Genomic DNA, 57,671 nt, shown 5'->3' on the forward strand with positions numbered 1-57,671 from the left:
AGCTGTAATAACCAGCTCCAGCCGTAAATACGTTCGAAGCCTTTATTTTCCTTGTTCTTAAACAGTTCCTGTTCCTGCCGGATATTGGCAGCTGTCAGGTTCTGTGACAGTTTGGTCAGGATCTCTTTTTCTTTGGCCATACCAGGGAATGACTTGAGCAGGCGCACCAGCATCCAGTGACCGTGGACGCTGCTATGCCAGTCATAACAGCCATAAAATGCCGGATGATAGTTCTTTGGATTGATCACCAGGGAACTGTCGGAAAATACGACACCGGTCTTATAAGGAAACTCCTGCTGCATACAGCGGAGTGGTAATTCGGCCAGATGCGCAGCGCCCTGGGCGGTGAGGTCCAGTAAGCCGTTGCTTTTGCGCGTATAATATGCCTGTTGTGCAAATGATGCTGGCATGAGAAAGCCGGTTATAAGAGAAAGGAGAATGAGTTTTTTCTTCACTGTTTAGCGATTGAATAACAATTTTACGTAGAAGGATGGTTTAGCCAGTTTTTTACGCAGGTCTACTTCATAGAACATGCAGGACAGCAGTTCCTGTAATTGTTTATTACGGCTGCTGATCTTCATCAGGGTATTGAACAGCCATGGATATTTTACCAGTTTCTGGAGACGATGGCTCAGTTTCAGTTCCGGTCCGAGTATACGGTAGATTTCCGCGTCATATTTTGCCAGCTGTGCAGCAGAAGTATTATTTGCCTTCAGGGCTTCTGCGGCCTGTAAAGCAGCAATTCTGCCTGAGTATAGTCCGTTGCCGATACCTTCTCCCGTAAAAGGATCGATCAGGTAAGCAGCATCGCCAACCAGCATATAACGTTCGCCGGAAATGACACGTTGTTTACTACCCAGCGGCAGACCGTAACCTTCAATACCGCTGACCAGTTCCGCATCTTTGAAACGCTCTTTGAACACAGGGTCGTTTGCCACAATATCGAGCATAGACTTTTTCAGGTTCATCTTCTTTTTACGCACCGCTTCACTGAGTACGCCTACTCCTACGTTTGCTTCGCCATTAGGTAGCGGGAAGATCCAGAAATAGCCCGGTAACAGGTCCTTCAGGAAATGTAGTTCGATGAAATTGTCAGGGTTATTACCACTGACATTTTTATAGTAAGCGCGGATACCTGCCACATAGTGTTCAGGTTCCATTGTAATATTTGCGACTTCTTTTGTGAAGGAAGAATGCGCACCGTTGGCGATGATCAGCAGGTCTGCCTTTACTTTAAAATCATTGCTGCCGGTTACATAATAACCGTCTTCTTTCAGCTCATATTTATCAACAGTTACTCCTTCGAGTAGGGTGATTTCAGACCGGCGTTTGACCTCATCTACGAGGAAGTTGTCAAAGTCCATACGCTTGCACACATAACCTATCGGCGTCTCTTTGTGTTGCTGGTTGCCGCTGTTGTAATCCGGACGATAACCTACGTCCAGGCTATGTCTTCCGGGGGAGACAAAGGTCACGCCCCAGCTGTTCACTTTGAAGTTGGCTTCCCTGAGCCGTGTTGCAATAGCAGGATCTATTTTATTCAATGCCGTGATCACCTTCCCACTGAGACCGTCTCCACATACCTTATCGCGGGGGAACACAGCTTTGTCCACCAGGACACAGTGAATACCGAGTTGTGCCAGTTGAAGTGCGGCTGCTGTTCCCGCAGGACCTGCGCCTACAATACATACTTTAGTTTCCAACATCCTGTACATTTAAACTGTTAAGATAAAGAAAAGAGGAATATCTTCGCGCCTTAAAATCAACTGACCATGTTCGGAGACTTATTTGGAAAACTGCAGGAAGCGCAGTCTAAAATGAAAGAAAGTAAAGAGCGCCTCTCTCATATCACTGTGGATGGAGAAGCTGGTGACGGCGCTGTGAAGGTAGTTGTAACCGGTAATCGTGAGGTAAAAAGTATTGATGTGGCAGAGCATCTGCTGGAAAAAGATAATAAAGAAGAACTGGAAGATCTGCTGATCACTGCATTGAACCGCGCGCTGAAAAACGCAGAGAATGCATGGGAGTCAGAGATGAAAGGGGTTGCCGGCGGTATGCTGGGTCCTCTGGGTGGCTTATTCTAAGCCGGACCGCTGTGCGCTTTCAGGTCGACAGACCTATATTGCGATAACTGTACGCCAATCTAGCTCAGCTGGCAGAGCAACAGTTTCGTAAATTGTAGGTCGTGGGTTCGAATCCCATGGTTGGCTCTGTAGTAATGAAATTGAACCACCGGTAACACAACCGGTGGTTTTTTGCGTTTGGGCCGGATATATTAAGACTAGTTGTTATCTTTATAATATAAAGTATATTCCTATGCGATATGTTTTGCTGCTGGCTGCGGGCATCTCTCTTTTCGCCTGCACCTCCCCAACAAATAAGACAAAGACAAACACGGAGGAACAACCCGGAAAATCTGCTGATCTCAGCGAGGCACAGATCTTTGAAAAAGACATTGTTTTAAAGGCTGCACAAAATAGCAAAGGCAAGAACAAAGTCTCCGATAAATACTTCCTGGATGGGGTAGATATGTACCGGAACAAAAAAGATCCTGCAAAAGCAATCGAATTATTTAAACAGGCCATCTTCGAACAACCACAGGCAAGAGCCTATTTTGAATTAGGGAACGCCCTGGCTGACCAGGAAAATCTTCCGGATGCGGCAAGCGCTTATCAGCTTGCGGAAGCACTGGACTATAAACCGACCTCCAAAGTGCTGTATAACCTGGCTTGTGTTTATTCCAGAGCAAAAGACCGTAAGTCTGCTGAATATTACCTGGTATCTGCCATTGAATTTGGCTACAGCAACGTCAAGAATATCTTTGCTGATAAGGACCTGGAATATCTCCGCAGTACCGATGACTTTAATATGACTGTAACCACTGCCATCAGCGGGGCCACAGATCCTTCAAAGCTGCAATGGACCCTTTTCTGGCATGAGTTCAAACAGGTATCTTATCCACTGGTGCTCGACGAGCGTTATGGTGATAAGCTTGGTGAAGATTACATCTCTTATGAATATGAGCGTTTCGTTGCTGAAATGAGGGATAATGAGAAGTTCTCCCGCGAGGTAGGTTTTGAATTCTATCATGTTGGTCTGGCAAAAAACAGCGATAGTATCAAGACATTGATCTATGCCGTACGTAATGTGATCATGGGTGGTACGCCTCCGCCGGAATACTATATCGTTAGCTATGACGGACATGGAAAACTGATTGATAAGCTGCTGATCGGCGGACATAAAAAACTGTCAGAACCATTCCGCGTAGCGAAAATCACAGAGAACGGCAATATTGAAGTAGGACTGTTTTCACAGGTATATAAGAAGAATCCGGAAGAAGAAGGATATGAGGATAATGAGCTGGTGGAAAGTAAATTCCTCAATAAAGAATTCTATGCTATCTCAGGAGATGGTCACTTTGTTAAGAAGGACGCATTGCTGGGAATGCGGTTTTAAGATAACCCAGTCCCCGGCGGATGATCGCTTCTGCAACCAGCAGATTGAGTATCCAGCTTGACCAGGAGATGAGGATGTATGCCTGAACAGGGTGAATAGGCAGGTTGAAATAACCGATGAGGAAAGCATAAAAACGGAGTGAAACAGCGGAGAGCGTAAGCGCATAACTGCGGATCATCATATCGGTATGCCGTTTCCAGTTACGTTGCAGCGCATAACGCCAGCCAAGAAAAGTAAAGAGCAGCCATAGGGAAGCCAGTATGACAAAGCTGATCCTTGCCGGCAGACCGCCATTCGCATAAAATCCCATAATCAGTCCGGAAGGACCACTAAAGGCGAGTATAACTAATGCATATAATTTCCCGGACATGCGATGCAGTCCGGGAATTTTTTTTAGTATATAAATGCTGAATTGAAGGAGTCCTGTAAGCAGTACAATTACACTCGTAAAAACATGTACATAGAAACTGATACGCCAGTGCCGGATATGATACACCAGTTGTTTGGTGATCAGAAAATCTATATACCGGTCAAATGACGCGTAGGGCAGGCTTAATAGCAGCATCAGCCAGCAGGTGTAAAGGATCACAGTTGCGAACAGATAAAAGAGAATACGTCTGCTTACCGGCATCGAATCAATAGCTACTGTACATGACAAAGTTATCTCCCCTGATCTCTGCCATATCGCCTTCTCCGATGGTGGTATCGCCATCTGCTACAAACGCGGTAGAGCGGTTAGGATAGTTACTGGTAGCGGCCCAGTTCACAAACAACTGAAATTGTCCTCTTTTTTCCCAGGTCCCTTTCACGGTAATCATTTGTCCCGAGAAGGTAGAATCAGTGATCTTATCGTAGTAGTTCAGCTCACAGTTACCATCATTACGAAATTCAATATCACAATGATTGCCTGAATAAAAGCCGGGAATGTTATTAAAGTCTTTTGACAGTTTTTCAAGTACAAAAGTCTTAGTTGTCAGGCTTTTGGTATTGGTTGGCTTCCATGAACCGGAGGCTGTTGCCAGGGAGGTATCCATTTTCATTGTAAACACGCCATCAAATTCATGATCGCCAGGTTCTGACAGGGTAATTGCATAGGTGCTACCGTTGTCAGTAATAGTACCACTCAGGTTTCTTCTGAGTCCTTTATGCGTATTGTAACCAGCTATTTTGAATCCGCTGCAATAGTTGATGGTGATGTAAATAGGGCTGCCGCCAAAGTCGCCTTTATAGGTTCCCATAATGCGTGCCTCCATAGGCGTTTTTAATTCTACAACCGGAACATCTCCGGCTACTGCTGCGCTATCTGTAGAAGTGGTATCTGTAGCCGTGGGGTGGGAGCCGCATGCGCTAAGTAAGCATGCGCTAAGGAATGCTGTAATAACGTATTTCACAGGGTGTTTTTTTGTAAAGTAAGTAATAAAAGCAGACTTTATGCTGCTCCATCCTGAAGAAATTGTTCCAGGCGTTCACGCGTAATCACCTGGTTGCCCCAGTAGAAGGTATCTTTCAGGTGTATGTTGGATAAAGAAGCATTGGATTGCTGACTCAGCCATTGTACGAATGCTGACTGAGTGTCAAAGGATTGCCGCGAGAGATGCATGCCGCCGTCCCATAGTTCTCCATAATGGTACTGTCCCTCACGGTATTCGAGTCCCATACCGCAATAATCCCGGTGGGTATAACCGATACTGCCATGCCGGAGTGCGGTTGCTACTTTTTCGGCAAGCGGCTTTCCTATGGGTTGTGTATCCGCTGCCAGATGCTGCTTCAGTTCTTCTTTACGTTGCTGTATCTCTTTCTCTGCTTCTCGGGCGGCCGCCTGCTTTTGTTGCTCATGCTGTGCTCTGGACAGGTGTGTATAAAGGAAGCTTTCCCTGGTCAGGTCGATATCTACCTGCAGGATAGCTGTCTGGGGGCCACAGATCTCCAGATAATCCCGGATAGCTTTCTGTAACGGATAATCGAAATCCCATATCAGCATGGACTTATTATCGCGGGTTCGTATACAGCTAAGGGAGAGGAGAAGGGTCGAGGTGAATTCTGCCTTGAGCCGGCCTTTCGTACAGCCGGTTCTTTCCAGTTTCTCCTGTAAGTGGGCATTCAGGGCGGCTGTAACCTGTTCAGGACTTTTCATGGCGCCTTCATTCATGACAATTATTTCTGTATAGCAAGATATTCAAAACTCCCGGTTTGTTTTGTATATTTAGCCAAGGAAATCACAACTATTAATCTGCAAACCCGTTATAGTTTAGTTTAGTGTAGCTGCCCTGATCAACTTAAATAATTGAGCTTTAGTCAACACCCAAAATTTCTATAACAACCAAAACTTAAATTCATGAAACGAATGTCCTTCAACATTATCGCTTGCCTTGCGCTGGCATTTGCGGTGCTCACTGTTTCCTGTGGTAAAGACGGGGATACTGGTCCGCAGGGAGAACAAGGTACTCCTGGTCCCGCTGGTCCTGCCGGTCCTGCTGGTCCTCAAGGCCCTGAGGGTTCCGCTAATGTGATCTATTCAGATTGGCTGGACGTTGACTATAAGCCAGATACAATTCATACCTCTGGTGGCGGTATTGATACCGTTGGTTATTTTGCACAGATAGATGTAGCAAAACTAGACCTCGCGATGCTGACTAACGGAGAGATCAAAGTATATCTCAATGGCTTCAGCGCAGCTGATCCGACCGTTATACCACTACCTTATTTCAGCATTTACACTAATCTGAGTATCAATCCGACCTTCTACCTGAATACGATCGAGTTGTACTCCAATGGCGATATCAGTACTGTGCAGGATAATGCAGGTACAAAATACCAGCAATACCGTTATGTGCTGATCCCTGGTGGGGAAGAAGCGCGTAAAGCGAAAATTGACTGGAATAATTATGAAGAGGTGAAGAAATACCTGAACCTGAAAAACTAATTATTGCATTTGCTATAAAAGGAAGCGGCGCCCATCATTGATGGACGCCGCTTCCTTTTATAAAAAGATCAATCTGGTCAGATCTGTGATTAATTTTCTTCTTCCTCTTCGAAATCCTCATCCTCTTCTTCCTGCTCGTCCTCCTCTTCTTTGACGAGGCGGCTACGGCTTGGTTGTACATCACTGTTCAGCGCCTGCCATAACATATCTTTCAGCTCAGAGAGGCCCTGTTGGGTAACAGATGATATGAACACAACCGGTACATCGGCAGGCAATTCTGCGGCGATCGCTTCTTTCAGCTCATCGTCCAGCATATCGCTTTTACTGATGGCCAGCAGGAACTGTTTATCCAGCAGTTCAGGATTGTACTGTTCCAGTTCATTTACCAGGATATCATAATCCTTTCTGTGATCGGCACTATCCGCTGGGATCAGGAAAAGCAGCACGGAGTTCCTTTCGATATGACGAAGGAAACGGTGTCCGAGTCCCTTGCCTTCATGTGCACCCTCGATAATACCCGGCAGATCGGCAATCGCAAAGGAACGGTCATTACGGTAAGGTACCATCCCCAGGTTAGGAGTGAGGGTGGTGAACGCGTAATCTGCAATTTTAGGCCTTGCCGCAGTGATAGTAGAGAGCAGGGTGGACTTACCCGCATTCGGGAAACCTACCAGCCCCACATCTGCCAATATTTTCAGTTCGAGTACTTTCCAGCCTTCAATACTTGGCATACCTGGTTGTGCGTAATCAGGCGCCTGATTGGTCGCTGATCTGAAGAAGTTGTTACCACGACCGCCCTGTCCACCGGAAATCCATACGACTTCCTCTCCATCCTGGAGAATTTCAGCTTCCAGGTCGCCGGTTTCTTCATCAAATGCCTGAGTACCCAGTGGTACTTCAATAATAACATCCTCGCCATTGCGGCCTGTACTGTTATTATCTCTACCATTGCCACCATCTTCCGCCACCACATTTTTGTACCAGCGCAGGTGCAGCAGGGTCCATAACTGGGAGTTCCCTCTCAGAATGATGTGGCCGCCACGGCCGCCGTCTCCGCCATCTGGTCCCGCTTCCGGGTTATATTTGGTACGCATGAAGTGTGCACTACCTGCGCCACCCTTACCGGATTTAGCGAAGATCCTTATGTAATCAACAAAGTTGCCTCTTTCCAAAGTATTCTATTTATGCTTAATGTAACGCGCCCTGAAACAGAACGGCGTTAAATACGAAAACGCAAAGATCGTTAAGTTCAGCCACTTTAACTACGCTTTTGCGTGCTAAAATGCTTACTTACAATCTTTGCGTTTGAAAATATGTGAACCGGGAGATTAAACTTTTTCCTCTACCAGGCTTTCTATTTCTTTGCTCAGGCGGTCAAAGATCTCGTCAACCGAGCCTTCACCCTTGATTTTCTTGAACTTACCATATTTGGCATAGTGATCTGCAACAGGTGCAGTCTTATTATGGTATTCCACGATACGAGCTCTGATCACGTCTTCGTTGGCATCGTCGCTGCGACCGGAGGTGATACCTCTGTTCAACAGACGCGCAATTAATTCATCTTCAGGAACTTCCAGTGCAAGTACATTGGAAATAGCCGTCTTTTTCAGGGACAGCAGTTTATCCAGCGCTTCTGCCTGGGCAGTAGTACGGGGAAATCCGTCGAAAATAAAGCCTCTTGCTTCCGGGTTAGCATCCAGTTTGGAGCTGATCATGCCGATTACAACTTCATCAGGTACCAGTATACCCTGGTCCATCACTTTTTTCGCTTCCAGGCCAAGTGGTGTTTTCGCTTCAATCTCGCTACGCAGCAGATCGCCGGTAGACAGGTGAATAAGCCCGAATTTTGAAATCAGGTTAGCACTCTGAGTGCCCTTACCGCTACCGGGAGGGCCAAATAAAATGATATTGACCATGTTTTAAGAATACTTTAGCAAGACTGCAAATATAGCAAACAATTGAATGTATTGGTAACTAAAATTGCTATTGCTTGAATAATGTGAAATATTTAAGAAATTTCCTAGATATGTTTTAATGATTTGCTGTAAATAATGGATTATTTTTAAGAAGTTCACTGTTGATGCAAAGTGGTCAACGGAAGTGGTTTACAAGCTTTCATGCCATATCACAGGTAACGTAAATATAAACATTTCTACTGCCGGATAATTGCCGTAGATGAAATTATCTAGTAAAAAAATATTACCTGTTCAAACATAAAATGTTCCACTCATAGTGATAGATGTCATGCGCTATGGAGTAATAATTCGTAAGTTTAGTTGATGATGATGAAGCAATTAACGATTTTAGGTCTCTCTTTTTTATGCCTGGGTGGGAGTGTGCTGATGGCCATTCCGGGAAAGGGTCCGGGCCCACGCTTAGTGAAACAAAATGCGCCAAAGGAAGTAAAAGACGACAAGCCTGTCAGCAGAAAGGTAAAAATCAGGCAGGAAGATCCTGCCACCCACTGGGTAGACAGTGTCTTCGAATCCCTGGACGATGACGAACGTATTGCCCAGCTGATTATGATACGGGCGCATTCCAATCTTGGCGCCGATCATATTAAAAAAGTTACAAAAGACATTCAGAACAATAAGGTCGGCGGATTGATCTTTTTCCAGGGTGGTCCCGTACGCCAGGCTAATCTTACCAATTATTACCAGTCTATTTCCAAAACCCCGCTCATGATCGCTATCGATGGCGAATGGGGATTAGGTATGCGACTGGACAGTGTGACTTCCCTGCCACGCAACCTGATGCTGGGTGCGATGCAGGATAGTACCCTGGCCTATGAATATGGTAAGCAGCTGGCCATGCAGTGCCGCCGCCTGGGTATCCACGTGGATTATGCCCCGGATATGGATGTGAATAACAATCCCAATAATCCTGTCATCAATGACCGCTCATTCGGTCAGGACAAGTTCCAGGTAGCCCGTATGGGTGTACAGGTCATCAAAGGGATGCAGGACCAGAACGTAATGGCGGTTGCCAAGCACTTTCCTGGTCATGGCGATACCGATGTAGATTCCCACCTGGATATGCCGGTGATCCGTAAATCAAGGGCGCAGCTCGACTCGCTCGAACTGTATCCCTTCCGTAAGGCGATCGAAGCCGGCGTACAGAGCATCATGATGGCGCATCTGTATATCCCGGCACTTGACAGCACGCCCAATACACCGACCTCCATTTCCCATAAAGCCATTACTGACTACCTGAAAGGGGAGCTGGGCTATAAAGGCATCGTCATCACAGATGCGCTTGAAATGAAAGGGATCGCGAAATTTTATACCGGTGGCGAAGAAGCTGCCCGTTCACTGCTGGCTGGTAATGACATGATGATGCTGCCCTCTACTGCGTCTGGCAGTGTGGATGCTATCAAACGTGCCATCAGAAGAGGGGACATCACCTGGGATGAAGTAAATGCCAGGGTGAAAAAAGTCCTGCTGGCCAAATATAAACTCGGTCTGAATAAGCCACAGGTGATCGATGTCAGTAACCTGACTGCCGATCTGAATGCGGGTACCGATTCGCTGACCAAACGTATTGCAGAACAGGCGATCACACTCGTGAAAAATGATAACAACCTCCTTCCGTTTAACCAGCATACGCCGGGTAAACTGGCCGTAATTGCGGTGGGCGCCGATGTTAATAACGCATTCCTGCAAACCGTAAAAACCCTGCGACCTGATGTTAATTCCTTCATCTTCACCGCCCGTCAGGCGGAAACACAGGTACCACAGGTGGTAGAGCGTCTTAAAAAAGACTATCAGGCAGTGATCATCAGTTTACACAACTATGGTCGCCGGCCGGCAAATAATTTCGCTATCAGTTCAGCAGAACGTTTACTGATCCAGCAGTTACAGCGGGAAATGCCTTCTGCGACCGTTGTATTTGGTAATCCATATGCGATCCAGTATTTCTGTGATGGTCCGACCATCATTGCTGCATATGAAGACGACGACGCCACACAACGCACCGCGGCATCTATTCTCTTCGGACAGCTGCCGGCAAAAGGTAAACTGCCGGTGACCGTATGCGCCAACTTCCCGTATGGAACGGGTATCATTGCCGCTCCGCCACCTGCGCCGGTTGTGATAGAAAAAGAAGAACTGCAGCGTGTAAAGCCGGAAACGGTAGGTATGAGCAGTCAGACCTTACAGAAAATAGATGTACTCGCCAATGATATGATTGCCAAAGGAGCTGCGCCGGGTTGCCAGATCCTGGCCATGAAAAATGGCAAAGTTGTATACGACAAAACCTTTGGTTTCTTTGATTACAGCAAACGTGAACCGGTTACTTCCAACGCCCTGTATGACCTGGCGTCTGTTACCAAGATCTGTGCGACGACCATTTCAGTGATGCGTCTCTATGATGAAGGGAAACTGAGTCTTGATGCAAAACTGGGAGATTATCTGCCATGGGTAACCGGCACCGACAAAGCAGGACTTCGTATCCGTGATATTCTGTTGCATCAGGCCGGACTGGTATCATTCATTCCTTTCTACAAAGACGTCGTGGATGCGAAAGGATTTGCTGATACGACATTGTTCCACGCGTATGCAGATTCCGTGTATTCCGTGCGTGTAGCAGAGCATCTGTATATGAGATCCGACTATGTGGATTCTATGTATAAGCGCATCCTGACAAGTCCACTGAAACCTCAGCAGGGCTATGTATACAGTGATAACGACTTCATCTTCCTGGGGAAGATCATAGAACAGATTACCGGTAAAAAACTGAACCATTACGTAAGAGAAACTTTTTATGAACCATTAGGACTGACCACAACGGGCTTCCGTCCGAGGGAGCATTTCCAGTTATCACAGCTGGCACCTACCGAAAATGAACCTATCTTCCGTCGTCAGTGGATAAGGGGAGATGTACATGATCCGGGTGCCGCTATGTTTGGCGGTGTAGCAGGACATGCGGGTTTATTCTCCAATGCAGAAGATCTGGGCATCCTGATGCAGATGTTGCTGAATGGAGGTAAATATGGTGGTAAACAATACATTAAGCCAGAAACACTGCAATTATTCACCGCCTATGGCAGTAATATCAGCCGCCGTGGATTAGGTTTTGATAAACCGGAAAAGACAAATGGTAAAAAGGGAGAGGCTTATCCTGCAAAGAGCGCATCTCCGCTTACTTATGGTCATACCGGCTTCACCGGTACCTGTATCTGGGTAGATCCTCAGTCGCAGCTCGTTTTCATTTTCCTGAGCAACAGGGTTTGTCCTGCCGGAGGTGATAATAAAAGGCTTATCACACAGCATGTGCGCGAGAATATTATGGAAGTGCTGTACGAGGCGATGGCAGAGAAGAAATAGGTATAGAGAGAAGACGGGATAAATAGGCAATAGTGCCAGATGAAGTATGCCCTTAGTGGCCATTCATCCGGCACTATTTTTTTATAAAACCAATATCTATTGTACGGATACTGTTCTGCTGATGCTTGTTTCTGTTCTGATGTCTACTGTTTTTTCAGCCAGTTTGTTACGACCTCTTCTGATCTCAAATGTATAAGTGCCGTCCTGCAGTTCCTGCATATTGAACCTGGCGACGTATAACATCGTTATTGGCAGAGACTCCTGGTGCAGGGTGTAATTATTGGCATCCCTGATGCTCAGTGTTACTCTTTCAGTACCCGGATTTTCAACGGTAATTTTGAAAATCAGTTCCTCTGGTTTCACCTGAGCAACTTTGAGTCTGAAGCTTGTTACAGGGGTTGGGGTCTCGTCGTTATTAACAATGCTGATCTTGCTTTCGTTATATGCATAGGCATTTGCCTGGGCTTTCGCAAAAGATAAGTTAATGAGGATAGCGGCTAATATGAACGGTGTACGTTTCATGACAATACTTGTTTGTTATTGTTAGGTGATTTCTCTGTACGTATTAGCTAATACATGGTTCCTTAAATCGCCGCAAAGATCGAACGGTTAAGTTAACGGAAGGTTACGGGTAAGTTAACATAGGATTATGAATCGGGGACCGGATGATGACGAATGTCATTCTAAATTGTCTTTTGATACCTAACTTTGCTGGCGTTTATGGAAAAATCGAGATTACAAAAGCAGCGGCCGGTAGCTATCTGGCTTTATATAGGGGTGGGAATGCTCATTGTACAGGTCTTACTGGGCGGAATTACCCGTCTTACAGGTTCAGGACTGTCTATTACGGAGTGGCAACCGATCCTCGGGGCATTACCCCCGATGAGTGAGGCCGCCTGGCAGGCAGCTTTTGACAAATACAAGGAGATTGCCCAGTTTCAGTATGTGAACAATCACTTCACATTATCCGATTTCAAGTCAATTTATTTCTGGGAATGGTTCCATCGTGACTGGGCCCGCCTGATGGGTGTCGTTTTCATTATTCCGTTTATTTACTTCGTTGCAAAGAAGAAAATAGACCGGTCTATGATTCAACCTATGATCATCCTTTTCATACTGGGAGGATTACAGGGGGGAATTGGCTGGATCATGGTACAGAGTGGCCTTAACCAGGAGGACCTGTATGTAAGCCATATCCGTCTGGCAGTTCACTTCATCTCTGCCCTGGTCCTGCTGTGTTATGTATTTTGGTTTGCATTGAAACTCAGCACCGCCAATCGTCAGTTGCTCGCTGTACCACGGCTGCGCAGGTTCAATCTGCTCTTGCTGGGACTGCTCACCCTGCAGCTGATCTATGGTGCTTTCATGGCCGGTTTGCATGCCGCGCTTAATGCGAATACCTGGCCGGATATCAATGGCATGTGGTGGCCAATGGGTATGTTTACCGGCAATTTCCTGACAGATATTACACATAATCCGATCACTATTCAGTTTATACATCGCGGACTGGCCTATCTGATCACTATTCTTGTGATCGTATGGTGGTGGAAAGCGGCTGAAGCACGTGAAAACAGCCTCCTGCGCAGTGTACGCTTTTTGCCCCTGTTGCTGGTATTCCTACAGGTTGTACTGGGAGTGCTGACCCTGCTGGGCAGTCGCATTAAAATCCCTATTACACAGGCAATACTGCACCAGGGCGTAGGGATGCTGCTGTTACTCTCACTAATATGGACATTGTTTCTCAGCAGGAATAAAGCAGTTAGAGAATAAGGCTAAATCTGGCCAATAACATGTTAAACTTTTTCGTAAGTTTAGTTGTAATAAGCTTATCGGATGAAAGTGAAATCATTGTTGGTCAGGTTTTTTTATTCTTTTCCTATACAACTGTTCTTGCTTCACTTCCGCAAGTATCAGGTGTTGCTGCTGTTCTGGGCTATACTTTTTAGTACGATCAACGGTGAATTTGCCAAAGTTTTTGGTGGTGATGCCTTGTATCTGGCGCCTGAATATCTGGGTAAGGTAAACTTCTACAGTACTTCCATTCTGGGAGTTGCTACCGGCTTGTTTGTCATGAGCTGGAACATCACCACTTTTATCCTGCATACCGGCCGGTTTAAATTTCTTGCCACGACTGCACAGCCCTTTTTCAAATACTGCCTCAATAACTCCATTTTTCCGATCGCATTTCTGCTGAACCTGTTGTTGCGTAGCTGGGAATACCAGCGTTACCAGCAACTGAGTTCGGTGCCCGAAATATTACTGCTGACAGAAGGTTTTATCTGCGGTTATCTGCTGATCATTTTCTTCTGTTTTTTCTACTTCTTTAATGCAGATAAAAACATCGGCCGCCGGCTGGAAAAGAAGTTCGGTAATCCCCGTAACTTTTTACGTTTAGTGTTAAAACCAACCCAGGAAAAGGATGAAAATGCCTTACCTGTACATAACTATTTCAGTTCTTTCTGGCGGATCCGCAGAGCCAGGAATGTAGACCACTACAACAAGCATTACCTGGACAGTATTCTGAAACAACATCACTTCGCAGCGATGATCACTGTCGGATGCGCATTGATCTTTCTGGTGATACTGGCATTTCTGATGGATTATCCCATCTTCAGGATTCCTGCCGGCGCCAGTGTGATGATCTTTTTTGCATTTCTGATCGGTGTTGCAGGTGCTTATGCCTATCTGTTACAAAGCTGGGCTATTCCCATGGTGCTGGTGATGTTGTTTGCGCTGAACTGGATGGTAGAGCATGACCTGCTGGATAATCGTAACAAAGCCTACGGATTGAACTATAAACTCCGTAAACAAAGACCTGAATATAGCGTAACAGCGTTACAGCAGTTCTTCACACAGGAGCGCGCCGACAATGATAAAAAACAGACCCTTCAGATCCTGGAAAAGTGGAAGGAAAAACACAGTGGCCGTAAGCCCAAACTCATTGTTATCAACTTTAGCGGCGGGGGCCTGCGTGCTGCTACGTGGAGTATGAACGTATTGCAAAGACTGGACACCCTGATGAATGGCCAGTTGATGAATAACACCGTATTGATGACGGGTGCATCCGGTGGTATGATGGGCGCTTCCTATTACCGTGCATTATACCTGGAGAAACAGCAGGGTCACCGCATTGATATGCAGGATAGCAGTTATACGGAACGCATTTCCCGTGACCTGCTGAACTGTGTGTTTACGTCTATGGCAGTGAATGATTTTATCACGCCTTTCCGTTCATTTAAAATAGGAGATAAGCGTTATGCAAAGGACAGAGGTTATGCCTTTGAAATGCAGCTGAACAGTAATACCAGTAATTCGCTTGCCGGTACGATACGGGATTATCAGGAACCGGAAAGAAAGGCACAGATACCGATGCTGGTATGGAGTGCGACGATCAATGCAGATGGCCGCCGCCTGATCATTTCGCCGCAGCCGGTAAGTTATCTGTGTGCACCTGAATATGCATCACATGGCAGGAATGTACGTGATATTGACGGGGTTGATTTCACACAGTATTTTGCGGCACAGGATGCACTCGATCTGCGTGTAACCAGTGCGATAAGAATGTGTGCAACTTTCCCTTATGTATTGCCAAACGTGTTTCTGCCCAGTGTGCCGATCGTAGATGTAATGGATGCCGGTATCAGGGATAATTTCGGACAGGAACCTTCTATGCGTTTCCTCTATACTTTCCGGCAATGGATCAATGAGAATACAGACGGCGTTGTATTTATCCAGGTAAGAGATACGCGTAAGAATGATATCAAGTCTATCAAACAGTCGATGAAACTGAATGATATGATGTTTGATCCATTATTCACCATGCAGCAGCACTGGAGTGCCATGCAGGACTTTGTACAGGATAATGAACTGAACTATCTGGAAGGGTATTTCCCGGGGAAATTTCACCGTATTATTTTCCAGTATGTGCCGCAGAAAGAAGATAAGGCAGCGGCGCTGAGCTGGCACCTGACTTCGCGTGAGAAGATAGATATTGCGGGGGCTTTGGATAATCCGACCAATCAGGCCTCATTTGATAGCGTGATGCATATGGTCCGCAAGCCAATGCTCACGGACCATCAACAATAATTTTTATCGCAGGAATTCCAGCAGTGGCTGAATAAACTGCGGGTAAGCTTCTATGTGCGGAAGATGCCCGACGCCTTCAATAGGCGCAAGCTTCGCATTCGGAATACGTTTGCTGATCTCCTGTCCCAATACAGGATAATTTCCCATCGTCTTTTTCACTTCTTCCGATACACCCGCTTTACCCAATGCGGTGCGGTCACGCTGACCGATGATCAGCAGGGTAGGAACTTTGATGTTTTCAAATTCATAGAAAACCGGCTGTGTGAATATCATATCGTAGGTCAGCGCAGCATTCCATGCAACACGTGGATAATCTGCACCGGCAGTCCATCCGGCCTGTAATACCGCCCATTTTTCATAAGCAGGTTTCCATTCTCCGGCGTAGTAGTTATCCAGCTGATATTGTTTGATTTTCTCAAAGTTCTGTTTCAGTTCGCCTTCATACCATTTATCCACCGACTGATAAGGTACTTTCACTTTCCAGTCTTCCAGACCGATCGGATTTTCCAGGATCAGTTTTTCTGCCACATCAGGATACATCAGTGTAAACCTTGTAGCCAGCATACCTCCCATTGAATGTCCGAGTACGGCTGTTTTAGTGACTTTCAGGGTATCCAGCAGTGCTTTTGTATTCTGCGCGAGCAACTGAAAACTGTATTGCAGGTGAGGTGGTTTACTGGATTTACCAAAACCTATCTGATCAGGCATGATCACCCGGTAACCTTTATTGCTGAGATCTGCCGCTGTACTGTCCCAGTAAGCAGCACAGAAGTTCTTTCCATGCAGCAGCATGATCACTTTTCCATTGGGTTTTAAAGGCTGAACGTCCATGTATGCCATACGCAGGTTCTGGCCCTGTATATTCAGGGTAATATAATGAACGGGATATGGATAGGCGTAACCGGCCAGATCGGCGTCATACGGTATAATTGTCTGAGCATTTGTGCGGTTGAGCATGAGAGATAAAGCCATTAAACAGGTAACAAAAATTAATCTTCGTGTCATTATTCACAAATTGATGGGTAAATACGGGTTACTGCGCAAAAGTAGTGCCTGCAAGACCATATAGCTAAGAATTGTGATGTACGGGAAGCCCGGAAGCCATAAATATCAAAAAGTTACATCTGTCGTCCTTTCGTTGTATTTTTGTAGTATAGAGAGGAGAGTGGGCAATGGAAATTTGAGATGTAACAGACTGTTAGTTAGTGTATTATCAACCGGGAGTTTATATTTTTAACGAATTCTTTGGAGAAATGATTACAATTATTTAAAAGCCTATCCCCACTTTTTCCACATTTTGTTATAACTTTGCGCCTTCTTTTGGCCCGACCTATGTCAGGCAGCCAGAACAAATTGAACAAGATTTATGAATATCCGTAACATAGCAATCATTGCGCACGTAGACCACGGTAAAACTACCCTGGTTGATAAAATCCTTCATCACACCAACGTTTTCAGGGCTAACCAGGAAACAGGTGAGTTGATCATGGACAACAACGACCTGGAAAAGGAACGTGGTATCACCATCCTCAGTAAGAACGTTTCTGTTGAGTACAAAGGGGTGAAAATCAACGTAATTGATACTCCGGGCCACGCCGACTTCGGTGGTGAAGTTGAAAGGGTATTGAAAATGGCAGATGGTGTAATCCTCCTGGTGGATGCCTTCGAGGGACCAATGCCTCAGACCCGTTTCGTACTGCAGAAAGCACTGCAGCTGAAACTGAAGCCGATTGTGGTAATTAATAAAGTTGACAAGGCGAACTGCCGTCCTGACGAAGTGCATGACGCAGTATTCGAACTGTTCTTTAACCTGGACGCAACGGAAGAACAGCTGAACTTCCCAACCTATTATGGTTCCGGTAAGAATGGCTGGTTCAACGATTCATTGACGCAGTGTGAAGATATCACTCCATTACTGGATGGTATCCTGGCACACGTTCCGGAACCACAGATCCCGGAAGGTAACCTGCAGCTGCAGATCACTTCCCTGGATTATTCTACCTTCCTCGGCCGTATCGCTGTAGGACGTGTAGCACGTGGTACTATCAAAGAAAACCAGCAGATCTCCCTGGTACAGACCGACGGTTCTATCAAAAAGTCCCGTGTACGTGAACTGTATACCTTCGAGGCACTGGGTAAAAAGAAAGTAACTGAAGTACAACCTGGTGATATCTGTGCGGTAGTAGGTCTGGAAGACTTCAACATCGGTGATACCATCGCTGACTTCGAAGCTCCTGAAGCATTACCGGTTATCAGCGTGGATGAGCCAACCATGAACATGCTGTTCAGTATCAACAACTCTCCGTTCTTTGGTAAAGACGGTAAGTTCGTTACCTCCCGTCACCTGCGTGACCGTCTGGTAAAAGAAACTGAAAAGAACCTGGCGCTCCGCGTAGTTGATACAGACAGTGCGGATAGCTTCCTGGTATATGGTCGTGGTATCCTGCACTTAGGTGTATTGATCGAGACTATGCGTCGTGAAGGATTCGAGTTGACTGTAGGTCAGCCACAGGTAATCCTGAAAACTGTTGACGGTAAGAAATCTGAACCATATGAAACACTGGTAGTAGACGTTCCTCAGGAATTCGCCAGTAAAGTAATTGATCTGGTAACTCGTCGTAAAGGTGAGATGCTGATCATGGAAACAAAAGGTGATATGCAGCACCTGGAATTCGAAATTCCTTCCCGTGGTCTGATCGGTATGCGTACCCAGATGCTGACCAACACAGCTGGTGAAGCTGTAATGGCGCACCGCTTTATGGATTACAAACCATGGAAAGGACCAATCCCTGGTCGTAGCAATGGTGTACTGATCGCTAAAGAAGCTGGTACTACTACAGGTTATTCCCTGGATAAACTGCAGGATAGAGGTTTCTTCTTCGTAGATCCGGGAGAAGAGGTGTACAAAGGCATGATCATCGGTGAAAACAACAAACCTGGTGACCTGGTAGTTAACCCGAACGAGGGTAAAAAACTGACCAACATGCGTGCAAGTGGTAGTGACGCTGCAACCAGCATCGCTCCTAAGACCCTGATGACACTGGAAGAGTGTATGGAGTACATCCAGCACGATGAGTGTATCGAGGTTACGCCTAACCACATCCGTATGCGTAAAACATACCTGGATGAGGAAGACAGAAAGCGTTTCCAGAAAGTAATGAAAGCAGACGGTATCGCGTAAGCCTTATCTGTCTCAAAGATATAAGCCGCTTCGTATTACACGGAGCGGCTTTCTTTTTGCCCCGACTGACTATATTCATTGCGTAGCCGGATTGTATATTTGTATTGCAATGGAGCCGCAAATACCATTATTTAGTGATCCCGCCTGTCAGCATATACCCCTGAAGGACGGAGAACTGGTTTACTGTCCGCAGTTTTTTCCCCTGCCGGAAGCCAATCATTATCTGCATACTTTATTATCCTCCATCGACTGGCAACAGGAAAGCATGGTCATGTATGGTAAACCCGTGTTGTTCCCCCGCCTGATGGCCTGGTATGGAGATGCAGGCAGCAGTTACTCGTTTTCCGGAAAGACCTATCACCCCTCACCATGGACCAATGAACTTTTACAGATAAAAGGAGCGATAGCACCCCTTTCCGGTGTGGATTTTAACAGTGTATTGCTCAACCGCTACCGCAATGCGAAAGATTCTATGGGCTGGCATGCCGATGATGAACCTGAATTAGGTATTAATCCGGTCATTGCCTCCGTGAACCTTGGTGCTACCCGGCGTTTTATGTTGCGTCATGTGAAAGAAGCCGACAAATTTGAACTGGAATTACAGCACGGCTCCCTGCTGATCATGAAAGGAGCATTACAGCATCACTGGCAACATCAGGTACCGAAAACAACCAGAATTTTAGCAGAAAGAATTAATCTTACATTCCGGGTCATTCAGTGAATGTGACCAATCACCTTAAAAGGCATCGTCATGAAAAACCCCATCTTACTCATCGGCAATGATATCAACAACATATCAAAAGGCCAGAGCTGGAAAGACCTGTTGACGGATATTGTCAGCTTTTGTCTGCCGGATGGTTGTGTGCAGCTCGATGAAAGAAAGCCATTTCCATTATTGTATGAGGAAATATTCCTCACCGCTATCCGTCAGCAACATATCCGGGAAGCTGAACTGAAAGCATTTATTGCGGAGAAAACACTCAGAATTGAGCAGAACGAGATCCATGCCGCTATCAGGGCCCTCGCACCTGCGCATATTCTGACCACCAATTATGAGTTTACGCTGGAAGGAGAAATTCCCGATGGCAATAACAGCCTTATTCAGGAAAGAGCCTTCAGCATTTTCAGAAAATATACGGTCGATGGGACCAACTACTGGCATATTCACGGGGATTGCCTGAATCCGCTGAGTATTAACCTGGGTTTTGAACATTATGGTGGACAACTCCAACAGATGCGTAACTATGTTGTGTCCGGTACAACGTATACCAGTCCGCAGGCGCCACGTCAGTCGCTTATACAACGTATCCAGCAACACCTTCCCGTGAAGGACGATTCCTGGCTGGATCTGTTTTTCACCAGGGATATTCACATTTTCGGACTATCCCTCGATTTTGTGGAAACAGACCTCTGGTGGCTGCTGACTTACAGGGCCCGGCAGAAGTTTCAGAAAAACACGATCCCTGTCCGGAATGCGCTGTACTATTATATTCCTACAGAATTTGTACAGGGCGCCAAGTTTAAACTGGACATGCTGGCTGCCAATGATGTAAAAGTCATAGACATAGCGGCGGCAGATAAGCGTACCTATTATGAGGAAGTGCTGAAGCAGATCAAACGGCTGTGAACCTTATGGAGTGATTTTTGTTCTTTTGCGGATATAGACCACTTAAAAAGTACATTATGTTTATCAGATTAACAGCACTGGCAATGGTTCTTCTTGCCAACACATGTAACCAGAAGGCTGTAAAACAGGATATCGCCAGTATCCAGAGTAAAAGGTGGGCACTGACGACGATGAACGGCGCTAAACAGGAGAAATCATCTGTCTGGATGGAATTTGATCCGGCAACCCATCGTTTTAATGGTAATGGCGGTTGTAATAAAGTAAGCGGTGAATATCAGCTGGAGGGTAATGAGATCTCTTTCGGAAAAGTGATCAGTACACGAATGGCCTGTATCGATCCGCAGGGAAATGAAAGAGAAAGCGCTTTTCTGCGCATGCTGAGTGACCGCACATATACTGTAAAGTTTGAAGATCAGCTATTACAGTTCCGTGATAGCGGGAGAGTAGCGATGTCTTTCACAGGATTTAAAAAAGCGGCAAGCGCTAAATAAGCACTGCACTATATTATATATAAATGCAGCGTACACACGGACAAAACTGTCTATGTGCACGCTGCATTTTTTGTTATCTGCCAGCGAGCATGATGATCTGATTGTCGATCAGGACTGTATCAGATACTTCATCGCCTACCTTTACGGTGATGGCTATTTTAGCCGTTTTTCTGGCAGGAATTTGTACGATTAATTCATTGTCTGAAGCGCTGATGATCTTTGCTTCCACGTCATCAACGATCACTTTATTGTCAGTTGTTACATGACTGAATCCTTTACCGTGTATGGTCAGTAAAATTTCCGTTGTACCGGCAGGAAGTGTGTCCTGCATCTGAAACGCCGCTTTTTCGGCAGTAGGGGTAACCTGACAACTGTATAGACAACACATTACCATGGCTATCATAGCCAGACTCATTTTCTTAATAAACATAAAATTTATTCTTTTGGGGTTCAGGGTTAAAACAGTGCGGTGTAGTGTATGGAGCTAACGGCGACTGTTGGTATTCAATTAAATCGGACGCAAAGGTAAGGACTTTTCAGTTATCAGCAATGCGTATTAATACCTGAAAATCAGAATTGAGTATTAATACTTGCTTGTGGCAAGTAAATCACAGTCAACAGAGGAAAAGAGAAAAACGGCTGTATAAAATGAGGGTGTCTACCAGCTGGCGGACACCCTCATTTGCAAATTACTTCGTGTATTTATTACTATTTGATCAGCTTCAGTTCATTGATAATGTTGCTGGCGCCGCCCAGTTTATCGATACACCACAGTACGTAACGTACATCCACACAGATCGTACGGTTGTACACAGCATCAAACTGTATTTTATGGCTCAGTGCCTCATAGTTACCGTCGAAAGCAAGACCGATCAGTTCACCGTTTGCATTCAGTACAGGAGAACCTGAGTTACCGCCGGTGATATCATTGGTGGTAATGAAGCAGGTAACGATATCATTCTTTCTGAGGTCTTTGTATTGACCAAAGTCTTTCTTGTTGTAGAGGGAAACATAATTTTCCGGCAGATCGAATTCGTAATCGCCTGGTTTATATTTTTCCATCACACCTTTCATCGTACATACGTAATCATATGCTACCGCATCACGTGGCGCATATGGTTTTACCTGACCATAGGTCAGACGCATAGAGAAGTTCGCATCAGGATACCATTTTTTGTTAGGCTCCATTTCCAGTTTACCCTTCATATAAGTACGTCCAAGATCGTTGTTTTTAGTCACGAACTGGTTGTACACCGGCAGGTATTTGGAGCTGAAGTTTTTAACGAATGCACTGGAGTAAGCAAAGGCGGGATCCGTTTGCAGGGTTACTGCATCTGGATTAGCCACAAAAGCTTTCCAGCGTGCATCATTCATGATCATTGATCCTGACATGATAGCGGACGACCAGAGACGGTAGGTATTGTTATCATCCAGACTACCGAATTTTGCCTTGATCGCATCGTAGAATCCGATAGGATGCTGCGCTACAGGAATATCTGTGTAGAACAGGTGACAGGTTGCTGCGAGTATTTTCTGATCGCTGGTTTTGTCTTCTTCTTCCAGGAATACTGTACGTGCTTTATCAGCCGCCTGGATACTCTGTTTGATCGCCTCAGCAGAACCACCAGATTGTACCATCGCTTTTTCTACAGCCTGCAGACTGGCGGCGAAAGCTGCCAGCGGGGAACCCATGATACCTTCATTGATGTAAATGCGGTGTTTTGCATAGGGCGCCCATGCCTTGTAGTTGGTGGTGTAATCAGCGAAGATATTAGCGTATTCGGTTTTACCCGTTGCCCATTTACCAAATGCTGCTTCTTCTTTTTGTTTCTCTTCTACCACATGGTATTTTACCAGCTGTTTTGCTTCACCGTCAAAGAATTTCCAGTAATTAGCGATACCGGCATAAGAAGACGCCAGTTTCAGCTTGATAGCCGGATCTTTTTTCATCTGCTCAAACATGTAGGAAAGACGTACTGCACGCAGTGCTACGATAGAAGGATTTTCTACATCTATTTTCAGTTTTACGCCTTCGGAGCTTTCGTAACGGTTGGTACCGCCCGGATAACCGAAGATCATTGCGTAATCATTCTCTTTAATTCCTTTGATAGAAACAGGCAGGAAATGTTTTGGTTTTAAAGGCAGGTTCGCTGCGGAGTAATCTGCAGGTTTGCCATCTTTATCCGCATACACGCGGAATACGGAGAAGTCGCCGGTGTGACGTGGCCATTCCCAGTTATCAGTGTCGCCACCGAATTTACCGATGCTTTCCGGTGGGGCGCCTACCAGACGGATGTCTTTGTAACGCTCATAGACGAACAGCAGGTACTGGTTGCCTTTGAAGATCGGGAGTACTTTGGCTTCGTAGTTAGTGCCACTGATCGCCTGGGCGACGATATCTCCTATGATCTTTTGCTGTTGTTGCATTCTTTCAGGACCGGAGAGGTCTTTCAGCCCGTCCATTACCTGTTTGGTAACATCGTCCACTTTTACGAGAAACTGAACAGAAAGGCCTTTTGCAGGGATTTCCTGGCTTTTGTCCAGGGCGTAGAAACCATTTTTCAGGTAATTGTGCTCAACGGAGCTGGCGGTAGCGATAGCGTCGTAACCGCAATGGTGATTGGTGAAAATCAGCCCCTGGTTGCTCACTATTTCCCCGGTACATCCGCCACCGAAAATGATAATGGCGTCTTTCAGGGACGCTTTGTTGATACTGTACAATTGTTCTTTCGTCAACTTAAGACCTTTCTTCACCATGTCATTGTACACTTGCTGTCCTAATAAATAGGGCAGCCACATTCCTTCATCTGCTTTGGCGAATTGAGCCGCCAGCAGGAACAGAAGGATCAGCAGATTCTTCTTCATAATTGATTATCGTTTTAAAAAAGCAGGCTCAAACCTAGGTATTTTTTCAATAAGCGCCATATTGTCTGTGGTAAACGGTTGTAGCGGTCACAATAATTCTGGAATGGCATTTGCAAAAAGACGTATTTATCAGGTACGTAACACTATAAGCTCACTTTAAAAACCTACTTATGAAAAAGGTATTGCTCCTATTGACTGTAGCGGCTTTCATGGCTTGCCAGGAGACTTCCAGACAGGAAGAAAAAAAGGAGGAAATGAAGGAAGGTGTGGAAAAAATTGGACAGGATGTAAAGGAAACCGCTGCCGATACCAAGGAATATATGGAAGCCCAACGCGATGAACTGCGGAAAGACCTGGAAGAACGTAAACGGGAAATTGACCTGAAAATGGAGGAACTGAAAAAAGATGGTTCCACCAAAAGTAAAAAAGCAAAGGCAAAACTGGCTGACCTGAGAGATCAGATAGATGTAAAACTGGGGGAACTGAAAAATACGAGTGCCGACAAGTGGGACAGTACCCGGAATGATGTTGATACACTGCTGAAAAGGACGGACGAGGAGTGGCAGGAGTTCAAAGCGGACTTCAAAGAATTATTCCGATAGGGATAAGAAATGAAATTCCCTACCTTTACCACAATAATCATACTAAAAAGCCTTGTTACGTTCATATCACCAAAAAGATATCGCTTTTGAGGCCGGCTGCGATGAAGCCGGACGGGGTTGCCTTGCGGGGCCGGTATTCGCAGCAGCTGTGATTTTACCGCCTAAATTCAGGAATAAACTCCTGAACGATTCCAAGCAGTTAAAGGCCTCCGACCGGGATAAATTGCGGGATGTAGTGGAAAAAGAGGCGATAGCTTATGCTGTAGCCAGTGTGGATAACCTGGAGATAGACAGGATCAACATCCTGAAAGCATCTTTCAGAGCCATGCACCTGGCATTGGACCAGCTAAAGCAGCAACCGGGTTATATACTGGTAGATGGAAACAGGTTCGTTCCCTATGGAAAGATTCCCCATGCCTGCATTGTCAAGGGGGACGGCATATACGCCTCTATAGCGGCAGCCTCCATTCTGGCTAAGACTTACAGGGACGAATACATGCACAGGCTGCATCAGGAATATCCGCATTTCGGGTGGCTGGAAAATAAGGGTTATCCTACTTTGTTCCACCGGGATGCCATCCGTGCACATGGCGAAACGCCTTACCACCGGAAGACATTCAGATTATTACCTGACCAGCCGGAGCTGGACTTTAATGCCCCTGTAGCGGAATATACAGTTGTGAAAGTGGTTTCCCCGGAGGAAGCCCAGGATTAGGTAAAAACTATTGTTTATTTATTTTGCCCTTGGATAGGATCAGACTATGTTAAAGCAGACACAACAGCAGAAGCTATTACAGAAATTGTCGCCGCAGCAGATTCAGCTGATGAAACTGCTCCAGGTACCTACGGCTGTTCTTGAAGAGCGTATCAAGGAAGAGCTGGAGGAAAACCCTGCCCTGGAATATGGGGAAGACGCGCATGAAGATGAATACAAAGACCCACAGGAAGAGTATAATAATGGCGAGGAAGGCGCTGAAGATGAGTTTGAACCTGATGGGAGTGAGAATGAATACGATAATATTGACATTTCCGAATATGTAAGTGAAGGAGATGATGACATCGCTGACTATAAACTCAGGGATGACAACTATCCTGACCAGGATGAAAATAAGACCATCCCGGTAAGGGTTGAAACCTCTTTTCATGAACACCTGCTCGAGCAGTTAGGTATGCTCGAACTGGATGAACGGCAGAACGCTATCGCGGAACAGATCATTGGCAGCATCGATGATGACGGTTATCTGCGTCGTGAAGTAAGCGCCATCGTGGACGACCTTTCTTTTTCCCAGAACGTTGCGACCGATGAGGACGAGATTAAGGAACTGATCCGTATGATCCAGGAGTTTGATCCGCCAGGCATCTGTGCGACCGACCTGAAGGAGTGCCTGTTGTTGCAACTGAGGCGCAAACCACAGGACGATCCGGGAATAGTGGGCGCCTATCTGATCCTGGAGAATTACTTCGATGAGTTTACGAAAAAGCACTACGAGAAGATCCAGAAAGGATTGAATATGAGTGACGATAGCCTGAAAGAGGCAATCGGACAGATCATCAGACTGACCCCTAAACCGGGTGGCAATTTTGCTACCCTGAATAAGGCGGAAAGTTATGTGGTGCCTGACTTCTTCATCCTGAACAACAACGGTAAACTGGAGCTGACACTGAACTCCAAGAATGCGCCCGATCTGCGTATTTCTGAAGGGTACAGGGATATGCTGAAGGAATATGACCGGGGGGATAAGAAAGACAAACGCCAGAAAGAAGCGGTGTTATTCATCAAGCAGAAGATCGACGCCGCAAAATGGTTCATAGATGCCATTAAACAGCGTCAACATACCCTTTTGTCTACCATGGAATCCATCATGGGGTATCAGCGCGAATTCTTCCTCACGGGAGATGAAACGACGATGCGTCCGATGATCCTGAAAGATATTGCCGATATCACCCAGCTGGATATCTCTACTGTGAGCCGTGTGGCCAACAGTAAGTATGTTCAGACGGAGTTCGGTACCTTTAAGCTGAAATTCTTTTTCAGCGAATCTTTATCCACCGATAGTGGGGAAGAAGTATCTACCCGTGAGGTAAAAAAGATCCTGTCTGACCTGATCGAAGGAGAAAATAAGCGTAAACCATTAAGCGACGAAAACCTGACCAAGATGTTGCAGGACAAAGGGTATAATATTGCCCGCCGTACTGTGGCAAAATACCGCGAACAGTTAAATATTCCGGTAGCGAGGTTAAGGAAGGAGCTTTAAAGAAGGAGGCGTCCGTACCGCCCGGAATGAGACGGAAATCTGTGAATGGAACAAGTAATTATACCCACAACTGATAATTCCCGGCAGAATAAGCCGGTATTTTCACCAGCATTACGCGCAGCAGCGGAGGTTATTTCATATATATCCCATCCGCTTTTCCTGCCAACGCTGGTAACGGCATTCGTTGTCAATGCGTTACCGGAATATTTTGTTCAATTCAAAGAAGGCAGCGTTCGCTTCGCCTTTGATGCACTGTATTTCAGGGTGGTATTCACCACGCTTTTCCTGCCCATTTTTGTGGTAATGCTGTGTAAAGCGCTGGGTTTTGTTGAGTCCTTTCAGTTACGGGCCCAGAAGGACCGTATCATTCCATATGTAGCCTGTACTATTTTCTACTTCTGGATCTATTTTGCCTTCAAACGTGAGGGCGCAGCACCACCTTTCTTCAATGCATTTTTCCTGGGGATCTTTATTGCCATCGTAATGGGCATGGTCGCCAATACCTACGTGAAGATCAGTATGCATACCATCGGCTGGGGAGGCGTGATCGGTTTTCTGCTGATGCTGATGATCGGGATGAACATGAATATCAGTCTGGTACTGATGGTGGCATGTCTGCTCGCCGGCATCGTGGCAACTGCCCGTCTGATCCTTGGAGCACACACACCTGCAGAGATCTATACCGGTTTCGGAATGGGGATCCTGGCGCAGCTGATCGCCTATGGTATCGTAGGATAATTCCTTTTTTTTAAAACTTTTTGGGCTACGCACATTCAGTGCGTAAGGACGTATCATCTTTGTAGTGTTATTTGAACATTGACATTGACATATGCGTCTGTTGTGCGTTAGCCCCCTTAAATTTTTATAAAACAAGCATAACAATAACAAACGTGCGAGGTTAGATCTTTTTACTATAACATTTAGCATTATGTGGCCAAAATGCTAAAAAATTTAGGATAATAGAAAATTAGGTCATAACTTAGCACACACCATTAAATTTGTAAAAAACACTTACTAATATGTCTACAGCCAATACTGACAAACTCAAGGCGCTCCGCCTTACGATGGACAAGATCGAGAAGGATTTCGGAAAGGGATCTGTGATGATGATGGGTGAAAAGGGCACTGATCCAATGGAAGTAATTTCAACAGGTTCCCTGGGTCTGGATATAGCGCTTGGTATCGGTGGCTTCCCTAAGGGAAGGATCATTGAGATATATGGACCTGAATCTTCCGGTAAAACAACCGTTGCTATTCATACAATTGCAGAAGCACAGAAAAAAGGTGGTATCTGCGCAATCATAGATGCGGAGCACGCATTTGACAGTTCTTACGCTCAGAGACTGGGTGTGGATGTTGATTCGCTGCTGATTTCCCAACCAGACCATGGTGAGCAGGCACTGGAAATTGCCGATCGTCTGATCCTCTCCGGAGCAGTAGATGTGGTGGTAATTGACTCCGTAGCTGCCCTGGTGCCAAAAGGTGAACTGGAAGGTGAAATGGGTGAAAGCAAAATGGGTTTACAGGCACGTTTGATGTCTCAGGCGCTGCGTAAACTGACCGCGACAATTTCAAAAACAAACTGCTGCTGCATATTTATTAACCAGCTGCGTGAAAAAATAGGAGTGATGTTTGGTAATCCGGAGACTACTACCGGTGGTAACGCGCTCAAATTCTACGCTTCCGTGCGTTTGGATATTCGTCGTATGACACAGATTAAAGATGGTGATGAAGCTGTTGGTAACCGCGTTAAAGTAAAAGTAGTTAAGAACAAAGTTGCACCTCCCTTCCGCCAGGCTGAATTCGATATCATCTTCGGACAAGGTATTTCGAAGATGGGTGAAATTATCGATATGGGTGTTGAATACGGCATTATCCAGAAAAGCGGCAGCTGGTTCAGTTATGATACCAACAAGCTGGGCCAGGGCCGTGATGCCGTGAAAACATTGCTGCTGGATAATCCTGAAGTAGCCGCTGAGATCGAAGGAAAGATCAAAGCAAAATTAGCAGAACAACAGGCTTCTGCGTAATCATGACTGTTGACAGTCATTCAAAACGAGTGTCGCCATCATCTGGTGATAAACGGAAAGGAATACTTGTAAAAATGTATACCGAAAACGTTGCGGCACTCGTGATAAGTCTGCGTGATAAGTCTGAAGGTTACCGTTTGACGACGCGGTGCCGGAAATGAAGCGATAGATACGTCAAACCAGAAACAATCAGCAGGCAGCAGTCGTGTATATGTACTGCCGCTTTTTAAAGAGTTGTTTTAGTTTTAGATATAAGCATTGGGTTAGTTAGTATTAACGTAAATCCCTGCCTTCTCCTGGGCGGGGATTATTTTTTTATAGTAACTCATGTGTAATGCAGGGTGCAATAGAAGTGCTTCTCCCGGAAGCCTTTATAATAGTTGGTTTTACAAGTATGTATGCTGTTGAATGTTAGTGTGTGAAGTCCCTTGTTTCTTCAGAACAAATCGTTGCTTAACAGGTAGATATATAGTGATTTATTTATTGCGTTTATAGGTTAGAGTTATAGTCTTTTACAAAAGACAATTTACTTTTTTTACCGAATGAATCACAGCATATCTGCTGCATGGAAAAATGCTAAATTTGATTGCTTCTGTACCTGTTCTTTATCTCTCTGTTATTAGTCAGACTATAGTTCTCTTACGTTACTGCTTCGTTAGCAACGAAAGATTAACGTAAGAGAACTATAGTCTGACTAAGAGATGAACGTAAGTTACTGATGTGGCGTATATGACTCAATGCGTGATGACTGATTCGTAATTATTAATTAATTCGTTGGTTTCATATCCTTCCACGCCCACAAATATCTGCTCGCATATGTCCTGTAAGGCGACCATTTTTTCGATATCTTCAGCAGCTTTTCCCGGAATGCTTTCTTATCTGTATGATCCAGTTTATATAGCTTGATCATCGCCTGTTGTAACCCCAGATCATCTATCGCAAAAACATCTTCTCTGCACAGATAAAACATCAATAGCATTTCTACTGTCCAGCGGCCTACGCCTTTGATCTGTGTGAGGTATTTAATCACTTCTTCATCGTCCATCTGCAACAGCTTTTTATCCGTTAATTTTTCTTCCACAGTAAAGCGCGCCACATTGTGTACATAACTCACTTTTGCATTGGATAATCCGATGCTGCGCAGTGTCTCTGGTGGTGTATCGAGTATCTGTTGTGCATTGGGTTCTTTACCATCATATAAAGCGAGAAAACGGGTATAGATAACGGTGGCTACTTTTACACTTAACTGCTGACTCATAATAGAACCGATCAGCTTCAAGGCAATATTCTTCTGGACATTCAGCGCTGGCAGCGGCTCCGTCATAATACCCGCCAGCTTCTTATCCTTACTGAGATGTACCAGATGTACTTCGGGGGATTGTCTCATAAAAATTCGTTTAAAGAAAAATGCTCCTGATAAAGCAATGTATTAAATTTTGCTTCATCAGGAGCATTCTCCTCAGGTTCTTTCAGAACTATTTAGTACTCGAAAGGTTGTCTGTATAAAACTTCGAGGATCGTCTGACCAACGACCTGTAACGTACGTTTGTCAATCACTGTCATGTTATCATTTGCCGTGTGCCAGTGCGGAACAAAGTTACCGTTCTGTTGCAGCGCAATGATATCAAAAGTGGGAATATTCGCCATCGTATTTACATACACGTGATCGTCCGTGATGCTGGTACCGATATTCTCATAACGGAAGTAATCAGAATAACCCAGACGGTTCGCTACGTCCCAGAACATCTTCATCGGACCATAAGCATACTGCTGGGAACCGCCTTCCATAAAGAACTGGGAGGCACGGCCGCCCACCATATCCAGGAGGATCCCGTAATTCGCTTTATAGCCTCTTACGTGCGGATTTTTGGCCCAGTATTGTGTACCGAGGCAATAGCTGTTCTCTTCTTCACTGATACCGTAATCTTCCACATCGGTCAACAGGATGTCAACACCTGCTTTTGGTTTGTCAGCATGCAGCTGACGGGCTACTTCAATCAGGACACCAACTCCGCTGGCGCCATCGTCGGCACCATCCAGTTGTTTGTTTTTGTCAAAAGCATCCTGGTCAGCATGTGGACGCGTATCCCAGTGGGACAGGAGCAGTACACGCTGCGTAGCCGCCGGATTGAAACTGGCGATGATATTGATACAAGGTAATGCTACGTTCTTTGGCCCTCTTACAGTTGTACGCTGTATGTATACCGTATCTGCAAGTGGCTTCAGTTGCGCGATCAGCCAGTCAGCACATTTTTGCTGTGCCGGTGTGTTGGGAATACGCGGACCGAAGCTGACCTGTTTTGCTGTATAAGCATAAGCGCTGTCTGTCTGAAATACGGGTACATTCACATTCTGAACGGTCGCCGTTGGCTTGCCGGATTCTTCCGGCTGATTGGTTTTTGTCGGCTGCTGACAGGCGCTCACGCACAAGGCCACACCTGCTGCAAAACTTAGTATTTTGTACATATTAACAAATGGCTGTTTGAGCATGACGGCTTACTGTATGCTGTAGGTCATACTACCATCCTTCTCGTCTTTCAATTGTATACCTACCGCTAATAACTGGTTGCGGATCTTATCAGATGCAGCATAGTCCTTACGGGCTTTTGCTTCCTTACGCATTTCCATCAGCAGCTGAATAACACCATCCAGTTTGCTGTTGTCATTGGTAAGTGTTTCCGGCTGCAGACCAAGAATATCGATCAGGAAGTTCTGCCAGGTCTTTTGCAGGAGCTGGAAGGTCTCTTCACTAAGTTCATGCATTTTCACCTGTCCACCCTTGATAGAGTTGATCACAGGAGAAAGTTCGAACAGATTGGCCAGTACTTTCGCGGTGTTGAAGTCATCGCTGATGAATTCCTCACACTCCAGACACCATTGACGAACCTGTTTATCCAGTTCTTCATTGATCGGCTGTCCATTGGCGGCATAACTTAGTTTCTGTAATACTTCGAATGCAGACCATAAACGCTGTAAACCTTTCTCTGCGGCCTGTAATGCCTCATTGGAAAAGTCAAGCGTACTACGGTAATGCGTCTGAAGGATAAAGAAACGGATGGTCATCGGACTGTAGGCTTTTTCCAGCAGGTGGTGATTACCTGTGAAAAGTTCCGTCAGCTTGATGGTATTGTTATAGGCCTTACCCATTTTACGGCCATTAATGGTGATCATGTTATTGTGCATCCAGTAACGGGCCATCAGTTCACCATGGGCAATCTCACTCTGTGCAATTTCACACTCATGGTGCGGGAACTGCAGGTCCATACCACCACCGTGAATATCGAACTGTTTACCCAGGTATTTGCTGCTCATCGCAGAACACTCGATGTGCCATCCGGGAAAACCTTCTCCCCATGGACTTGGCCAGCGCATGATGTGCTCAGGTGGCGCATTTTTCCAGAGGGCAAAGTCTACGTTATTGATCTTTTCCTCCTGGCCATCCAGCTCACGATTGGAGCTTTCCAGCATATCTTCCAGTACACGGCCGCTCAGAATACCGTAATCATGCGATTCAGCGTATTTCTTTACGTCAAAGTATACGGAACCATTGCTTTCATAAGCATAGCCTTTCTCCATGATCGTTTTGATCATTTCGATCTGCTCGACGATGTGGCCGGTGGCAGTTGGTTCAATGCTTGGCTCCAGACAGTTGAACCGCAGGAAAGCCCAGTGAAAGAGGTTTGTATATTTCTGTACCAGTTCCATTGGCTCGAGCTTTTCCAGCTGAGCGCGTTTGGCAATTTTATCTTCAGCTTCACGGCCCTCTTCTTCGAAGTGACCTGCGTCTGTGATGTTCCTTACATAGCGGACCTTATATCCCAGAAACTGTAAGTATCTGTATACAACGTCAAACGTGATATAAGGGCGGGCATGGCCCAGGTGCGACTCACCTGAAACGGTAGGGCCGCATACATACATACCAACATGTCCGGGATAGAGAGATGTGAATACTTCCTTTTGCCGATGTAGCGAATTGTATATTTTAAGCTCAGACATATCAGATATTTTCAGCGAGTGTAAGCTACACTTAGTTTTGTTAGGATTGCAAAGATAGTTATTGTTTTGTGAGTGACATTACCGTCTGGCACTTACATTGGCTATCACCGGGTAGTGATCGGACAGGGTAGAATTGATTTTCCGGAATGAATTGACTTTGAATGATTTGTCTGTAAAAATGTAGTCGATCCGTAGGGTAGGGGCCAGTCCGGCGTAAGTCCGGCCGATACCGCTGCCCTTTCTGAGAAAAGCATCCTGCAAGTCACCCCGGATAGTAAAATAGGTATACGATGCCGGCGTATCATTGAAGTCGCCACATACGATAACGGGATATGGACAGGTTCTGATAAATGCAGACACAATATCAGCCTGTTTACTGCGATCCACATACGCATCGCGCATTTTCTGAACAATATTGCGTGTAGCCACCAGGCCGGTATCTTCCTGCTTTTTTATCTTTTCGATAGAACGATAATCTCTTTCATTGAAACGGTAGGATGCCAGGTGCATGTTGATGATACGGATCGTGTCTCCGTTCTTCACAATGTCAGCATATATCAGGCTTTCACTACGCGGACCGTAGGACATTTTCAGTTTATCAGACCTGATGATCGGGTAGCGGGAGTAAATGATAGAACCCCAGTGCTGCATACCATCCCGGTTGAAATCACTTGAAAAGAAACGGTAAGGTAGTTTCATCTCCCGGGAGATGTCTTCCCGGTTATTGAAATCGTTTTTCTTTTCTGAAGTATAGAAGTCCTGCAGACAAACAACATCCAGTTCCTGCTTTTTTATCAGCGCAAACATCGCTTCCCGGTTGTATTTGCTGTCTTTCTCACGGTAAAGCCCGAACTGAGCGACGTTGTAGCTCATGATGGTCAGACTGCCGGATGGACTGGCGAATTGTTTTCCGGAAGAAGGATAATTGAACGCGATAAAAGCAGAAATAGATTTCCAGCCTATTACGACCGGCAACATAGGCAGCAGGCAGTATTTAAAGTCGAAAAGCAGCCAGCAGATGAAGAATAATACCAATGCCAGCAGCAGTAAGGGGAAGAGCAGGGTAATGAAACTGATAGGCCACCATCGCTCCGGGGAAACATACGGCGCCAGGCAGGCCACTATGAACAGAAGCACTACAATGGTGTTCACCGATAAAAAGAATCCTTTTGTGAATAACCTCAGAAATCTCAACGCCTATCGCTTTTAGGTTAAAGATAGGAGAAATGATGAATTCATGCATTATAATGATAAGCCCGCCATGATAGGAAAATGTTGAAATCCTTTCCTGTGAAAGGTCTTATAACTTTTAACGTGTATAGGTTTTTGTGCAAGAATATAATCTATCCGTAATGTAGGTGCCAGAAAGGACAAAGTACGCCCTACTCCGAAGCCATCCTGGAGAAAAGCATCCTGCATATCTGCACTGATCGTATTGTACGTATATGATACAGGGGGATCGTTAAAATCTCCGCATACGACCACCTTATAGGGACTGGCAGCGATCAGTCGTGCCATCTTTCCCGACTGTGCAGCTCTTTTATGAATGGTATGCTTCATTTTAGCCGCCAGATTACGTACGCCTGAGAAAGTACCCTTTCCTTTCTCCAGCAGGTCATAATCGTTGTCTCTGAACATATAGGATTGCAACTGTGCGGTCAGCACACGGATCGTGTCTCCCTGCAGCAATATATCCGACTGAAGAAAGCTGCTGCCGCTGCCGGCCGAGCTATAACCACAGGGTATTTTGCTGCTTCTGATGATGGGAAAGCGGGAGAACAGCACAATACCATAATGCCAGTAGTTCCAGTGGCTCATATCACAGGTAAAAAAGTGATAAGGATATTTTAGCGTACGCGAAATCGAGTCAATATGATTGGTGAAGTTGGGCCCTTCGTTGGTATAGAATTCCTGCATACACAGGATATCCGGAGAGGCCTCCCGCAGCATATCGTAAATAGCCCCCTGTAGTACAGTGTCTTCCCGGTAGTCATTCAGCCCCATATTACTGGTGTTGAAGGTCATGATGGTAAACTGCCTGTCTGATCTGAGCCAGGTATCTTTTGAGGAGATCAGGTTCGTACCGATGCTGGTAAGCAGGGCATGCAGGGATAAGATGATACCCACCACAGATATCCAGAGATATCTTCTTTTCCAGCACAACCAGAGGATAATAAATGCGAGATTGATACCCCAGCAGATGAGGAATGTAAGACCGGCGAATCCGCTTAACCAGAACTGTTGTGGATTCAGGTAAGGCAACCAGGCGGAAAGAAGAAGACTGACGGTGATCAGCACATTGCATAGCAATAGGAACCGGGGTAAAAATTTAGCTACAAACAGCACGACATAGGGGTTTTACTAAAAATAGGGATAAAAAAGCTAAATCAAAAGAAAAGCCCTCCATGAGGAGGGCTTAATATAGTAAGGTGTTGCATCTTTTATTTCACCACGTGCAGGTGAGATTTCGGATGGAACAGGTGTGTGATCCTGAAGATAAATTTATTGAAGCCGAGTCCGAGGTCGTTACCTTTCTTCCATTGCTGCATGTAGAGGAAGCCTGTCAGGCCACCACCGATCAGGGCCGGTAAGTTAGTGATATCCTGGTTGTTCATGACATGACTACCTACGTTCACGATCAGGAAAACAAGGGTGATGATCCAGAACGGAATGGGCAGATTAGGCAGCAATCTGTAGTTGGGAGCAACTACGGTTGCACCGATCGCCAGCGCCATGATAGAAGCGGAGGCGCCTGTCATGGTTGCGGCAGGTTGCAGTGCATGAAAAGCCGGGATAAACTGCATACCAAGCAGGTAGCAAACGGCGCCTACCAGACCACTCAACAGGTACAGCGGCAGGATACGCTGACGTCCCGCATGATTCTGCAGCATGGTGCCGAAGCAGGCCAGCCAGATCATGTTACTGGTGATCAACCAGAAACTGTTGTGTGTGAACATTGTTGTGAACAGGGTCCAGGGATTTTTCAGCAGTCCGTCGATAGTGGAAGGCAGCAGTACATGAGACAGTACTTCTGCTTTGAACCTTGCCGGTGGATTACCCTCAATACCATAGACGATCTCTGTAAAAAACAGCAGGATGAATACGGTGATGTTGACGAGCAACAGCTGTGTGACCATATTCTTTTCTTCTCCAAGGGATAATGGAGTTTCGGATCTTTCCTCAACGTACATCATGTCACAATATCTTTAATGTTAATAAAAATGACTACGGTTCTTTTTGTTCCAGATCTTCAGGAGGATGTAACTGAAAATTACGCCTCCAAGGTGGGCAAAGTGTGCAACGTTGTCACCAGCCGAGTTTTGTATCCCTGAAAACAGTTCCATCAGGATGATAATACCGATGAAGTATTTCGCTTTCAGTGGGAACAGGAAGTAAAGGTAAATGAGATTATTCGGAAACAGGTAGCCGAATGCGAACAGCAGTCCGAATACGGCGCCTGAGGCACCGAGTGTAGCGCCATTAGGGTAGATCTGTGCAAACTGGCTTACGAATGCCCTGGCATCAGCGATCACTCCCGGATTATCAGGTGCTGCGTAGAATGCCGTTCTGATACCTTCTGCTGCAAAGTTGCCTGCATCCAGATCGAAGCGGTCGTCCAGTATTCTGAAGTTGGTCAGTGTCGGATTGTTGATGAATTCACGGGCATCGTGGGCGAGCCGTACGTTCTCATAAGTCAGTACACCCATGTGACAGAGTGCAGCCCCGAGACCACATACCATGTAGAAGATCAGGAAACGTTTAGGTCCCCAGATATTTTCCAGTGTGGCGCCAAACATCCACAGGGTAAACATGTTTGTGAACAGGTGACCGAAGGAGCCATGCATAAAGAGGTGCGTTACCAGCTGATGTGGCTTGAACAAACGGGATCCCCAGTAATGCAGTGCGAAAGTATCTTCAATATATCTCGGATTTCCTAAAAATTCTCCCATGGTATTCTGTGCAAGGAATACCAGTGCGTTGATGATCAGAAGGTTTTTGATCACCGTAGGAAGTATTTCAAATCTGCCGGGCCTGAACTCGCTCATTTCTACCTATTCTTTAATGATTAATTCTTTTCTCTAATAAAACTACGTTCTCGATATGGTGCGTGTGTGGGAACATGTCCACCGGTTGTATCTTTTTCACGCTATACATCACATCCAGCAGCGCCAGGTCTCTTGCCTGGGTAGCAGGGTTACAGCTTACGTAAACTATGCGGGGAGCAGCGATTTCGAGCAGCTTGTTCACCAGTTTCTCGTGCATACCAGCCCTTGGAGGGTCGGTGATAACTACGTCAGGTTGTCCGTGCTGTGCAAAGAAAGCATCGTTACAGATGTCCACTACGTCTCCGGCATAGAATTGCGCATTGTTTACATTGTTGCGGGCTGCGTTTTCGATCGCATCGTCAATCGCTTCTTTGATCAGCTCAATGCCTACAACTTTGCCTGCCTGCCGGGATACAAAAATACCAATACTACCAGTACCACAATATAGGTCATAAACAATTTCTGTTCCTGTTAATCCGGCAAAATCCCGGGTTACCTGGTACAGGGCCTCGCCCTGATAGGTGTTGGTCTGGAAAAAGGACTTCGGACCGATCTTAAAGGTGAAGTCTTCCAGTTTCTCTTCTACATAGCCTTTACCGAAATAGGTTTTTGGCTCCAGGTCGAAGATAGTATCGTTCAGTTTCGGGTTGATGGTGTACAAAACAGACGTAATGCCGGGTACGGTAGCCAGCAGGTGGTCCAGCAGGGCTTCCCTGTCCTTTTTGTTCTCATGATGGATCACGAGATTGACCATTACCTCACCGGTGGTACAGATCCTGATCACCAGGTTACGCAGCCAGCCTTCTTTTGCACGGATGTCGTAAAAAGACAGGTTGTGCTCCAGGGCGTAGGCGCGGATGGTGTTGCGGATGGCATTTACCGGTTCTGCCTGCAGGTAACAGGTGTTAATGTCCAGTACCTTGTCAAACAGTTTCGGAACGTGGAAGCCGAGGGCATTTTTCCGGGGAATATTGCCGTCTTCGTCCAGTTCCAGCTCATCTGCGGGGAGATAAGCCTTATTGCTGAAAGTAAATTCAAGTTTATTGCGGTAGTGGGTAATATGCCTGGACCCCATAATAGGCTGCATCGGGGGCAGTTCCAGTTTACCGATACGTTGCAGGTTGTCAGCCACCTGCTGTTGTTTATATTCCAGCTGCTGGTCATATGGCAGCATCTGCCATTTACAGCCTCCACAGTTACCAAAATGCTCACAGAAAGGAGTGACGCGGTTGGATGCGTAAGAATGGAAATGGATGGCTTTGCCTTCTGCCCAGTCTTTTTTGTTTTTACCGAGGCGAACGTCTACCACATCTCCGGGTACAACACCCCCTTCAATAAATACCACTTTCCCGTCAATCCGGGCCAGTGCTTTTCCCTCTGCGGCGTATGCGCTTACAGGGACTTTTTCAAGAATAACATTTTTTTTCCTCACGGGTGCAAAGGTAGGATTTTAGCCGATCACTGATTTTTGAAATTCCCTTTTCCTTGCTACTTTTACAGGAACCGATATCCTATGCGTAAACTTATGATATTACTGGCCTGTATTTTATGCCACTGGCAACTGCAGGCCCAGGGCTACCAGCTCACTTTTCAGTTGAAACAGTATAAGGGAGGACAGCTTGCGCTGGCCCATTATATGGGAAAAAGCTTTTACATGGCCGATTCCGCCCAGATCAATGAGCAGGGTATCGCAATTATGAAGAATAAGGAGACATTACCCGGCGGTATTTACATCGTATTACTGCCTGGCCGGCAGCGTTATTTCGAAATGCTGCTGGATAATAAAGACCAGCAGTTCTCCATCTCGGTTGACACGTCAGACCTGATCAATAAAACCGTTTTCAAGACTTCCAGAGAAAACGAGATCTTCCAGTCATATAACAAATTCCTGCAAAAGGAAGTATCCACCCAGGACAAACAGATCAATGCCCTGCTGGCAAAGCATACGGCTGCTGATAGCGCTGCTGCAAGACCTTTACAGCAGGGCCTGGGCAAAAGACTGCAGGATTTCCGTAACGGTGTGATCGGAAAGTATCCCCAAAGCCTGCTGACCAGCATTTTCAGGGCCATGAAGGAGCCGGAAGTGCCAGCTACTCCGGCAGGAGAGGACTCCACCTTTGGTTACCGTTATTATAAAGCACATTACTGGGACAGCGTTAACCTGAATGACGGCCGTCTGGTAAGAACAGATATCATCGAGCGAAAACTGAACAGATATTTTACACAACTGGTTTCCATGGATCCTGATTCCATTATTGTGGAGGCAGACAAGGTGGTTGAGAAAACCAGGAAGGATAAAGAGATGTTCAAGTTTGTTGTATGGTGGCTGACCTATACATATGAAACCTCCAAGTATATGGGTATGGACGCGGTGTTTGTACACATGGTGGAGAAATACTACGTATCCGGTGATGCCTACTGGCTGAAAGACGATCAGCTGAACAAGATCATTTCCAGGGCTTATTCCATGGCGCCAAACCTGATAGGACAACAGGCGCCTCCGCTGGAAGTGAAAGACACTGCATTGCAGGCCTTATCCCTTTATACCACAAAAGCCAAATATACCGTACTTGTTTTCTGGGATCCTACCTGCGGACACTGTAAGATCGAACTACCCCGCCTTGACTCGGCCTATAATGCCAACTGGAAAAACAAGGGCGTAGCGATGATCGGATTTAAAACAGAAGGTACCAAAGACGAGTGGCAGGGCTTCATCAAAGAACACCACCTCACAGGATGGATCCACGCCTGGGATCCTGACGCCCAAAGTAACTATCGCCGTTTGTACGACGTATATAGTACACCGGTAGTATATCTGCTGGATGAAAAGAAGAAGATCCTGGCAAAAAGATTAGGCGTGGAACAGCTCAATGAATTCCTCGAAAAACTCGAATCCCGGGGAGGAACAGTTCACAAATAACGAGATATAATTTTTATTTAATGTTGTAACTCACTTACTTGCAGCCAGATAAGGTTGCTGCATCTGCCTTTGGCATAGTCTTTGGAATTCCGTAGACAGAATCAATAAATCAAAACTTTACGGTTATGAAGAAGATTATCCTTTCGTTTGCGGCCCTTGCAATTTCTTTCGGAGCTATGTCTCAGGTACGGGTAGGTGTAAAAGGTGGTTGGAACCTTTCCTCCATCTCAGTTGACAATGACGGATCTGTAGACAAAGACCGGTCATTATCAGGTTATCACATTGGTGCTATCGTGGATTTCCCACTGATAAAAAATGTCCTGTCCTTCCAGCCGGGTGTGTTCTACACCACCAAAGGTGCGAAACTGACATCAGGTGATAAAGACAACGATGCTACAGTTCCCTATGTTAAATACACAACAAGGCCCCAATACATTGAAGTTCCGGTAAACTTCATTGGTAAAATTCCAGTAGGTGAAAATGCGAGACTGTTTGCCGGTGTCGGTCCTTACTTTGCGTTCGGCGTAGCCGGTAAAAACAAAGTGAGCAGTACCCTTGCTGGTGTAACTACTTCCTCTGAATCTGACATCAAATGGGATGATGACACCCCATTCAACGATGGCGATCCTGATCGTGGTCTGAACAAGTACAAAAGATTTGACTGGGGTGGTAACCTGCAGGTAGGTGCTGAGTTCAATCACTTCCTTGTTTCTGCACAGTATGGTCTTGGTTTAGGTAAGATCAACTCTGGTGGAGATGACAGCAGAAATGAGAAAAACAAAAATCGTGTATTTGCAGTTTCTGTAGGTTATCTGTTCTAACAGTACAACAAGTTTACAACCGGGCGTAAACAGGCAATGCCCACTAACAACACAATAGCTATGAAAAAGGTATAACATCCAGTAACGCCTGTAGGATGTTATACCGAAAATTTAAAACACCTATATGAAAAAGGTATTATTATCTGTTGCTGCACTGATGATTGCAGGCATTACTTTTGGCCAGACAAAATTCGGTATCGTGGCAGGACCCAACTTCTCTAGTGCAACCGTTAAAAGCGCAACAGGCGACAAAGAAACCGGCGACCTGCTGGTAGGCGTAAGAGCTGGTGTAACTGCTGACCTGCAGCTGGCTGACGAGTTTTATATCGGTACAGGTTTACTGTATGCCGGTAAGGGAAGTAAAGACAAGAACAACAGCGATTTTAAAACGACACTGTCTTACCTGCAGATACCTATCAACTTCCTGTTCAAACCTGAAGTTGGTTCCGGTAAGCTGAACCTGGGTGCAGGACCTTACGTAGCGTACGGTTTAGGAGGTAAACACAAAGGCACGATCGGTAATGTTACCGGTGAGCTGAAAGCGTTTGACGACGAAGCTGGTCTGGCGAAACTGAAACGTTTTGATGCAGGTCTGGGCGTTGTTGCAGGATATGAACTGAAGCAGGGTCTGTATCTGGGTCTGAATGCTGACCTGGGTCTGGTGAATGCATATGACAATACTGACAATGACCGCAGCTGGAAAAACACCTCTTTCGGTGTGTCTGTAGGTTATAAGTTCTAAGGCAGGCAAAATATTTATCGGAAAGTCCTCTTCGCCACCCGGCGGAGGGGACTTTTTCCATTTTAGCTACGTTGCCGAGATATTTTATGCTGTACACGAAAATTTAAAGAGAGAAAGTGGACAATTAGCGTAATTTTATGCCCGTATTTTTATTTACAGGATCCGATCCTGTGTTGTTTCCCTGAGAATACCCAATTTTTTAAAGAAGAGGACAATACCGCACATTACAACACAACATGTAACGCATGAGTAAAATTTTTACACTTATCTTTTTAGTGTTTCTTGCATTCCTATTTCCTGTACACGCTCAGGTAAGTCTGGGTTTAAGAGGAGGTTATACCTTATCCGCCACACAGATCAAAAATTCACAAGGCTATAAGAGTAACAGTATTGGCACTAACAGCCAGTTAAAAAATCTGCATGCAGACCTGATCATCAATGTACCTGTGTACAAAAATCTTCATTTTCAGCCACTGGTAAGATACATTACCAAGGGCGCTTATCTCCGTCCGCTACCTGACAAATCCACCTTACTGACAGAATCGGCCAACCAGCTGAAACTGCATTATCTGGAAGTGCCGATGAATCTGGTGTTAAAAATCCCCGTATCGATCGGTAAAATTGTTATAGGCGGAGGTCCTTATGTAGCATATGGTCTGGACGGATCATATGATCTGGACCTGCTATACAACGGAACTGTGCTGAGTACCGAATCTCATGATGTGAAATTCAATTATAAGGACAGGGGCATTGCTCCGGGTGTTCAGCTGAGCAGGTTTGACGCCGGTGCGAATGTGGCCCTGGGATTTGAATTTAACAACTTGATGGTATTAGGCGCTAATCTCAGCAGAGGGTATACTAATCTTGACCGGACTTCTTCCGCCAGGATTACCAACAGCTATTTCTCTGTGAGTTTAGGTATTCTGCTTAACAGGGAAGATTATTAAGAGAAAGACACAAAGTGCGTTATTGTCAGGGGAGTTCGCCAACCGGCGGACTCCCCAATTTTTTTTTTAAAGGGATAGGGGGATGGTCATCGACAACCGTCTTAGAAGAGATAATCCCACAAAGTATTATCTCAAAAAAACAAAAAGTGTGACAGTTATTCGGACATGCCACGACGTTTCCACGTGTTGGCATTTTTTTTCAGAAAAAACGGTTACCATTGATAAAAAAAGCGGTCCGCCTCAGGCGGACCGCTTTTTTTATCTTGTAGCGGTTTTATTATACTACCTGCGCCACTGCTTTATGGATCACATGTGGTTTACCCAGGGTATAATAGTGTAATACCGGTACGCCAAACTGTTTCAGTTCTCTGGATTGTTTGATCAGCCATTCTGTACCGACTTCTTCCACTTCCTTGTCTGTTTTACATTTGAGGATCTCTGTGGAAAGTTCGGTAGGAATATCCACATGGAAAGTACGGGGCAGGATGGTCAGTTGTTTACGGGTGGTGATCGGTTTCAGTCCCGGAATGATTGGAACGGTGATCCCTGCTTCCCGGCATTTGCCCACGAATTCGATAAATTTCTGGTTATCGAAGAACATCTGGGTAACAATATAATCAGCGCCATTTTCTACCTTCTTTTTCAGATAGCTCATATCTGTCTGCATGTTGGGCGCTTCGAAGTGTTTCTCAGGGTAGCCGGCTACGCCGATACAGAACTTCGTTTTTACACCACTTTGCAGGTCTTCTTCCAGGTAGATACCATTATTCATGTGTACTACCTGCTGGAGCAGCTGGTCTGCATAACGATGGCCGTTTGGCTCAGGTTCAAAGAAAGTCTCATTTTTGGGTGCATCTCCGCGCAAAACGAGTACATTGTCCACACCCAGATAGTTGAGATCGATCAGCGCATTTTCTGTCTCTTCCCTGCTAAAGCCTCCGCAGATCAGGTGTGGCACAGCATCTACATTGTAGTGCCCCATCAGTGCTGCACAGATAGCTACTGTACCGGGTCTCTTACGGATTTCGACTTTTTCAAAGGAGCCATCGGCCCTTTTTTTGAACATATGTTCACTTCTATGGTAGGTAACATTCACAAAAGCCGGTTTAAATTCCATTAATGGATCGAGGTGATCATATATAGAATCAATACTTTTACCTTTAAGGGGCGGCAGGATCTCGAATGAGATAAGGGTATCTTTTGCCTGTGCAATGTGTTCTGTTACTTTCATAGCAAAATAGAAGTGGACTTAAGTTAATGCCGCTCAAAAATAAGACATATGTCAGTATTATCATCTAATTTTTAACGAAAAGGGCGAATATTTTTTTAGATTGTACGCTGTTAATAGATAAAAATTAAACGGTCGGGGATAAAGTGGGTGAGTGCCAACAGTTAACCGTTGAAAGCTAAACTAAAAGTGTATTTTTGCTAAGTTTGAACATATGGCATTAAAAATACATACAGATCAGCTGGTAAAGCGTTACGGTAACAGAACCGTAGCCAACCACGTATCTGTAGAAGTGACACAAGGAGAGATCGTGGGTTTACTCGGACCTAACGGCGCCGGTAAAACAACCACATTCTACATGGTAGTGGGGCTTATCAAGCCCGATGAGGGACAGGTGTACCTGGATGAAGTGAACATCACCAAGCTGCCAATGTATAAAAGGGCGAAGATGGGTATCGGCTATCTGCCGCAGGAGGCTTCCGTATTCCGTAAGCTGAGTGTGGAGGATAACATATCCGCCGTACTGGAAATGACCGGAATGAAAAAAGCAGAACAGAAGGAAAAACTGGAAAGTCTGCTGGAAGAGTTCCGTCTGACCCATGTGCGTAAGAGCCCGGGCGATGTATTGAGCGGTGGTGAGCGCAGGCGTACCGAGATTGCCCGTGCACTGGCGGTGGACCCTAAGTTCATCCTGCTGGACGAGCCGTTTGCAGGTATTGACCCTATTGCCGTGGAAGATATTCAGTCAATTGTTGCCCGTCTTAAATACAAGAACATCGGGATCCTCATAACAGACCATAACGTACAGGAGACACTTTCCATTACAGACCGGGCATACCTTCTTTTCGAAGGAAAAATCCTGAAAGCCGGTACCGCGGAAGAGTTGGCCGAAGACGAACAGGTTAGAAAAGTGTATCTTGGCCAGAATTTCATTTTACGTCGTAAAAATTACCTGGACGAAGCAGCTAAGCAACAATAAACTACTACGTTCCTGATCCTATTATGAGAATATTAAGTCCTGCAATATCACAGTTGGCGCGTTTGCGCATGGGGCGTATAGAATACTTTATGCAATACCCAGTGCAGGTGCAGCAACAGGTATTCCAGAACCTTATCAGCGCAGCTCAGTATACTGAGTTTGGCAAGCAGTACGGCTTTTCACAGATATATAAAATAGAAGAGTTCAAACAGCGGGTACCTATTCATAATTATGATACCCTCAAGCCTTACATCCAGCGATTGATGGAAGGACAGCAGAATATTCTGTGGAACACGCCTATCAAATGGTTCGCTAAATCCAGCGGTACCACTGCCGACAAAAGTAAATTCATACCTGTTTCCGTAGAAAGCCTGGACGATTGTCACTATCGTGCCGGTCGTGACGTGTTATCACTGTACTATAATAATTTCCCTGAGTCCCGTCTGCTGACCGGCAAGTCGCTTGTCATCGGGGGGAGTCATCAGGTAAATAAACTGGATGCTGAAAGCGATTCTTATTTCGGCGACCTGAGTGCTGTGATGCTGCAAAACATGCCATTCTATGGTAACATGATCCGTACGCCGGATCTTTCCATCGCCCTGATGGACGAGTGGGAGGAGAAGATCGAGCGTATGGCGAACGCTGTCATTCACGAAAACGTCACCTCTATAGCTGGTGTGCCTACCTGGACACTGGTACTGATCAAACGTATATTCGAAATCACCGGGAAAGATAACCTGGCAGATGTATGGCCTAACCTGGAACTGTACATGCACGGCGGTGTGAGCTTCACGCCATACCGTGAGCAGTTCAAACAACTGATCCGCAAGCCGGATATGTTCTACCAGGAAACCTATAACGCCTCTGAAGGTTTCTTCGCGGCACAGGATGTCGTTGGCCAGGAAGGGCTGTTGTTGTTCCTGAACCATGGCATTTTCTACGAGTTTATGCCAATGGAGGAATATGGGAAGGAATGTCCGCAAACATTACAGTTGCAGGACGTGGAAATGGGTAAGAACTACGCGCTGATCATCAGTACCAATGGTGGTCTGTGGCGTTACCTGGTGGGAGATACTGTACAGTTTACTTCCCTGGCGCCATACCGCGTAAAGGTGAGTGGCCGTACCAAATCTTTCATCAATGCTTTTGGTGAAGAACTGATCGTTGAAAACTCTGATACTGCTATCGCAAAAGCCTGTGAAGTAACAGGCGCTGTGATGAACGATTATACCGCCGCTCCGATCTATTTCAGTGGAAATGATGCCGGCGGACATGAATGGCTGCTGGACTTTGATAAAGCACCTGCTGATATCAACCAGTTCATCGATGTGCTGGATAACACCCTGAAGGCCATCAACTCTGACTACGAAGCTAAAAGACATAAGGATATGGCGTTGCGCCGTCCGGTAGTACACGTATTGCCAAAAGGTACTTTTACCGAATGGCTGAAGAGCAAAGGCAAACTGGGAGGACAACATAAGGTGCCCCGTCTCAATAATGAACGTCAGCACGTGGAAGAAATTCTTAAATTCACCGGTATTTCCGGCAAAATCTAACCTGAATAAATCATTTAACTAACAACTATTACGTCTATATGAAATTACTGGAGAACAAAGTAGCTATTGTAACAGGCGCCAGCAGAGGTATAGGTGAAGCTATCGCAATCAAATTTGCAGAGGAAGGTGCACACGTTGCATTCACATATCTCAGCTCTGACGAGAAAGCCAAAGCACTGGAACAAAAGTTACAGGCAATGGGCGTAAAGGCTAAAGCCTATAAATCCAACGCTGGTGTGTACGAAGAAACGGAGACGCTGGTAAATGACGTACTGAAAGAATTCGGTAGCATCGATATCTGCGTGAACAATGCAGGTATTTCTAAAGATAACCTCTTACTGCGTATGAGCCCTGATCAGTGGGACGACGTAATGGATATCAACCTGAAGAGCGTGTATAACATGACTAAACACGTGATCCGTCCGATGATGAAAGCAAAGAGTGGTTCTATCATCAACATGAGTTCTATCATCGGTATGAAAGGTAACGCCGGCCAGAGTAGCTATGCTGCTTCCAAAGCGGGTATCATTGGTTTCACTAAATCTATCGCTGCTGAACTGGGTAGCCGTAACATCCGTGTGAATGCGGTAGCTCCTGGTTTCGTAGAAACAGATATGACACATTACCTGAAAGATGGCGATGGTGCTAAAACTTACATGGAGAAAATTCCACTGGGCCGTTTCGGTAGCCCTGAGGATATCGCGAATGTTTGTGTGTTCCTGGCATCAGGTATGAGTAATTACGTGACCGGACAGGTGATCAGTGCCTGTGGTGGATTGAATATGTAAAAATTAAAAATTAAGAAGTAAGAATTGGGAAGTAAATGTGTTTAATATTGATTTCCTGACGGACTAATTCCAGAATAATAAAGAGAAAGGCGCTTCAGTTGATTGAAGCGCCTTTCTCTTTATTACTTTTATAAATGCTGGATGCTCATCCATTTTAGTCTTCGCTGCATTTCAATTCTTAATTCTTAATTTTTAATTCCTAGTTGAATTAGTATCTCTTGCCGGGTATTTCCACCTTGAACTGCTCCATACATTTTCTATCCTGCAGGGTCACATATACTGTTTTACCGTCTTTTCCACCAAAGGTCAGGTTGCTGCAATGTTTGCCTTTCAGGGGAATCTCTCTGATCTCTTTTCCTTCGGGAGACAGTACGACGATCGTACCTTTTCCCCAGCGGGCGATATAAAGGTTGCCGGCTTTGTCGCATTTCATACCATCGAAGCCGAAATCAGGGAAGGAAGCAAATAAGATCTTGTTGCTGATATTGCCATCCTTGTCCACATCGTATTTCCATACTTTGCGCTGTACGCTTTCATTTACATACAGCGTCTTTTCGTCGGGGCTCAGTTCAATACCGTTGGTTGTACCCATATTGGTTTCCAGCAGTACGGCTTTACCGCCTTTATCGATACGCCAGATCTGACCGGCTGAATTTTTCCAGTCAGGATCAGATGCGAATAACTGGTCCTTTTTATTGATACAGAGATCATTAGGTTGGGACATTTTATCAGAATGTACATACACGCTTACTTTCCGGGTCTTCGGGTTCACTTCCAGTACGTTATGCCCTTTGAAGTCGGGCAGGTACATATTGCCTTTGCTGTTGAACTGGATGCTGTTGGCTATACAGCTGTCGGGTAGTGTTACAAACAATTCGCCGCTACCGTCTTTTGTACTGATCTTACCGATGGTGCCATCTTTCAGGTAGTTCACGACATAGAGATTACCTGCTTTGTCAAAGTTGGGCCCTTCAATGTTGACAGAGAACATGTTTTCTTTTGTCAGATCCTGCGCCTGGTATAATGCCGTGGATCTATCCTGTGCCATCGCTGCACAACCCGCAGTCATCGCCAGAAATAAACAGATATGCTGTTTCATGATGAGAAATTAACGTGAACCATTAAGTTAAGAAAAGATATGTGGTAATCAAGGCTTATTACGATGAACGGCAGATATTCTCCTTGTTTGTGTAATTGATTTTTATGATAAAAAAGAGTACATTATTTACTATTCAAAAATTTGGTTATCAAACTATTAATATATTAGACAAGTACTTATATATTTGTAGTGTTATTAGTCCTGTGTAAACGTCATTATATGTTCAGAGCTATACCTATTGTCTGCTTTATCTGGCTGGTCTTTAACTCATCCTGCAATAACCGCCCGAAACCCGCTGTTATCATAGAGCATAAGAGTATCAATATAGCGCCGGTTGTTCCGGATAGCATGACGAAATACTATGATTTTGTCAACGGTCTTACGCAACTGAAGTTGCCGTATCCGAATGCGTATGAGCTGAAGGAGATCAGGGACTATGCACATTACCTGGGGATAGACACGACCTATCAGCAGGTAAAGGCAGGACGTTTTGCTACAACGAACGGTCTCACGCCGGTTATTTTTGACTGTGAGATCAATGATTATGAGCGTCGTACCTGGCTGGTGATCTTTAATGACAATGGGGTAGAGCAATCCAGGTTGCAGATAGCGGCAGATGTACGTCCTTCCTCAGAAGAGGAAGCATCTGATGAACCTACAGCGGTAAAGGATACGACGACGACAAGGTTTGCCAGCGAGTGGTTTTACATCGGACTGGACTCCGTGATAGAGGTAAGAGCGCGTCAGTCAGCCTATGTACAGGGCAGTCAGAAAGTGAATACGAGCCTGCGATTTTATCGGATAGGTGCTAAAGGAACAATTAAAGAAGTGTCACGTGATAAGGAATCGTTTGAAAAGTATGCCGCACGTTTTCCTGATGGGAAGTTGCCGGTTGTTGTGGATACGGTGAATACGGGGGTATTGAAAACAGTTTCCCGTCTGACGCTTTACTATGATTTCCGGGAAGAGAGCCAGGACCCGCTGTATGCGATGGCTAAACTGGAAATAGGCAACCGGGCGACGGCGTTGTTGTATGCAAGAGATACGATCTATCTGGACGAGGGACTGAATTATCCGGCGGTAAAACTGATCACTTATAAGAAAGGGAAGGAGATCGACAAGATCGTTGTGTATGGCGGTACGCTGGGAGAGCATAGTGAGACGATCTACCGGAAATGTACGGTAGATAAGGATGCCAGCATCAATCTGCAGGAAGAAGACAGCAGGGTAGTGGATAGCAGTTTCCGTTTCAAGACAGTGTATAATATGCAGTATGAGATTCTGCCGGGGGGTAAGATCATTGGCAGACAGGCGACTTCAATTGTACACAGTTCGAAGCTGTATAATGAAAAGGCGCTGATCAAATATTTCAAGGGCAGATACAGCACACATAATTATATATCGTTGTTCAACATCAGGGCGAAGGATAATATACTGGTAGGACTGCATGCTTATAACAAAGGGCAGGAGAACTATCTGGAGCTGCTGACGGTGAATAAAGACAATAAGATCATTGACCGATACACCGTATATGATCATCTGAAGAAGCAGAAGGCGGCAGATGTGAAGGCGAAGAAGATGGAGGATATTGAAGATGATTATAATGACAGGCGTGGCAGACTGACCTGTGATGCTATTATCAGATTGGCGGGTAAGGACCTGCACATTACGCCGGGTGGTAAGTTTGTGAAATAGTTTTCACTATTTTCGCCTGACCATGATACATGTTTCAGAATTTAAAGATTTAGAGAGCCTGTCCATTCATAAGGTGGGTAATGCCTCTCAGGAAGAAGCGCTGATATGCTCTCAGGAGCCATTGGAGCTGAAAGATGAAGCGATCAGTCAGCTGTTGTTAACGTACTTTATACAGCCGTTTACAAACAGTGCAGAGTATTTTCGTTTTTATCATGAGGCGGATCTGCAATTAAATGAGATTTTTCAATATTGCCGCCGTATCTTTGAAAACAGGGACAATTTTCACGAGCAGTCAGTTAATATTGCCAAACATCTGTATAAGCATTCCACTCATCCGAAGATCAAGGGGGGAGAACTATATATAGCCTACTTTAGTAAATGTCTTGTGGATGGAGAAGATGTTGAAGCAATAGGTATTTTTAAATCAGAGAGCAGAGACACCTATCTGAAAGTATTCCTTGCCAACGATAATTATCAGGTGGATTATGAAGACGGGATCAATATCAACAAGCTTGATAAGGGATGCCTGATCTTTAACACCGAAGAGGAGAACGGGTACAAAGTCAGCGTAGTAGATAGCATCAGCAAACAGAATGAAGCAGTTTACTGGAAAGATGCTTTCCTTCAGGTACAACGCCGTGAGGACAGCTATCACCAGACAGAACTTGCCGTGAACATGTGTAAGAAGTTTATCAATGACAAGCTCCCAGATCAATATGAGATCAGCAGAGTGGATCAGGTAGATCTTCTTAACAAGTCAGCAACCTATTTCAAAGAGAAAGAGCAGTTTGATCTGGACGATTTTGCACAAGAGGTACTGGGCAACCCCGAAGCTATTCAATCCTTTAAGGAGTATAAACAGACGTTTCAGCAGGAATTCCAGCAGGAGTTCCCCGACGAGTTTGACATATCATCACCTGCTGTAAAGAAACAGCAGAAGGTGTTTAAGAGTGTAGTGAAGCTGGACCGGAATTTTCATATTTATATACATGGTAACAGAGAGATGATTGAGCGTGGTTTTGACGAAACAACGAACCTCTATTACTATAAGCTCATGTTTGAGAACGAAACCTGATTTATCTTTTTTTCATAAGCAAAAACCAATTGTTAAACAAAGGCTGTTCTTCCGGGCGGCCTTTTATTATTAATAGTGGTTGCTATTATTTCCCGCAAATAAAAAGGGCGCATTCTGTGATGAATGCACCCTCTTAGTAGTATTTAACGAATGTTTATTTCTGTTTCTCACGAGGTTTGGGTGGTTTGTTCTGTCCACCGCCGCCTTGTGGTTTCTGTGCGTTAGGATTGTTTTTATCCTGTGGCTGTTGTGGCTTAGGCCCGTTATTAGGTTGGCGTTGCTCCTGCTTTTGCTTTGGAGGATTTTGCTGTTGCGGGCGCTGTTCCTGTTTAGGCTTCTGCTGTTGTTGTTGCTGCGGACGACCTTCCTGAGGTTTCTGCTGCTGCGGACGGTTTTCCGGCTGCTTTTGCTGCTGTTGCGGGCGGTTTTCCTGTTTAGGTTCCGCTTTTTTACCAGCTGGCTGTTGCGGCTGTTGGTCCTTCTGCTGTTTGTGTTTTTGTTTTTCCTTGTCTTTGTGTTTGCGTTTCTGGGAAGTTTTTTCCAGTGAGCGGAGGCTGATCTGGCCTACTACATCTGCAAATCCAAGGTCTTCCGCTTTAGGTTTTGCTGCGACTACTTCAACAGCTTTCAGGTCATCAGGTCTGATGTTCTGTTTGTTGAGCTGGCGTATTTCCTTTACACGTGTGATCGTGAGCGGATATTGTTTGTTACTGTCGCCATAGGAGTACCACATCAGATTTTTGAAGATATCTCTCTTCTGAAGGGTAGCTACGCCATTGACAGTTTCGATGGTATCAGCATCTTCAGGGAATTCCCTCAGGGCATCCAGGTAAGTATCCAGTTCATAGTTCAGGCAACATTTCAGACGGCCACACTGACCGGAGAGTTTTGCCTGGTTAATGGACAGGTTCTGGTAACGGGCAGCGGTGGTATTTACGCTCTTGAAGTCAGTCAACCAGGTCGAGCAGCAAAGTTCTCTTCCGCAGCTACCGATACCACCTACTTTTCCGGCTTCCTGGCGGGCGCCTATCTGACGCATTTCCACCTTCACCCGGAACTCACCGGCGTATAATTTGATCAGTTCGCGGAAATCCACCCTGTCATCAGCTGTATAGAAGAACGTGGCTTTACGACCGTCAGCCTGGATCTCTACTTCTGCGAGTTTCATTTCCAGACCTATACTACGGGCGATGGCTCTTGCTTTGATGAGGGCGTCCTTTTCACGGGCTTTGTTGTCCTGCATCCTTGCAAGGTCTTCGTTAGTGGAGCGGCGGAGTACCTTTTTTACTTCAGGTGTGTCTTCCACGCGTCTTTTCTTCATCTGTAATTTAACCAGTTCGCCTGTGAGGCTGATCTGTCCGATGTCGAAACCACTTACGCCTTCTACGGTAACCATTTCTCCTTTATCGAGAATCTGTTTGGTGGTGTTACGGAAAAAATCCTTCCTGCTACCGTTGTTAAAACTTACTTCTAGTATATCAAATGGTGCTAAGCTATCACTTAGGGGAATATTGGCCAGCCAGTCAAATACATTCAGCCTGTTGCAGCCTCCAGTACTGCATCCTCCATTACTCTTACATCCTGACGGCTTCCCCTCTGCACCTGTACCACATCCGGCACAAGCCATATTAATCGATTTAAATTATTAAATGAAACACATCCGGGCATTGGACCGGATGCCTAAATATATGTAAATGCCCTTATTCTATAAGGGCCGGAATAAACAAAGATAACGGAAAATGCCCTTAACAAAGTCATACAGCCGGAATCGGCCGCTTTTTAAAGATATACTGCAGCTTTATGGAAAGCGCGTGGAACAACAGTTTAGCGTTTGCGTTACGTTCTATGTAATAGCAGGCATTGTCCAGTTCCTGCATGATCTGCTCCATCTGGTGAAGGTCGGCCAGCTTTTGCAGTTTGAATGCAAAGTCGGTCTCTTCTTCTGAGAATGCCAGCTGGCTTCTGTCTATATACTTGAGTCTCAGTGTATGTTCCAGCAGGTTGATAAAATAGCGGAGGAACTGTTTCTGATTTTCGCGTCCCATTTTGGCGCTGGCAATTCCTTCCACCCAGCCTTGCAGGGCTACCCGGTTGCCGGTAAATATATAGTTGAGCCAGTTGCGTAACAGTTCGTGGTAGTCATCATCCGAGTGTTGCAGCATATACAGGGCTTCCCTGTAGTTGCCTGATGCAATGGTAGCTGCCTGTCTGGCTTTGGCTGCCGGGATGTTTGCACGGTTCACCAGTGCGTCAACAACCACTTCTTTTGGCAGCGGGTTCACTTTAATAAGATGTGTACGGGAGAGGATGGTCGCCAGGATCTGTTCCTGGTTTTCGGCCACCAGCAGAAAAATCGTATTGTCTGGTGGTTCCTCTATCAGTTTCAGCAGTCTGTTACCTTCGTTACCGAGGTACTCAGGCATCCACATCAGTAATATCTTGTAAGTGCTCTCGAAGCTTTTCAGGCTCAACTTGCGGATGATGTCCTGGCATTCCATTGCCGTGATATTCCCCTGTTTGTTTTCCGCTCCGATAAACTGTAACCAGTCATACGCATTCCCATAGGGATGTGTGTCTATAAACTCGCGCCATTCGGCTGCGTAGTCAGAACTGATCGGTTTATCGCCCGGTTTACGGGGAATGACCGGATAGGAGAAGTGTATATCAGGATGGATGTATTTACCTGCTTTCGCACAGGCCTGACATTGCCCGCAGGCGCCATCAGGCTGTTTGTTTTCGCAGACCAGGTATTGCGCAAATGCCAGTCCCAGCGGAAGACCACCTGCTCCTTCAGGCGCTAATATAATATTAGCGTGACCGAGCCGGTTCTTTTCTGTGGACCTGATCAATTGTTGTTGTATATCTTCCTGACCTATGACATTCGAAAAAAGCATAGGCGCAAATTAGTATTTCTTTTCTATCGCGGCCGTTACTTCAGGAGAAAGTGGTTGTGTTTTAGGTGAGAATACGGCTACCAGGTTACCTTTTTCGTCGAGCAGGTATTTCTGGAAGTTCCATTGTACTTCAGCAGGTTCGAAATGTTTTGTCTTACTTTCTTCTGCCAGCCATTTGTAGAGTGGGTGAATGTCAGCTCCTTTTACAGAGATCTTGGCAGCCATCGGGAAGCTAACAGCGTATTTTTTTGTGCAGAATTCTTTGATCTCCGCATTGGAGCCTGGTTCCTGCTGACCGAAGTTGTTGGCAGGGAAACCGATGATCACGAGATTCTTTTCGTATTTCTTGTAGAGTTTTTCCAGTTCAGCGTACTGAGGGGTGTTACCGCACATAGAAGCAGTGTTCACGATCAGGATCTTTTTGCCTTTATAATCAGCAAAATTGATCTTACCACCGTCCACAGATTCAACCTTGTAGTCATATATAGCGCCTCCTTTCATAAACAAGAGCATTGAAATTAAGAGTGTCTTCAGCATCGTCATATAATTAAATTTATTGTAGAGTGATTGTAAATGTGTGAGCAAATAAAATTAAGTAAAATATTGTATATAAGGTGTTAATGATAGACGGCTGTCCGTCTCTTTCAATGGCGGGCAAATGCCAGTGCACAGATGCTTACCGCAGCACCGGCGTTCACCAGTAAGCGGCTGCAGGCTTCTAAGGTGGCGCCGGTGGTGATCACATCGTCTATCAGTAGTATGTGTTTGTCTTTCAGATCAGTGTTCGGATCCAGAGAGAAACTACCGGATACATTCTGCCAGCGGGAGAGACGTCCTTTATTAGTTTGTGAGGTGGTTTGCAGGTGGCGGACGAGTATACCGTCTGACAATGTTTTTTCAGTAGCAGCAGCTACGCCACCGGCAAGTACCATTGCCTGGTTATAACCCCGCCGGCGTATTTTGGAAGGATGCATGGGAATAGGCAGCACGGTGTCTATTTCGTATAGCCAGGGACTTTGCCGGAGTGTGTGTCCCATCAGGCGTCCGAAATAGGTGGCGATATCTTCCCGCTGCCTGTATTTGAACTGATAAATGAGTTGCTGGAGGAAGGCATTTTTTCTGTAGTAACAGGTCGCCATGGCATGACGGATGTTGACCCGTCCCCAGAATATTTTTTCTACGGGATTGTCATGCATCAGCTGATAACCCGTGAAAGGCAGTCGTTTGTGACAGCGCAGACAGAGTATATGTTCCGTATCTGTGAGTTCCATTCCGCATCCATCACAGGTATGCGGATAGAACAGCTGCAGCAGGGAGGATAACAGGCTTTTCATTATAAGAATATGGATAGTTAGTTCCCTGAATGTAATGAAAAGCCCGGAGGCGGAATATTAAAATAGTCCGCGGTATACTTCATCCACTCTGCCTACAGGTACAACTTCAATGTTGAACTTACTGAGATCTGTTCCTTTCTTATTGTAGCGGCTGATGAAGATCTTTTCGAAGCCAAGTTTTTCTGCTTCTGCCACCCGTTGTTCTATACGATTCACGGCACGGATCTCACCACTTAATCCGACTTCACCCGCGAAGCAGATCTTACTGCTGATCGGGATGTCTTCATAAGAAGATAGTAAGGCGCACAATACAGCGAGATCGATAGAAGGATCTTCCACGCGTATACCACCGGCGATATTGAGGAATACGTCTTTGACGCCGAAGTGGAAGCCACCGCGTTTTTCGAGTACGGCGAGCAGCAGTTGTAAACGGCGCAGGTCAAATCCGGTAGCGGTACGTTGCGGTGTACCGTAGACGGACTGCGTAACGAGTGCCTGTACTTCTACGAGCATGGGACGCATGCCTTCGATGGTGGCAGCGATAGCGACACCGCTCAGCTGATCTTCCCGTTGAGAGATCAGGATTTCTGAAGGGTTGGTTACCTGTCTTAATCCGCCGCCGGTCATTTCATAAATACCCAGTTCCGCGGTAGAGCCGAAACGGTTTTTAATGGTACGAAGGATGCGATAAGCATAGTGTTGATCACCTTCAAACTGGAGAACGGTGTCAACCATATGTTCCAGAATTTTCGGACCGGCGATTGAACCATCTTTGGTGATATGACCGATGAGGAATACGGGCGTGTGACTTTCTTTTGCGAAGCGTTGCAGTTCGGCAGTTGTTTCTCTGATCTGGGATACACTACCAGGCGCTGATTCTATAAAAGGAGATTGCAGTGTCTGAATAGAATCAACGATCACGAGTTGCGGACGCAGTTTTTTTATCTCCTGGAAGATGGTTTGTGTAGACGTTTCTGTCAGCAGATAGAAGAGATCATTTTTTACCTGTAAGCGGTCTGCTCTCATTTTTATCTGCTGTGCACTTTCTTCTCCACTTATATATAATGTAGTGATGTCTTTGAGTTGTAATGCATTCTGGAGGAACAGGGTGCTTTTTCCGATACCAGGTTCACCACCAACGAGCACCAGTGATCCGGGTACAATACCGCCGCCTAATACACGGTTCAGTTCTGCATCTGGTGTGAGCAGTCTTTCTTCTTCGGTACCGCTGATCTCGGAGAGGTTAACGATATTGTCTGATTTGCTGCCGTGTTCTTTTTCAGGTTGCCATCCGGCATTACGTAGAGGGATATCTTTTTGTACTTTCTCTTCAACGAAAGTATTCCATTGACCACAACTCGGACATTTACCAGTCCACTTAGCTGATTCGTATCCACAATTCTGACAGAAGAAAGCAGTTTTAATTTTCATGCAGCAAATTTAAAGCGGAAATATTCTGCTTCATCAAAAGAATAAAAAACGAAAGTTGAAAAGATGAGATGATGAAAGTGGATGAATGAAATGTATTGGTTAAAAAATAAGTGATGATAAAAAGAGGTGTGTTATTGAAATAGAAAATGGAAAAACGGATGTGTAAAACGTTAAAATTTGAATCGGAAAAGAGGGGTCTGGAATCTGGTAAAAAAGAAAAGAGCCAACAGAAATTTCTGCTGACTCTTTCTACTTACTAACCCATTAAATTCACGTCTAAATTACTAAATGGCTACAGAATAAAAAAGTTTATTTAATTGATGTGAATAACTTTTGAGGACTTTTCATAATGTGACAGAACTGCCACCATAGCACGTTTCAGCCGGTGAGGGCATTCAATTATACTTTCATTAAAAGGGCGTAAAAGGTTGATAAATAGGAATGATGCCGTCATAATTTATATATGAAAAACCGGTCATAAAAACATTAATTATATCTGTCATATCGTCGCTTTTTACCCTGGAAAATATTTTGAAGCGACATATTGACAGTGTTAAATTTCGTCTTTGTCAGGTGACAGGCGGTAGGAGGCGGGGCAATTCTTAAGGAAATCCTAAATCCGGTTTACGGGGGGGGATTGGATGCTAATTTGATGAGTATATACTGGTAATTTTGTACTGATTTAAACTTCATTTAATTATTATGACACCTGGCTTTTTTCTCATATCAATGATCTTTGTAGGGATCAGCCTGTTAGTGAGCTGGCGGCTGAGGAGTAAATTCAAAGAGTATAGTGCCGTACCGACCACATCGGGTATGACCGGTAAGCAGATTGCCGAGAAGATGTTGAAAGACAATGGAATATATGATGTGCAGGTTGTTTCGGTGGACGGATTTCTGTCTGACCACTACGATCCGTCCAATAAAACGGTGAATCTGAGTCCGGATGTTTACTCGGGAGCGAATGTGGCGGCTGCTGCGGTTGCTGCCCATGAGTGCGGGCACGCGGTACAGCATGCCCGGGCCTACCAGTGGCTGAATTTACGTTCAAAGCTGGTACCGGCGGTACAGTTCAGTTCGAACCTGGTGCAATGGGTGTTACTGGGTGGTATCCTGCTGATCAATGTATTTCCGACGTTATTGCTGGCAGGGGTGATCCTGTTTGGGGTAACGACGGTATTTTCTCTGGTGACCTTACCGGTTGAGTTTGATGCTTCCCGCAGGGCGCTGGCCTGGCTGGATAACACGAACCTGATGCGGAAGGAGGAACATGATAAGGC

At 45.5% G+C, this 57,671-nt stretch carries 52 protein-coding genes and 1 tRNA gene (2 of these 53 running past the window's edge); 27 read left to right on the plus strand and 26 right to left on the minus strand.

What is annotated here, in order from left to right; all coding sequences use genetic code 11:
• A protein-coding gene (locus BMZ72_RS17555; protein WP_089810631.1) for a DUF2891 domain-containing protein crosses the window boundary here: on the minus strand, positions 1-410 show its 5' end (the start). It extends 652 nt beyond the left edge of the window; the window shows 410 of its 1,062 coding nt (coding positions 1-410); its start codon is at positions 408-410; the stop codon falls past the left edge of the window.
• A gap of 48 nt (positions 411-458) precedes the next feature.
• Complete coding sequence (locus BMZ72_RS17560; protein ID WP_089810633.1) at positions 459-1,706, minus strand: NAD(P)/FAD-dependent oxidoreductase; 1,248 nt, start codon at positions 1,704-1,706, stop codon at positions 459-461.
• Between the two features lie 66 nt (positions 1,707-1,772).
• Here BMZ72_RS17560 and BMZ72_RS17565 point away from each other — a divergent pair, with 66 nt between their 5' ends.
• The 3 genes from BMZ72_RS17565 to BMZ72_RS17575 all read left to right on the plus strand — a co-directional run bounded on the left by BMZ72_RS17565 (position 1,773) and on the right by BMZ72_RS17575 (position 3,456).
• Positions 1,773-2,084 (plus strand): YbaB/EbfC family nucleoid-associated protein, encoded by a 312-nt coding sequence (locus BMZ72_RS17565; protein WP_089810635.1) that lies wholly within the window; start codon positions 1,773-1,775, stop codon positions 2,082-2,084.
• Positions 2,085-2,137: 53 nt separating this feature from the next.
• Positions 2,138-2,210 (plus strand) — tRNA-Thr (locus tag BMZ72_RS17570).
• 106 nt (positions 2,211-2,316) lie between these two features.
• Positions 2,317-3,456, plus strand: coding sequence for a tetratricopeptide repeat protein (locus BMZ72_RS17575; protein WP_089810637.1), 1,140 nt, complete (start codon positions 2,317-2,319; stop codon positions 3,454-3,456).
• On the opposite strand, the gene BMZ72_RS17580 is transcribed toward BMZ72_RS17575, so the two are convergent.
• The 3 genes from BMZ72_RS17580 to BMZ72_RS17590 are packed head-to-tail and all read right to left on the minus strand — an operon-like array spanning position 3,422 to position 5,605.
• Positions 3,422-4,114, minus strand: coding sequence for a DUF2306 domain-containing protein (locus tag BMZ72_RS17580; RefSeq protein ID WP_255373226.1), 693 nt, complete (start codon positions 4,112-4,114; stop codon positions 3,422-3,424). The genes BMZ72_RS17575 and BMZ72_RS17580 overlap by 35 nt on opposite strands.
• Positions 4,092-4,847 carry a hypothetical protein gene (locus tag BMZ72_RS17585; RefSeq protein WP_143087721.1) on the minus strand — a complete coding sequence of 252 codons (756 nt, stop codon included), beginning with the start codon at positions 4,845-4,847 and terminating at the stop codon, positions 4,092-4,094. The genes BMZ72_RS17580 and BMZ72_RS17585 overlap by 23 nt, the downstream gene beginning before the upstream one ends.
• A 38-nt stretch (positions 4,848-4,885) precedes the next feature.
• Positions 4,886-5,605, minus strand: coding sequence for a hypothetical protein (locus tag BMZ72_RS17590; protein ID WP_089810643.1), 720 nt, complete (start codon positions 5,603-5,605; stop codon positions 4,886-4,888).
• Between the two features lie 186 nt (positions 5,606-5,791).
• On the opposite strand from BMZ72_RS17590, the gene BMZ72_RS17595 reads away from it, so the two are divergent.
• Positions 5,792-6,379 carry a hypothetical protein gene (locus tag BMZ72_RS17595; RefSeq protein WP_143087722.1) on the plus strand — a complete coding sequence of 196 codons (588 nt, stop codon included), beginning with the start codon at positions 5,792-5,794 and terminating at the stop codon, positions 6,377-6,379.
• Between the two features lie 89 nt (positions 6,380-6,468).
• Here the strand turns inward: BMZ72_RS17595 and obgE are convergent, their stop codons facing one another.
• Positions 6,469-7,551, minus strand: a complete 1,083-nt coding sequence (obgE, locus tag BMZ72_RS17600) for a GTPase ObgE (RefSeq protein ID WP_089810648.1) — start codon at positions 7,549-7,551, stop codon at positions 6,469-6,471.
• 156 nt (positions 7,552-7,707) lie between these two features.
• Positions 7,708-8,295, minus strand: a complete 588-nt coding sequence (locus tag BMZ72_RS17605) for an adenylate kinase (RefSeq protein WP_012788512.1) — start codon at positions 8,293-8,295, stop codon at positions 7,708-7,710.
• A 366-nt stretch (positions 8,296-8,661) separates the two neighbouring features.
• On the opposite strand from BMZ72_RS17605, the gene BMZ72_RS17610 reads away from it, so the two are divergent.
• Positions 8,662-11,703 (plus strand): glycoside hydrolase family 3 N-terminal domain-containing protein, encoded by a 3,042-nt coding sequence (locus BMZ72_RS17610; RefSeq protein WP_089811590.1) that lies wholly within the window; start codon positions 8,662-8,664, stop codon positions 11,701-11,703.
• Positions 11,704-11,799: 96 nt separating this feature from the next.
• On the opposite strand, the gene BMZ72_RS17615 is transcribed toward BMZ72_RS17610, so the two are convergent.
• Positions 11,800-12,225, minus strand: a complete 426-nt coding sequence (locus BMZ72_RS17615) for a hypothetical protein (protein WP_089810650.1) — start codon at positions 12,223-12,225, stop codon at positions 11,800-11,802.
• 198 nt (positions 12,226-12,423) lie between these two features.
• On the opposite strand from BMZ72_RS17615, the gene BMZ72_RS17620 reads away from it, so the two are divergent.
• On the plus strand, positions 12,424-13,473 hold the full coding sequence (locus tag BMZ72_RS17620; protein ID WP_089810651.1) for a COX15/CtaA family protein: 1,050 nt from the start codon (positions 12,424-12,426) through the stop codon (positions 13,471-13,473).
• 120 nt (positions 13,474-13,593) lie between these two features.
• Positions 13,594-15,789 carry a patatin-like phospholipase family protein gene (locus BMZ72_RS17625; protein WP_177222824.1) on the plus strand — a complete coding sequence of 732 codons (2,196 nt, stop codon included), beginning with the start codon at positions 13,594-13,596 and terminating at the stop codon, positions 15,787-15,789.
• A gap of 3 nt (positions 15,790-15,792) precedes the next feature.
• On the opposite strand, the gene BMZ72_RS17630 is transcribed toward BMZ72_RS17625, so the two are convergent.
• The gene (locus BMZ72_RS17630; protein ID WP_089810655.1) at positions 15,793-16,794 is read right to left on the minus strand and encodes an alpha/beta fold hydrolase; all 1,002 of its coding nucleotides are present in this window, start codon (positions 16,792-16,794) and stop codon (positions 15,793-15,795) included.
• Positions 16,795-17,155: 361 nt separating this feature from the next.
• Here BMZ72_RS17630 and typA point away from each other — a divergent pair, with 361 nt between their 5' ends.
• The 4 genes from typA (at position 17,156) to BMZ72_RS17650 (ending at position 21,088) form a co-directional block, all read left to right on the plus strand.
• Positions 17,156-18,970: a translational GTPase TypA gene (gene typA / locus BMZ72_RS17635; protein WP_089810656.1), complete on the plus strand. Its 1,815-nt coding sequence runs from the start codon at positions 17,156-17,158 to the stop codon at positions 18,968-18,970.
• Between the two features lie 109 nt (positions 18,971-19,079).
• Positions 19,080-19,691 (plus strand): alpha-ketoglutarate-dependent dioxygenase AlkB family protein, encoded by a 612-nt coding sequence (locus tag BMZ72_RS17640; RefSeq protein ID WP_089810658.1) that lies wholly within the window; start codon positions 19,080-19,082, stop codon positions 19,689-19,691.
• A gap of 30 nt (positions 19,692-19,721) precedes the next feature.
• A complete protein-coding gene (locus tag BMZ72_RS17645; protein ID WP_089810660.1) occupies positions 19,722-20,597 on the plus strand; it encodes a hypothetical protein in 876 nt (291 codons plus the stop codon).
• 56 nt (positions 20,598-20,653) lie between these two features.
• Entirely contained in the window at positions 20,654-21,088 is a 435-nt protein-coding gene (locus BMZ72_RS17650; protein WP_089810662.1) for an META domain-containing protein, read from the plus strand.
• A 73-nt stretch (positions 21,089-21,161) separates the two neighbouring features.
• Here BMZ72_RS17650 and BMZ72_RS17655 read toward each other — a convergent pair whose 3' ends face one another.
• Together BMZ72_RS17655 and BMZ72_RS17660 are read right to left on the minus strand one after the other, a co-directional pair.
• Positions 21,162-21,518, minus strand: coding sequence for an IPT/TIG domain-containing protein (locus tag BMZ72_RS17655; protein ID WP_089810664.1), 357 nt, complete (start codon positions 21,516-21,518; stop codon positions 21,162-21,164).
• A gap of 278 nt (positions 21,519-21,796) precedes the next feature.
• A complete protein-coding gene (locus tag BMZ72_RS17660; RefSeq protein WP_089810666.1) occupies positions 21,797-23,953 on the minus strand; it encodes a S46 family peptidase in 2,157 nt (718 codons plus the stop codon).
• 170 nt (positions 23,954-24,123) lie between these two features.
• Between BMZ72_RS17660 and BMZ72_RS17665 the strand changes: the two genes are divergently transcribed.
• The 5 genes from BMZ72_RS17665 (at position 24,124) to recA (ending at position 28,840) form a co-directional block, all read left to right on the plus strand.
• Complete coding sequence (locus BMZ72_RS17665) at positions 24,124-24,555, plus strand: hypothetical protein (protein WP_089810667.1); 432 nt, start codon at positions 24,124-24,126, stop codon at positions 24,553-24,555.
• A gap of 52 nt (positions 24,556-24,607) precedes the next feature.
• Entirely contained in the window at positions 24,608-25,270 is a 663-nt protein-coding gene (locus BMZ72_RS17670) for a ribonuclease HII (RefSeq protein ID WP_089810669.1), read from the plus strand.
• A 46-nt stretch (positions 25,271-25,316) separates the two neighbouring features.
• Entirely contained in the window at positions 25,317-26,810 is a 1,494-nt protein-coding gene (gene rpoN, locus BMZ72_RS17675) for an RNA polymerase factor sigma-54 (protein ID WP_089810671.1), read from the plus strand.
• A 45-nt stretch (positions 26,811-26,855) separates the two neighbouring features.
• Positions 26,856-27,548 carry a hypothetical protein gene (locus tag BMZ72_RS17680; RefSeq protein WP_089810675.1) on the plus strand — a complete coding sequence of 231 codons (693 nt, stop codon included), beginning with the start codon at positions 26,856-26,858 and terminating at the stop codon, positions 27,546-27,548.
• 281 nt (positions 27,549-27,829) lie between these two features.
• Positions 27,830-28,840: a recombinase RecA gene (recA, locus tag BMZ72_RS17685; RefSeq protein WP_089810677.1), complete on the plus strand. Its 1,011-nt coding sequence runs from the start codon at positions 27,830-27,832 to the stop codon at positions 28,838-28,840.
• A gap of 766 nt (positions 28,841-29,606) precedes the next feature.
• On the opposite strand, the gene BMZ72_RS17690 is transcribed toward recA, so the two are convergent.
• From BMZ72_RS17690 to BMZ72_RS17705, 4 genes are all read right to left on the minus strand, one after another.
• A complete protein-coding gene (locus BMZ72_RS17690; RefSeq protein WP_089810679.1) occupies positions 29,607-30,227 on the minus strand; it encodes a DNA-3-methyladenine glycosylase family protein in 621 nt (206 codons plus the stop codon).
• Between the two features lie 92 nt (positions 30,228-30,319).
• Positions 30,320-31,306 carry a M28 family peptidase gene (locus BMZ72_RS17695; RefSeq protein WP_177222825.1) on the minus strand — a complete coding sequence of 329 codons (987 nt, stop codon included), beginning with the start codon at positions 31,304-31,306 and terminating at the stop codon, positions 30,320-30,322.
• 30 nt (positions 31,307-31,336) lie between these two features.
• Positions 31,337-32,836, minus strand: coding sequence for a cysteine--tRNA ligase (gene cysS, locus BMZ72_RS17700; RefSeq protein ID WP_089810683.1), 1,500 nt, complete (start codon positions 32,834-32,836; stop codon positions 31,337-31,339).
• Positions 32,837-32,914: 78 nt separating this feature from the next.
• Positions 32,915-33,814 carry an endonuclease/exonuclease/phosphatase family protein gene (locus tag BMZ72_RS17705; protein ID WP_218155261.1) on the minus strand — a complete coding sequence of 300 codons (900 nt, stop codon included), beginning with the start codon at positions 33,812-33,814 and terminating at the stop codon, positions 32,915-32,917.
• 40 nt (positions 33,815-33,854) lie between these two features.
• On the opposite strand from BMZ72_RS17705, the gene BMZ72_RS36830 reads away from it, so the two are divergent.
• Positions 33,855-34,046 carry a hypothetical protein gene (locus tag BMZ72_RS36830; protein ID WP_218155262.1) on the plus strand — a complete coding sequence of 64 codons (192 nt, stop codon included), beginning with the start codon at positions 33,855-33,857 and terminating at the stop codon, positions 34,044-34,046.
• A gap of 32 nt (positions 34,047-34,078) precedes the next feature.
• On the opposite strand, the gene BMZ72_RS17710 is transcribed toward BMZ72_RS36830, so the two are convergent.
• From BMZ72_RS17710 to rlmD, 4 genes are all read right to left on the minus strand, one after another.
• Positions 34,079-35,182 (minus strand): endonuclease/exonuclease/phosphatase family protein, encoded by a 1,104-nt coding sequence (locus tag BMZ72_RS17710; protein ID WP_089810687.1) that lies wholly within the window; start codon positions 35,180-35,182, stop codon positions 34,079-34,081.
• Positions 35,183-35,277: 95 nt separating this feature from the next.
• Positions 35,278-36,030 carry a rhomboid family intramembrane serine protease gene (locus BMZ72_RS17715; protein ID WP_089810689.1) on the minus strand — a complete coding sequence of 251 codons (753 nt, stop codon included), beginning with the start codon at positions 36,028-36,030 and terminating at the stop codon, positions 35,278-35,280.
• 18 nt (positions 36,031-36,048) lie between these two features.
• Complete coding sequence (locus tag BMZ72_RS17720) at positions 36,049-36,882, minus strand: rhomboid family intramembrane serine protease (protein WP_089810691.1); 834 nt, start codon at positions 36,880-36,882, stop codon at positions 36,049-36,051.
• A 13-nt stretch (positions 36,883-36,895) separates the two neighbouring features.
• Positions 36,896-38,314: a 23S rRNA (uracil(1939)-C(5))-methyltransferase RlmD gene (gene rlmD, locus BMZ72_RS17725; protein ID WP_012788536.1), complete on the minus strand. Its 1,419-nt coding sequence runs from the start codon at positions 38,312-38,314 to the stop codon at positions 36,896-36,898.
• Between the two features lie 81 nt (positions 38,315-38,395).
• Between rlmD and BMZ72_RS17730 the strand changes: the two genes are divergently transcribed.
• The 4 genes from BMZ72_RS17730 (at position 38,396) to BMZ72_RS17745 (ending at position 42,312) form a co-directional block, all read left to right on the plus strand.
• Complete coding sequence (locus BMZ72_RS17730; RefSeq protein ID WP_089810692.1) at positions 38,396-39,802, plus strand: DUF5106 domain-containing protein; 1,407 nt, start codon at positions 38,396-38,398, stop codon at positions 39,800-39,802.
• Positions 39,803-39,927: 125 nt separating this feature from the next.
• Positions 39,928-40,623 (plus strand): porin family protein, encoded by a 696-nt coding sequence (locus tag BMZ72_RS17735; RefSeq protein ID WP_089810694.1) that lies wholly within the window; start codon positions 39,928-39,930, stop codon positions 40,621-40,623.
• 124 nt (positions 40,624-40,747) lie between these two features.
• A complete protein-coding gene (locus BMZ72_RS17740; protein WP_089810696.1) occupies positions 40,748-41,365 on the plus strand; it encodes a porin family protein in 618 nt (205 codons plus the stop codon).
• Between the two features lie 245 nt (positions 41,366-41,610).
• Positions 41,611-42,312, plus strand: a complete 702-nt coding sequence (locus BMZ72_RS17745; RefSeq protein WP_089810698.1) for an outer membrane beta-barrel protein — start codon at positions 41,611-41,613, stop codon at positions 42,310-42,312.
• Between the two features lie 277 nt (positions 42,313-42,589).
• Here BMZ72_RS17745 and BMZ72_RS17750 read toward each other — a convergent pair whose 3' ends face one another.
• A complete protein-coding gene (locus BMZ72_RS17750) occupies positions 42,590-43,543 on the minus strand; it encodes a methylenetetrahydrofolate reductase (RefSeq protein WP_089810700.1) in 954 nt (317 codons plus the stop codon).
• A 211-nt stretch (positions 43,544-43,754) separates the two neighbouring features.
• Here BMZ72_RS17750 and lptB point away from each other — a divergent pair, with 211 nt between their 5' ends.
• The 3 genes from lptB to fabG all read left to right on the plus strand — a co-directional run bounded on the left by lptB (position 43,755) and on the right by fabG (position 46,863).
• Complete coding sequence (gene lptB / locus BMZ72_RS17755) at positions 43,755-44,519, plus strand: LPS export ABC transporter ATP-binding protein (RefSeq protein ID WP_089810702.1); 765 nt, start codon at positions 43,755-43,757, stop codon at positions 44,517-44,519.
• Positions 44,520-44,608: 89 nt separating this feature from the next.
• On the plus strand, positions 44,609-46,075 hold the full coding sequence (locus BMZ72_RS17760) for a GH3 auxin-responsive promoter family protein (RefSeq protein ID WP_255373227.1): 1,467 nt from the start codon (positions 44,609-44,611) through the stop codon (positions 46,073-46,075).
• 38 nt (positions 46,076-46,113) lie between these two features.
• Positions 46,114-46,863, plus strand: coding sequence for a 3-oxoacyl-[acyl-carrier-protein] reductase (gene fabG / locus BMZ72_RS17765; RefSeq protein ID WP_089810705.1), 750 nt, complete (start codon positions 46,114-46,116; stop codon positions 46,861-46,863).
• A gap of 208 nt (positions 46,864-47,071) precedes the next feature.
• Here fabG and BMZ72_RS17770 read toward each other — a convergent pair whose 3' ends face one another.
• Positions 47,072-47,962 (minus strand): SMP-30/gluconolactonase/LRE family protein, encoded by an 891-nt coding sequence (locus BMZ72_RS17770; protein WP_089810707.1) that lies wholly within the window; start codon positions 47,960-47,962, stop codon positions 47,072-47,074.
• A gap of 219 nt (positions 47,963-48,181) precedes the next feature.
• Here BMZ72_RS17770 and BMZ72_RS17775 point away from each other — a divergent pair, with 219 nt between their 5' ends.
• Together BMZ72_RS17775 and BMZ72_RS17780 are read left to right on the plus strand one after the other, a co-directional pair.
• Positions 48,182-49,657, plus strand: coding sequence for a hypothetical protein (locus BMZ72_RS17775; protein WP_089810709.1), 1,476 nt, complete (start codon positions 48,182-48,184; stop codon positions 49,655-49,657).
• A gap of 22 nt (positions 49,658-49,679) precedes the next feature.
• Positions 49,680-50,732: a nucleoid-associated protein gene (locus BMZ72_RS17780; protein WP_089810711.1), complete on the plus strand. Its 1,053-nt coding sequence runs from the start codon at positions 49,680-49,682 to the stop codon at positions 50,730-50,732.
• Between the two features lie 154 nt (positions 50,733-50,886).
• On the opposite strand, the gene BMZ72_RS17785 is transcribed toward BMZ72_RS17780, so the two are convergent.
• The 5 genes from BMZ72_RS17785 to radA all read right to left on the minus strand — a co-directional run bounded on the left by BMZ72_RS17785 (position 50,887) and on the right by radA (position 56,391).
• Complete coding sequence (locus BMZ72_RS17785) at positions 50,887-52,359, minus strand: PSP1 domain-containing protein (protein WP_089810713.1); 1,473 nt, start codon at positions 52,357-52,359, stop codon at positions 50,887-50,889.
• A gap of 127 nt (positions 52,360-52,486) precedes the next feature.
• Complete coding sequence (locus BMZ72_RS17790; protein WP_089810714.1) at positions 52,487-53,626, minus strand: DNA polymerase III subunit; 1,140 nt, start codon at positions 53,624-53,626, stop codon at positions 52,487-52,489.
• Positions 53,627-53,635: 9 nt separating this feature from the next.
• On the minus strand, positions 53,636-54,169 hold the full coding sequence (locus tag BMZ72_RS17795; RefSeq protein ID WP_089810716.1) for a glutathione peroxidase: 534 nt from the start codon (positions 54,167-54,169) through the stop codon (positions 53,636-53,638).
• Positions 54,170-54,270: 101 nt separating this feature from the next.
• Positions 54,271-54,960 carry a ComF family protein gene (locus BMZ72_RS17800; protein ID WP_089810718.1) on the minus strand — a complete coding sequence of 230 codons (690 nt, stop codon included), beginning with the start codon at positions 54,958-54,960 and terminating at the stop codon, positions 54,271-54,273.
• 57 nt (positions 54,961-55,017) lie between these two features.
• The gene (radA, locus tag BMZ72_RS17805; RefSeq protein WP_089810720.1) at positions 55,018-56,391 is read right to left on the minus strand and encodes a DNA repair protein RadA; all 1,374 of its coding nucleotides are present in this window, start codon (positions 56,389-56,391) and stop codon (positions 55,018-55,020) included.
• A 702-nt stretch (positions 56,392-57,093) separates the two neighbouring features.
• On the opposite strand from radA, the gene BMZ72_RS17810 reads away from it, so the two are divergent.
• Positions 57,094-57,671 carry the 5' portion of a zinc metallopeptidase gene (locus BMZ72_RS17810; protein ID WP_089810722.1) on the plus strand. The gene runs 112 nt beyond the window's last position, so the window shows 578 of its 690 coding nt (coding positions 1-578); it begins with the start codon at positions 57,094-57,096; the stop codon falls past the right edge of the window.

The organism is Chitinophaga sp. YR627 (assembly GCF_900114995.1).
Taxonomy (GTDB): domain Bacteria; phylum Bacteroidota; class Bacteroidia; order Chitinophagales; family Chitinophagaceae; genus Chitinophaga.

Excerpts from the sequence above, each read along its gene's own strand:
- BMZ72_RS17560 (WP_089810633.1), bottom strand. The coding sequence starts at position 1,706 with ATGTTGGAAACTAAAGTATGTATTGTAGGCGCAGGTCCTGCGGGAACA.
- BMZ72_RS17565 (WP_089810635.1), top strand. The coding sequence starts at position 1,773 with ATGTTCGGAGACTTATTTGGAAAACTGCAGGAAGCGCAGTCTAAAATG.
- BMZ72_RS17575 (WP_089810637.1), top strand. The coding sequence starts at position 2,317 with ATGCGATATGTTTTGCTGCTGGCTGCGGGCATCTCTCTTTTCGCCTGC.
- BMZ72_RS17590 (WP_089810643.1), bottom strand. The coding sequence starts at position 5,605 with ATGAATGAAGGCGCCATGAAAAGTCCTGAACAGGTTACAGCCGCCCTG.
- BMZ72_RS17595 (WP_143087722.1), top strand. The coding sequence starts at position 5,792 with ATGAAACGAATGTCCTTCAACATTATCGCTTGCCTTGCGCTGGCATTT.
- BMZ72_RS17605 (WP_012788512.1), bottom strand. The coding sequence starts at position 8,295 with ATGGTCAATATCATTTTATTTGGCCCTCCCGGTAGCGGTAAGGGCACT.
- BMZ72_RS17610 (WP_089811590.1), top strand. The coding sequence starts at position 8,662 with ATGATGAAGCAATTAACGATTTTAGGTCTCTCTTTTTTATGCCTGGGT.
- BMZ72_RS17615 (WP_089810650.1), bottom strand. The coding sequence starts at position 12,225 with ATGAAACGTACACCGTTCATATTAGCCGCTATCCTCATTAACTTATCT.
- BMZ72_RS17620 (WP_089810651.1), top strand. The coding sequence starts at position 12,424 with ATGGAAAAATCGAGATTACAAAAGCAGCGGCCGGTAGCTATCTGGCTT.
- BMZ72_RS17630 (WP_089810655.1), bottom strand. The coding sequence starts at position 16,794 with ATGACACGAAGATTAATTTTTGTTACCTGTTTAATGGCTTTATCTCTC.
- typA (WP_089810656.1), top strand. The coding sequence starts at position 17,156 with ATGAATATCCGTAACATAGCAATCATTGCGCACGTAGACCACGGTAAA.
- BMZ72_RS17640 (WP_089810658.1), top strand. The coding sequence starts at position 19,080 with ATGGAGCCGCAAATACCATTATTTAGTGATCCCGCCTGTCAGCATATA.
- BMZ72_RS17645 (WP_089810660.1), top strand. The coding sequence starts at position 19,722 with ATGAAAAACCCCATCTTACTCATCGGCAATGATATCAACAACATATCA.
- BMZ72_RS17650 (WP_089810662.1), top strand. The coding sequence starts at position 20,654 with ATGTTTATCAGATTAACAGCACTGGCAATGGTTCTTCTTGCCAACACA.
- BMZ72_RS17655 (WP_089810664.1), bottom strand. The coding sequence starts at position 21,518 with ATGTTTATTAAGAAAATGAGTCTGGCTATGATAGCCATGGTAATGTGT.
- BMZ72_RS17660 (WP_089810666.1), bottom strand. The coding sequence starts at position 23,953 with ATGAAGAAGAATCTGCTGATCCTTCTGTTCCTGCTGGCGGCTCAATTC.
- BMZ72_RS17665 (WP_089810667.1), top strand. The coding sequence starts at position 24,124 with ATGAAAAAGGTATTGCTCCTATTGACTGTAGCGGCTTTCATGGCTTGC.
- rpoN (WP_089810671.1), top strand. The coding sequence starts at position 25,317 with ATGTTAAAGCAGACACAACAGCAGAAGCTATTACAGAAATTGTCGCCG.
- BMZ72_RS17680 (WP_089810675.1), top strand. The coding sequence starts at position 26,856 with ATGGAACAAGTAATTATACCCACAACTGATAATTCCCGGCAGAATAAG.
- recA (WP_089810677.1), top strand. The coding sequence starts at position 27,830 with ATGTCTACAGCCAATACTGACAAACTCAAGGCGCTCCGCCTTACGATG.
- BMZ72_RS17690 (WP_089810679.1), bottom strand. The coding sequence starts at position 30,227 with ATGAGACAATCCCCCGAAGTACATCTGGTACATCTCAGTAAGGATAAG.
- BMZ72_RS17695 (WP_177222825.1), bottom strand. The coding sequence starts at position 31,306 with ATGTACAAAATACTAAGTTTTGCAGCAGGTGTGGCCTTGTGCGTGAGC.
- cysS (WP_089810683.1), bottom strand. The coding sequence starts at position 32,836 with ATGTCTGAGCTTAAAATATACAATTCGCTACATCGGCAAAAGGAAGTA.
- BMZ72_RS17705 (WP_218155261.1), bottom strand. The coding sequence starts at position 33,814 with ATGTTGCCGGTCGTAATAGGCTGGAAATCTATTTCTGCTTTTATCGCG.
- BMZ72_RS36830 (WP_218155262.1), top strand. The coding sequence starts at position 33,855 with ATGAAGAATAATACCAATGCCAGCAGCAGTAAGGGGAAGAGCAGGGTA.
- BMZ72_RS17715 (WP_089810689.1), bottom strand. The coding sequence starts at position 36,030 with ATGATGTACGTTGAGGAAAGATCCGAAACTCCATTATCCCTTGGAGAA.
- BMZ72_RS17720 (WP_089810691.1), bottom strand. The coding sequence starts at position 36,882 with ATGAGCGAGTTCAGGCCCGGCAGATTTGAAATACTTCCTACGGTGATC.
- BMZ72_RS17730 (WP_089810692.1), top strand. The coding sequence starts at position 38,396 with ATGCGTAAACTTATGATATTACTGGCCTGTATTTTATGCCACTGGCAA.
- BMZ72_RS17735 (WP_089810694.1), top strand. The coding sequence starts at position 39,928 with ATGAAGAAGATTATCCTTTCGTTTGCGGCCCTTGCAATTTCTTTCGGA.
- BMZ72_RS17740 (WP_089810696.1), top strand. The coding sequence starts at position 40,748 with ATGAAAAAGGTATTATTATCTGTTGCTGCACTGATGATTGCAGGCATT.
- BMZ72_RS17745 (WP_089810698.1), top strand. The coding sequence starts at position 41,611 with ATGAGTAAAATTTTTACACTTATCTTTTTAGTGTTTCTTGCATTCCTA.
- BMZ72_RS17750 (WP_089810700.1), bottom strand. The coding sequence starts at position 43,543 with ATGAAAGTAACAGAACACATTGCACAGGCAAAAGATACCCTTATCTCA.
- lptB (WP_089810702.1), top strand. The coding sequence starts at position 43,755 with ATGGCATTAAAAATACATACAGATCAGCTGGTAAAGCGTTACGGTAAC.
- BMZ72_RS17760 (WP_255373227.1), top strand. The coding sequence starts at position 44,609 with ATGCAATACCCAGTGCAGGTGCAGCAACAGGTATTCCAGAACCTTATC.
- fabG (WP_089810705.1), top strand. The coding sequence starts at position 46,114 with ATGAAATTACTGGAGAACAAAGTAGCTATTGTAACAGGCGCCAGCAGA.
- BMZ72_RS17770 (WP_089810707.1), bottom strand. The coding sequence starts at position 47,962 with ATGAAACAGCATATCTGTTTATTTCTGGCGATGACTGCGGGTTGTGCA.
- BMZ72_RS17775 (WP_089810709.1), top strand. The coding sequence starts at position 48,182 with ATGTTCAGAGCTATACCTATTGTCTGCTTTATCTGGCTGGTCTTTAAC.
- BMZ72_RS17780 (WP_089810711.1), top strand. The coding sequence starts at position 49,680 with ATGATACATGTTTCAGAATTTAAAGATTTAGAGAGCCTGTCCATTCAT.
- BMZ72_RS17785 (WP_089810713.1), bottom strand. The coding sequence starts at position 52,359 with ATGGCTTGTGCCGGATGTGGTACAGGTGCAGAGGGGAAGCCGTCAGGA.
- BMZ72_RS17790 (WP_089810714.1), bottom strand. The coding sequence starts at position 53,626 with ATGCTTTTTTCGAATGTCATAGGTCAGGAAGATATACAACAACAATTG.
- BMZ72_RS17795 (WP_089810716.1), bottom strand. The coding sequence starts at position 54,169 with ATGACGATGCTGAAGACACTCTTAATTTCAATGCTCTTGTTTATGAAA.
- BMZ72_RS17800 (WP_089810718.1), bottom strand. The coding sequence starts at position 54,960 with ATGAAAAGCCTGTTATCCTCCCTGCTGCAGCTGTTCTATCCGCATACC.
- radA (WP_089810720.1), bottom strand. The coding sequence starts at position 56,391 with ATGAAAATTAAAACTGCTTTCTTCTGTCAGAATTGTGGATACGAATCA.